The organism is Achromobacter sp. Marseille-Q4954, assembly GCF_943737025.1.
GTDB lineage: Bacteria > Pseudomonadota > Gammaproteobacteria > Burkholderiales > Burkholderiaceae_B > Achromobacter > Achromobacter bronchisepticus_A.
Genome location: NZ_CALSFQ010000003.1, coordinates 220,087 through 276,500 on the forward strand (window position 1 = coordinate 220,087; position 56,414 = coordinate 276,500).

The 56,414-nt window shown below is 66.8% G+C and carries 49 protein-coding genes, 1 tRNA gene and 1 other RNA gene (2 of these 51 only partly in view); 31 read left to right on the top strand and 20 right to left on the bottom strand.

The annotated features are described in order from the left end of the window. The 3 genes from NGK62_RS26635 to NGK62_RS26645 form a co-directional block, all read left to right on the top strand. Positions 1 to 147: the end of an amino acid ABC transporter permease gene (locus tag NGK62_RS26635; RefSeq protein WP_059380198.1), read on the top strand. Its footprint begins 546 nt before the window's first position; only the last 147 of its 693 coding nucleotides appear in the window; the start codon falls outside the window, past its left edge; its stop codon occupies positions 145 to 147. Between the two features lie 4 nt (positions 148 to 151). After that, positions 152 to 904, top strand: coding sequence for an amino acid ABC transporter ATP-binding protein (locus NGK62_RS26640; protein WP_054451448.1), 753 nt, complete (start codon positions 152 to 154; stop codon positions 902 to 904). Positions 905 to 1,063: 159 nt separating this feature from the next. Continuing rightward, entirely contained in the window at positions 1,064 to 2,620 is a 1,557-nt protein-coding gene (locus NGK62_RS26645) for an acetolactate synthase large subunit (RefSeq protein WP_059380196.1), read from the top strand. Here the strand turns inward: NGK62_RS26645 and NGK62_RS26650 are convergent. From NGK62_RS26650 to NGK62_RS26685, 8 genes are all read right to left on the bottom strand, one after another. Then, on the bottom strand, positions 2,617 to 3,327 hold the full coding sequence (locus tag NGK62_RS26650; protein WP_118932777.1) for an ABC transporter ATP-binding protein: 711 nt from the start codon (positions 3,325 to 3,327) through the stop codon (positions 2,617 to 2,619). The genes NGK62_RS26645 and NGK62_RS26650 overlap by 4 nt on opposite strands. After that, positions 3,324 to 4,088, bottom strand: coding sequence for an ABC transporter ATP-binding protein (locus NGK62_RS26655; protein WP_251881127.1), 765 nt, complete (start codon positions 4,086 to 4,088; stop codon positions 3,324 to 3,326). Before NGK62_RS26655 ends, NGK62_RS26650 begins: the two co-directional genes overlap by 4 nt. Then, the gene (locus NGK62_RS26660) at positions 4,081 to 5,157 is read right to left on the bottom strand and encodes a branched-chain amino acid ABC transporter permease (protein WP_251881128.1); all 1,077 of its coding nucleotides are present in this window, start codon (positions 5,155 to 5,157) and stop codon (positions 4,081 to 4,083) included. The genes NGK62_RS26655 and NGK62_RS26660 overlap by 8 nt, the downstream gene beginning before the upstream one ends. Positions 5,158 to 5,159: 2 nt before the next feature. Continuing rightward, positions 5,160 to 6,041: a branched-chain amino acid ABC transporter permease gene (locus NGK62_RS26665; protein ID WP_042794742.1), complete on the bottom strand. Its 882-nt coding sequence runs from the start codon at positions 6,039 to 6,041 to the stop codon at positions 5,160 to 5,162. A 25-nt stretch (positions 6,042 to 6,066) separates the two neighbouring features. Further along, positions 6,067 to 7,227 carry an ABC transporter substrate-binding protein gene (locus tag NGK62_RS26670; RefSeq protein ID WP_059380192.1) on the bottom strand — a complete coding sequence of 387 codons (1,161 nt, stop codon included), beginning with the start codon at positions 7,225 to 7,227 and terminating at the stop codon, positions 6,067 to 6,069. 36 nt (positions 7,228 to 7,263) lie between these two features. Then, complete coding sequence (locus NGK62_RS26675) at positions 7,264 to 8,088, bottom strand: alpha/beta fold hydrolase (RefSeq protein ID WP_251881129.1); 825 nt, start codon at positions 8,086 to 8,088, stop codon at positions 7,264 to 7,266. Then, a complete protein-coding gene (locus NGK62_RS26680; protein ID WP_251881130.1) occupies positions 8,085 to 9,644 on the bottom strand; it encodes a benzoate-CoA ligase family protein in 1,560 nt (519 codons plus the stop codon). The genes NGK62_RS26675 and NGK62_RS26680 overlap by 4 nt, the downstream gene beginning before the upstream one ends. Before the next feature lie 68 nt (positions 9,645 to 9,712). Then, complete coding sequence (locus NGK62_RS26685) at positions 9,713 to 10,183, bottom strand: DUF4863 family protein (RefSeq protein WP_118932772.1); 471 nt, start codon at positions 10,181 to 10,183, stop codon at positions 9,713 to 9,715. Positions 10,184 to 10,359: 176 nt separating this feature from the next. On the opposite strand from NGK62_RS26685, the gene NGK62_RS26690 reads away from it, so the two are divergent. From NGK62_RS26690 to NGK62_RS26710, 5 genes are all read left to right on the top strand, one after another. After that, on the top strand, positions 10,360 to 11,268 hold the full coding sequence (locus tag NGK62_RS26690; RefSeq protein ID WP_059380188.1) for a helix-turn-helix transcriptional regulator: 909 nt from the start codon (positions 10,360 to 10,362) through the stop codon (positions 11,266 to 11,268). Positions 11,269 to 11,411: 143 nt separating this feature from the next. Next, the gene (boxC, locus tag NGK62_RS26695) at positions 11,412 to 13,070 is read left to right on the top strand and encodes a 2,3-epoxybenzoyl-CoA dihydrolase (protein WP_251881131.1); all 1,659 of its coding nucleotides are present in this window, start codon (positions 11,412 to 11,414) and stop codon (positions 13,068 to 13,070) included. Between the two features lie 57 nt (positions 13,071 to 13,127). Continuing rightward, entirely contained in the window at positions 13,128 to 14,555 is a 1,428-nt protein-coding gene (boxB, locus tag NGK62_RS26700) for a benzoyl-CoA 2,3-epoxidase subunit BoxB (protein WP_059380186.1), read from the top strand. Between the two features lie 54 nt (positions 14,556 to 14,609). Further along, complete coding sequence (gene boxA / locus NGK62_RS26705) at positions 14,610 to 15,845, top strand: benzoyl-CoA 2,3-epoxidase subunit BoxA (protein ID WP_251881132.1); 1,236 nt, start codon at positions 14,610 to 14,612, stop codon at positions 15,843 to 15,845. A 69-nt stretch (positions 15,846 to 15,914) separates the two neighbouring features. Continuing rightward, positions 15,915 to 16,358 (top strand): MaoC family dehydratase, encoded by a 444-nt coding sequence (locus NGK62_RS26710; RefSeq protein WP_059380185.1) that lies wholly within the window; start codon positions 15,915 to 15,917, stop codon positions 16,356 to 16,358. Between the two features lie 10 nt (positions 16,359 to 16,368). On the opposite strand, the gene NGK62_RS26715 is transcribed toward NGK62_RS26710, so the two are convergent. Together NGK62_RS26715 and NGK62_RS26720 are read right to left on the bottom strand one after the other, a co-directional pair. Next, a complete protein-coding gene (locus NGK62_RS26715) occupies positions 16,369 to 17,355 on the bottom strand; it encodes a TRAP transporter substrate-binding protein (RefSeq protein ID WP_251881133.1) in 987 nt (328 codons plus the stop codon). Between the two features lie 160 nt (positions 17,356 to 17,515). Next, a complete protein-coding gene (locus tag NGK62_RS26720; protein WP_118932770.1) occupies positions 17,516 to 17,869 on the bottom strand; it encodes a nuclear transport factor 2 family protein in 354 nt (117 codons plus the stop codon). 194 nt (positions 17,870 to 18,063) lie between these two features. On the opposite strand from NGK62_RS26720, the gene NGK62_RS26725 reads away from it, so the two are divergent. Both NGK62_RS26725 and NGK62_RS26730 read left to right on the top strand, forming a co-directional pair. Continuing rightward, complete coding sequence (locus NGK62_RS26725) at positions 18,064 to 18,483, top strand: DUF6088 family protein (protein ID WP_251881135.1); 420 nt, start codon at positions 18,064 to 18,066, stop codon at positions 18,481 to 18,483. Next, positions 18,452 to 19,507, top strand: coding sequence for a nucleotidyl transferase AbiEii/AbiGii toxin family protein (locus tag NGK62_RS26730; RefSeq protein ID WP_251881137.1), 1,056 nt, complete (start codon positions 18,452 to 18,454; stop codon positions 19,505 to 19,507). The genes NGK62_RS26725 and NGK62_RS26730 overlap by 32 nt, the downstream gene beginning before the upstream one ends. Positions 19,508 to 19,642: 135 nt before the next feature. Here NGK62_RS26730 and NGK62_RS26735 read toward each other — a convergent pair whose 3' ends face one another. Together NGK62_RS26735 and NGK62_RS26740 are read right to left on the bottom strand one after the other, a co-directional pair. Next, entirely contained in the window at positions 19,643 to 20,836 is a 1,194-nt protein-coding gene (locus tag NGK62_RS26735; protein ID WP_054451413.1) for an acyl-CoA dehydrogenase, read from the bottom strand. Between the two features lie 113 nt (positions 20,837 to 20,949). Beyond that, on the bottom strand, positions 20,950 to 22,632 hold the full coding sequence (locus tag NGK62_RS26740) for a thiamine pyrophosphate-binding protein (RefSeq protein ID WP_118932806.1): 1,683 nt from the start codon (positions 22,630 to 22,632) through the stop codon (positions 20,950 to 20,952). Between the two features lie 185 nt (positions 22,633 to 22,817). On the opposite strand from NGK62_RS26740, the gene NGK62_RS26745 reads away from it, so the two are divergent. From NGK62_RS26745 to NGK62_RS26760, 4 genes are all read left to right on the top strand, one after another. Further along, a complete protein-coding gene (locus tag NGK62_RS26745; RefSeq protein ID WP_251881139.1) occupies positions 22,818 to 23,723 on the top strand; it encodes a LysR substrate-binding domain-containing protein in 906 nt (301 codons plus the stop codon). 16 nt (positions 23,724 to 23,739) lie between these two features. Then, positions 23,740 to 24,723, top strand: a complete 984-nt coding sequence (gene xerD, locus NGK62_RS26750; protein WP_251881141.1) for a site-specific tyrosine recombinase XerD — start codon at positions 23,740 to 23,742, stop codon at positions 24,721 to 24,723. 42 nt (positions 24,724 to 24,765) lie between these two features. Further along, a complete protein-coding gene (ybaK, locus tag NGK62_RS26755; RefSeq protein ID WP_118932766.1) occupies positions 24,766 to 25,254 on the top strand; it encodes a Cys-tRNA(Pro) deacylase in 489 nt (162 codons plus the stop codon). A gap of 135 nt (positions 25,255 to 25,389) precedes the next feature. Beyond that, complete coding sequence (locus NGK62_RS26760; protein ID WP_054451405.1) at positions 25,390 to 25,968, top strand: DJ-1/PfpI family protein; 579 nt, start codon at positions 25,390 to 25,392, stop codon at positions 25,966 to 25,968. Between the two features lie 69 nt (positions 25,969 to 26,037). Here the strand turns inward: NGK62_RS26760 and adhP are convergent, their stop codons facing one another. Next, positions 26,038 to 27,063, bottom strand: a complete 1,026-nt coding sequence (adhP, locus tag NGK62_RS26765; protein WP_251881143.1) for an alcohol dehydrogenase AdhP — start codon at positions 27,061 to 27,063, stop codon at positions 26,038 to 26,040. Between the two features lie 224 nt (positions 27,064 to 27,287). On the opposite strand from adhP, the gene NGK62_RS26770 reads away from it, so the two are divergent. Further along, entirely contained in the window at positions 27,288 to 27,674 is a 387-nt protein-coding gene (locus NGK62_RS26770) for a ribbon-helix-helix domain-containing protein (protein WP_054451398.1), read from the top strand. A 93-nt stretch (positions 27,675 to 27,767) separates the two neighbouring features. On the opposite strand, the gene pbpG is transcribed toward NGK62_RS26770, so the two are convergent. Both pbpG and NGK62_RS26780 read right to left on the bottom strand, forming a co-directional pair. After that, a complete protein-coding gene (gene pbpG, locus NGK62_RS26775; RefSeq protein ID WP_251881145.1) occupies positions 27,768 to 28,964 on the bottom strand; it encodes a D-alanyl-D-alanine endopeptidase in 1,197 nt (398 codons plus the stop codon). A gap of 374 nt (positions 28,965 to 29,338) precedes the next feature. Continuing rightward, a tRNA-Arg gene (locus tag NGK62_RS26780) sits at positions 29,339 to 29,413 on the bottom strand. A gap of 309 nt (positions 29,414 to 29,722) precedes the next feature. Between NGK62_RS26780 and NGK62_RS26785 the strand changes: the two genes are divergently transcribed. The 13 genes from NGK62_RS26785 (at position 29,723) to NGK62_RS26845 (ending at position 45,701) form a co-directional block, all read left to right on the top strand. Further along, complete coding sequence (locus tag NGK62_RS26785) at positions 29,723 to 30,922, top strand: MFS transporter (RefSeq protein ID WP_059380180.1); 1,200 nt, start codon at positions 29,723 to 29,725, stop codon at positions 30,920 to 30,922. Positions 30,923 to 30,929: 7 nt separating this feature from the next. Continuing rightward, positions 30,930 to 31,094: a hypothetical protein gene (locus NGK62_RS26790; RefSeq protein WP_251881146.1), complete on the top strand. Its 165-nt coding sequence runs from the start codon at positions 30,930 to 30,932 to the stop codon at positions 31,092 to 31,094. Between the two features lie 88 nt (positions 31,095 to 31,182). Then, positions 31,183 to 33,846: a PD-(D/E)XK nuclease family protein gene (locus NGK62_RS26795; protein WP_251881148.1), complete on the top strand. Its 2,664-nt coding sequence runs from the start codon at positions 31,183 to 31,185 to the stop codon at positions 33,844 to 33,846. Between the two features lie 3 nt (positions 33,847 to 33,849). Beyond that, on the top strand, positions 33,850 to 37,299 hold the full coding sequence (locus NGK62_RS26800) for a UvrD-helicase domain-containing protein (RefSeq protein ID WP_251881150.1): 3,450 nt from the start codon (positions 33,850 to 33,852) through the stop codon (positions 37,297 to 37,299). A gap of 244 nt (positions 37,300 to 37,543) precedes the next feature. Further along, positions 37,544 to 37,641: signal recognition particle sRNA small type (gene ffs / locus NGK62_RS26805), an RNA gene on the top strand. Between the two features lie 213 nt (positions 37,642 to 37,854). Further along, entirely contained in the window at positions 37,855 to 40,029 is a 2,175-nt protein-coding gene (locus NGK62_RS26810; protein WP_251881151.1) for a DNA polymerase III subunit gamma/tau, read from the top strand. Positions 40,030 to 40,074: 45 nt separating this feature from the next. Beyond that, entirely contained in the window at positions 40,075 to 40,401 is a 327-nt protein-coding gene (locus NGK62_RS26815; RefSeq protein ID WP_013395612.1) for a YbaB/EbfC family nucleoid-associated protein, read from the top strand. 19 nt (positions 40,402 to 40,420) lie between these two features. Then, on the top strand, positions 40,421 to 41,029 hold the full coding sequence (gene recR, locus NGK62_RS26820; RefSeq protein WP_059380176.1) for a recombination mediator RecR: 609 nt from the start codon (positions 40,421 to 40,423) through the stop codon (positions 41,027 to 41,029). 70 nt (positions 41,030 to 41,099) lie between these two features. After that, entirely contained in the window at positions 41,100 to 42,359 is a 1,260-nt protein-coding gene (locus tag NGK62_RS26825) for a CaiB/BaiF CoA transferase family protein (protein WP_059380175.1), read from the top strand. An 11-nt stretch (positions 42,360 to 42,370) separates the two neighbouring features. Continuing rightward, complete coding sequence (locus NGK62_RS26830; RefSeq protein WP_054451384.1) at positions 42,371 to 43,411, top strand: ABC transporter substrate-binding protein; 1,041 nt, start codon at positions 42,371 to 42,373, stop codon at positions 43,409 to 43,411. Next, a complete protein-coding gene (locus NGK62_RS26835) occupies positions 43,404 to 44,213 on the top strand; it encodes an ABC transporter ATP-binding protein (RefSeq protein ID WP_059380174.1) in 810 nt (269 codons plus the stop codon). The genes NGK62_RS26830 and NGK62_RS26835 overlap by 8 nt, the downstream gene beginning before the upstream one ends. 150 nt (positions 44,214 to 44,363) lie before the next feature. Next, positions 44,364 to 45,161, top strand: a complete 798-nt coding sequence (locus NGK62_RS26840) for an ABC transporter permease (protein WP_059380173.1) — start codon at positions 44,364 to 44,366, stop codon at positions 45,159 to 45,161. A 12-nt stretch (positions 45,162 to 45,173) separates the two neighbouring features. After that, positions 45,174 to 45,701 (top strand): carboxymuconolactone decarboxylase family protein, encoded by a 528-nt coding sequence (locus tag NGK62_RS26845; RefSeq protein ID WP_251881153.1) that lies wholly within the window; start codon positions 45,174 to 45,176, stop codon positions 45,699 to 45,701. 65 nt (positions 45,702 to 45,766) lie between these two features. Here NGK62_RS26845 and tal read toward each other — a convergent pair whose 3' ends face one another. Next, positions 45,767 to 46,720, bottom strand: coding sequence for a transaldolase (gene tal / locus NGK62_RS26850; protein WP_251881155.1), 954 nt, complete (start codon positions 46,718 to 46,720; stop codon positions 45,767 to 45,769). A 219-nt stretch (positions 46,721 to 46,939) separates the two neighbouring features. Here tal and carA point away from each other — a divergent pair, with 219 nt between their 5' ends. The 3 genes from carA to NGK62_RS26865 all read left to right on the top strand — a co-directional run bounded on the left by carA (position 46,940) and on the right by NGK62_RS26865 (position 52,198). Then, entirely contained in the window at positions 46,940 to 48,094 is a 1,155-nt protein-coding gene (gene carA / locus NGK62_RS26855) for a glutamine-hydrolyzing carbamoyl-phosphate synthase small subunit (RefSeq protein WP_059380170.1), read from the top strand. A 10-nt stretch (positions 48,095 to 48,104) separates the two neighbouring features. Next, a complete protein-coding gene (gene carB / locus NGK62_RS26860; RefSeq protein ID WP_118932916.1) occupies positions 48,105 to 51,344 on the top strand; it encodes a carbamoyl-phosphate synthase large subunit in 3,240 nt (1,079 codons plus the stop codon). An 89-nt stretch (positions 51,345 to 51,433) separates the two neighbouring features. After that, positions 51,434 to 52,198, top strand: a complete 765-nt coding sequence (locus NGK62_RS26865) for an SDR family oxidoreductase (RefSeq protein ID WP_059380168.1) — start codon at positions 51,434 to 51,436, stop codon at positions 52,196 to 52,198. 4 nt (positions 52,199 to 52,202) lie between these two features. Here the strand turns inward: NGK62_RS26865 and NGK62_RS26870 are convergent, their stop codons facing one another. The 4 genes in view from NGK62_RS26870 to NGK62_RS26885 are tightly spaced (at most 18 nt apart) and all read right to left on the bottom strand, a layout consistent with a single transcriptional unit that may run on beyond the window. Continuing rightward, positions 52,203 to 52,847 carry a histidine phosphatase family protein gene (locus NGK62_RS26870; protein ID WP_251881157.1) on the bottom strand — a complete coding sequence of 215 codons (645 nt, stop codon included), beginning with the start codon at positions 52,845 to 52,847 and terminating at the stop codon, positions 52,203 to 52,205. 18 nt (positions 52,848 to 52,865) lie between these two features. After that, positions 52,866 to 53,774, bottom strand: coding sequence for a LysR family transcriptional regulator (locus NGK62_RS26875; protein ID WP_059380166.1), 909 nt, complete (start codon positions 53,772 to 53,774; stop codon positions 52,866 to 52,868). Between the two features lie 10 nt (positions 53,775 to 53,784). Next, positions 53,785 to 54,870, bottom strand: a complete 1,086-nt coding sequence (locus NGK62_RS26880) for an ABC transporter ATP-binding protein (protein ID WP_059380165.1) — start codon at positions 54,868 to 54,870, stop codon at positions 53,785 to 53,787. Then, positions 54,867 to 56,414 carry the 3' portion of an ABC transporter permease gene (locus NGK62_RS26885; protein ID WP_251881159.1) on the bottom strand. Its footprint extends 165 nt past the window's final position, so 1,548 of the gene's 1,713 nt are visible here — the last part of the coding sequence; the start codon falls outside the window, past its right edge — the gene reads right to left on this strand; its stop codon occupies positions 54,867 to 54,869. Before NGK62_RS26885 ends, NGK62_RS26880 begins: the two co-directional genes overlap by 4 nt.

Consider the following 56,414-nt stretch of genomic DNA (forward strand, 5'->3'; position numbering starts at 1 on the left):
GCGCTGACCGTCTACACCATGGTGGGCGTCATCTACTTCGCCATGTGCAGCGTGCTGTCCTACGTGTTCCGCCGTTCCGAAAAGCGCCTGACCGTGCCGGGCTACTGGAGCGGCGCGGGCGAAAACCATGACATTTCCAAGGCCTGATGCGATGGATGGATTGAACTATGCCGCCCCTATCATCACGATGCAGGGCGTTTGCAAATGGTATGGCGACTTCAAGGTGCTGGACGAACTGGCGCTGGAGGTGCTGCCGGGAGAAAAGCTGATCCTGTGCGGGCCGTCCGGTTCCGGCAAGTCGACCACCATCCGGCTCTTGAACCGGCTCGAGGAACACCAGCAAGGCCGCATCGTGGTCGACGGCATCGAACTGAACGACGACCTGAAGAACATCGAGCGCATCCGCGCCGAGGTCGGCATGGTGTTCCAGCACTTCAACCTGTTTCCGCACCTGACCGTGCTGGACAACTGCACGCTGGCGCCGATGCTGGTGAAGGGCGTGCCGCGCGAGGAAGCCGAGGCCCGCGCCATGGAATACCTGGAGCGCGTCAAGATCCCGCAACACGCCTCCAAGTATCCGGGCCAGTTGTCCGGCGGCCAGAAGCAGCGCGTGGCGATCGCGCGGGCGCTGTGCATGCGGCCCAAGATCATGCTGTTCGACGAGCCCACCTCGGCGCTGGATCCCGAAATGGTCAAGGAAGTGCTGGACACCATGGTGGCGCTGGCCCGCGACGGCATGACCATGGTCTGTGTGACGCATGAAATGGGTTTCGCGCGCGAAGTCGGCGACCGCGTGGTCTTCATGGACCAGGGCGCCATCGTCGAGGCCGACACGCCGGACAATTTCTTCCGCGCGCCGCGCACCGAACGCGCGCAGGCCTTCCTGGGGCAGATACTGGGTTGACCGGGTCCTTCAAATTCCGTTTGGCGGAACCTGTGGAATGGTTCCATGACGGCGGCCTGAAATGGCTCTAGCCGGTTTCGGCTACGCTACCTATCATGCATGTCACGCGGGCGCGCATGCGCCCATGCACCGCCAATGGAAAATGATCAGGGAAAAACGATGAACGGCGCTGATAGTCTTTGCGATACCTTGCTGGCCAACGATGTGGACGTTTGCTTCGCGAACCCCGGCACGTCGGAAATGCACTTTGTCGCGGCATTGGATCGCAAACCGAAGATGCGTTGCGTGCTGGGCTTGTTCGAAGGCGTGGTGACGGGCGCGGCCGACGGCTATGCGCGCATGGCCGACAAGCCCGCGGCCACGCTGCTGCACCTGGGGCCGGGGTTGGGCAACGGCCTGGCCAACCTGCACAACGCCAAACGCGCCCGCACGCCCATGGTCAACATCGTGGGCGACCACGCCACCTATCACGTCCAATACGACGCGCCGCTGACCAGCGACGTCGAAGGCGTCGCGCGTCCGATGTCGCATTGGGTCAAGCGCACCACCAAGGCCGCCGACCTGTCCGCCGACGCCGCCGAAGCCGTGGGCGTGGCGCGCCGCTCGCCGGGCAACATCGCCACGCTGATCCTGCCCGCCGACGCGGCCTGGACGGACCTGCCCGACAATACTGCGCCGGTGCTGGCCAAGAGCGAGGCCCTGGCCCAGACCTCGGCCGAGGCGGTGCGTGCGGCGGTTGCCGCGATCCGCTCGGGTGAAGTCACGACGTTGATGCTGGGCGGTTCCGCGCTGCGCGAGCGCGCGCTGAACGCCGCCGGCCGCATCGCGCGCGCCACCGGCGTGCGGCTGGTGTCGGAAACCTCAAACCGCCGCATCGAACGCGGCGGCTCGCGTACCCCGGTGGACCGCCTGCCGTATCCGATCGACCTGGCGGTGGCCAAGCTGAAGGACGTACGCCATCTGGTGCTGGTCGGGGCGAAAGCGCCTGTCGGCTTTTTCGCCTATCCCGGCAAGCCCAGCCTGCTGGCGCCGCCCGATTGCCAGCAGGTGGTGCTGGGCACGCCCGAGCAGGACCTGGCGCATGCGCTGGAGTGGCTGGCCGACGAGCTCGGCATCGCTCAGGACGCGCCGCGCCTGGCCGCCGCTCCCGCCAGCTACGAGGTGCCGCAGTCCGGCAAGCTGACCGGCGCCGCCGTCAACATCCTGGTCGCACACCATCTGCCGGAGCAGGCCATCGTCTGCGACGAGTCCATCACCCAAGGCCGCGAATTCCCCCTCTACAGCGTCAACAGCGCGCCGCACGATTGGCTCATGCTGACGGGCGGCGCCATCGGCATCGGCCTGCCCCTGGCGACCGGCGCCGCCGTCGCCTGCCCGGACCGCAAGGTCGTCACCCTGCAAGCCGACGGCAGCGGCATGTACACCTTGCAGGCGCTGTGGACGCAAGCGCGCGAGAACCTGGATTGCCTGACGGTGATCCTGGCCAACCGTTCCTATGCCACGCTGCACGGCGAAATGAAGAACGTGGGCGTGCAGGAACCCGGACGCAACGCTCGCCGCATGCTGGACCTGGAGGAACCGTACCTGGACTGGACGCATCTGGCGCGCGGCATGGGCGTGGAAGCGGTCAGCGTGGATACGGTGGAAGGATTCGCGCGCGCGCTGCAGGAAGGCCTGAAGCGCCGCGGCCCGTTCCTGATCGAAGCGGTGATCTAAACCCCCAGATAGCGCGTCAGCTGCTCGGGCTGCCGGGCCAGCGACGCGCTGTCGCCGTCTTGCACGATCTGGCCTTTTTCCATCACCAGGCAGCGGTCGGTGTGTTCCAGCACCGCCCGGTAATTGCGGTCCACGATCAGCGTGGACATGCCGCTGGCGCGAATCTGCCGGATGATTTTCCAGATTTCGGCCACGATCAGCGGCGCCAGCCCCTCGGTGGCCTCGTCCAGGATCAGGAGTTCGGGATTGGTCATCAGGGCCCGGCCGATGGCCAGCATTTGCTGTTCGCCCCCCGATAGCTGCTGGCCGCCATGGCCCAGACGTTCCCGCAGGCGCGGAAATACTTCCAGCACGCGGGCGTAGGTCCAGTCCTGGCGGCCGTCGCGGCCGGCGCGCGCGGCCACCTGCAGGTTCTCTCGCACGTTCAGGTTGGGAAAGATGCCGCGCCCTTCGGGCACGTAGGCCAGGCCCATGCGGGCGATGGCGTGCGGCTGCGCGCGGGTGCAGTCGCGGCCGTCCACGCGCACGCTGCCATGGGCGCTTCTGACGTGGCCCATCAGGCTGCGGATCAGCGTGGTCTTGCCCATGCCGTTGCGGCCCACCAGGCCTACGGATTCTCCTGGCGCGATATGCATGTCTATGCCGCGCAGCACGTGGCTGGCGCCGTAATAGACGTGCAGGCCGCCCGTTTCGATCAATGCGGTCATACGCTGGCTCCATGGCTGTCTTCGCCCAGGTAGGCGGTGCGCACGTCCGGGTTGGCGCGGATCGCGGCGGGCGTGCCGCTGGCGATGGCGGCGCCGTTGACCATGACGGTAATGGTCTCGGCAACGCGGAAGACCGCGTCCATGTCATGCTCCACCAGCAGGATGGCGTGGCCGGGCTTGAGCGCGTTCAGCAGCTCCAGGATGCGGTCGGTTTCCTCGGGACCCATGCCGGCCAGGGGTTCGTCCAGCAGCAGCACTTGCGGCTCGCCCGCCAGGCACATGGCGATCTCCAACTGGCGCTTGCGGCCATGCGGCAGCAGCCCGGCCTCGCGCGCGGCGTCATCGGCCAGGCCGGTGCGTTCCAGCGCGTGGCGCGCCAGCTCGGCGCTGTGGCGGCATTCCGTGGCCGAGCGCCACCAGTGCCAGAAGCGCTGGCGGCGCGCCTGCGCGGCCAGCCTGCAGTTTTCGAACACGCTCAGTTCGGAAAAGATGGTGGACCGCTGGTAGCTGCGGCCCAGGCCCGCGCGGGCCCGGTCGGGCTGGCGCCAGGTCGTGATGTCGCGCCCGCCCAGCATGACCTGGCCGCTGCTGGGCGCGAGTTCGCCCGAAAGGATGTTGATCAGCGTGGACTTGCCCGCGCCGTTGGTGCCGATGACGGCGTGGACCTGGCCGCGCTGCAATTGCAGCGACACGCCGTTCACCGCCATCAGGCCGCCGAAGCGGCGCGTGACCGCGCTTGCGGCAAGCAGGACGTCAGACATGGGGCTCTCCCTGGATGGGCAGGCGGGCGGAGGCGGGCTGGCGGCCGGCATGGGCAGCATCCGGTTTGGGCGCGGCGCGGGCGGCTTCGACGCCAGCGCCGGGTAGGCGCGCCGCGCGCCGTTGGCGCAGTTGCGCCGGCAGTCCCGCCAGGCCATTGGGCAGCAAGGCCACCAGCGCGATGATGGCGATGCCCAGCGGCAGGTGCCAGTGGCGCGCGTATTCGCCGAAAATCTCCTGCGACTGGAACAGTTCCTGCAGCAGCACCAGCGCCACGGTGCCCAGCACCGCCCCGCCCAGGCTGCCCATGCCGCCCAGGATCACCATCAGCAGCACCAGGCCGGATTGTTCCCAGGCCAGCAGCTCGGGCGTGACGAAGCCGTCCTTCAGGGCGAACAGAAAGCCCGCCAGGCTGGCCAGCGTGGCGCCGATGACATAGGCGGCCAGCTTGTACGGATAGGTCGAGTAGCCGGCCGCGCGCATGCGCTGTTCGTTGATGCGGATGCCGGCCAGCGCGGCGCCGAAGGGCGAACGCCGCAGCAGCGCCAGGAAGCCCCAGGTCAGCGCCAGGCAGGCCAGCACGAAGAAGTAGAAGGTCCGGGCATCGCCCAGGTCGAACGGCACCCAGCCGCCCAGGGACAGCTCGGGCCGGAAGTACAGGTAGATGCCGTCGCTGCCGCCGCCGATCTTGGTGTCGTGGAACACGTAGTAGGCCATCTGCGAGAAGGCCAGCGTCACCATGATGAAGTACACGCCGCGGGTGCGCAGCGCCAGCGCGCCGGTCGCCAGCGAATAGGCTGCGGCGGCGAGCAGGGCGGCCGGCAGCAGCCACCACAGGCCGGCGGCCTCCGATTCCGGCGACAGCAGCGCCGCCACGTAGGCGCCGATGCCGAAGAAGGCGGCGTGGCCCAGGCTGACCAGTCCCGCGCCGCCCACCAGCAGCTGCAGGCTGAGCGCGAAGATCGCATAGATCATGATCTTGATCGCCAGGCCGGTGTAGTAGTCGCTGCCGCTCCAGGAAAAGGCGGCCAAAGCCAGCAGCGCCGCAATGGGCAAGAGTCGGTTCAACATGGTCAGCCCTGCTTGAACAGCCCTTCGGGCTTGCAAAGAAGTATGAAGGCCATCAGCAGGTACACCAGCACGCCCGCCGCGGACGGGAACAGCACCTGGCCGAAGGTTTCCACCACGCCCACCAGCATCGCGGCCAGGAAGGCGCCGCGGATCGAGCCGATGCCGCCGATCACCACCACCACGAAGCAGATGATGAGCACGCCGTTGCCCATGCCGGGGTAGACCGAGGACACCGGCGCGGCGATGCTGCCCGCCAGGGCCGCCAGCGCCACGCCCGCCGCGAACACCAGGCGGTAGAGCTTGTTGATGTCTATGCCCAGCGATCCGATCATCTCGCGGTTGCTGGCGCCGGCCCGCAGCATCATGCCCAGCCGCGTGCGCGTGATGACCCAGTACAGCAGCAGCGCCACCGCGATGCCGACGGCCGAGATGAACAGCCGGTAGACCGGATAGGTCATGACGTCGCCCAGCGCGATGCTGCCCTGCAGCCAGGCGGGCAGGGGTACGCCGTGCACGTCATTGCCCACCAGGATGCTGCGCAGCTCTTCGAACACCAGGATCAGGCCGTAGGTCATCAGCACCTGCTGCAAGTGGTTGCGCTTGTACAGGTAGCTGAAGAACGCGGCTTCCAGCAGGTAGCCCAGGGCGCCGGCCGCCAGCACGCAGACCGCCAGCGTGGCCAGGAAGCCGCCGCCCAGCCAGCGGTCGACGGCCGGTCCCAGCGCAAACGCCATGTACGCGCCGATCATGTAGAAACTGCCGTGGGCAAGATTGATGATGCCCATGATGCCGAAGATCAGCGTGAGTCCGCTGGCCACCAGGAACAGCAGCAAGCCGTACTGGAAAGCGTTCAGGCTCTGGATGAGCAGGATGCTGATGTCCATGGGGCCTCCCTGTGGCGGATTGTGGTCAGAGCTTGCAGCCGCGGGCCGGATCGGCCAGCTTCTTCACGGCGACATCCACGACCTTGTTTTCCAATCCGTCGACGCGGCGCAGGTAGATGTCCTGCACGGGGTTGCCCGCGCTGGACAGCGTGAAGGGGCCGCGCGGGCTGTCCACCGTGGCGCCGCGCATGGCCTTGCGGAAGTCTTCCTTCTTGGCGAAGTCGCCCTTCACCGCGGCCAGGCCCGACTGCATCAGCTGCGCCGCGTCATAGCCCTGCACCGCGTAGACGTCCGGCTGCGCCTTGTAGGCCTTGCTGTAGTCGGCGCGGAAGGCGTTGTCGCGCGGCGTGTTCAGGCCGTCGGCATAGTGCAGCGTGGTCAGCAGGCCTTGCGCCGAAGCGCCCTGGGCCTCCAGCGTGCCGTCGGTCAGGAAGCCCGAGCCATACAACGGGATGGTCTTGCCCAGGCCCGCGGCATGGTAGTCCTGCACGAACTTCACGGCGCCGCCGCCCGCAAAGAACGTGAACACCATGTCGGGCTTGAGCGCCGCGATCTCGGTCAGCAGCGGCTGGAATTCCACGTTGGGAAACGGCAGGCTCAGTTCCTTCACGACCTTGCCGCCGGCCTTCTCGAAGCCCTCCTTGAAGCCGCCGATGGCCTCGTCGCCGGCCGCATATTTCCAGGTGATGGTGACGGCCGTCTTGTGGCCCTTGGCAAAGGCCACCGGACCCATGGCGTACGCAGGCTGCCAATTGGTGAACGAGGTGCGGAAGATGCCCGGGCCGCACAGCGGGCCGGTGATGGCGTTGGCGCCCGCGTTGGTCACGATCAGCGTGGTGTCGGCATCCTTGGCGGCCTTGGCCAGCGCCATCGCCACGCCCGAGTGCACGGTGCCGATCAGCACGTCCACCTGGTCGCGCTTGATCAGGCGGTTGGCGTTTTCGGCGGCCTTGGCGGGGTTGGACTCGTCGTCCACCTTGAAGTATTCGATCTCGCGTCCGCCCAGCTTGCCGCCTTGCTCCGCGACATACAGCTTGAAGCCGTTCTCGATGGCGTTGCCCAGCGCGGCATAGGTGCCGCTGTAGGGCAGCATGAAGCCGACCTTGATCTTGTCGGCGGCCTGGGCGCCGGTGGCGGCGAGCGTCAGAGCCGCGGCGAGCGCAGCCCGGGTCAGGGCGTGGTTCATGGTTAGTCTCCGTGCTTGTTATGGGCCGACGCGGGGTCAGCGGGGTTGTGCCAGGCCGCCGACGAAACCGGCGACGGCCTGGATAACGCGGGCCGGCTGATCCTTGTGCGCCGAGTGGCCGCAGTCGGGTAGTTCCAGCAGTTCGGTCTGGGGCGCGAGCCGGCGTATGCCGCGGATCTGCGCCAAGGTGCCGTACTCGTCGTCCACGCCCTGGATGGCCAGCACCGGACAGGCGATGCGGGACAGGTAGTCGTCCAGATTCCAGCGGCGGAAAGCCGGATCCAGCCAGATGTCGTTCCAGCCCCAGAACGCCGAATCCGGGTCCGCGTGATAGCGCCCCAGCCGGGCGCGCAGGTCCGTGTCCAGGTAGGCTTGACGCGCCTGCGCGATGCTGGCGACCGATACGTCTTCGACCAGGATATGGGGCGCGGCGGCGACCACGCCGGCGACGGCGTCCGGATGCATCGCCGCATACAGCAGGGCGATCGAGCCGCCGTCGCTGTGGCCGAACAGCGACGGCTTGTCGCGCCTGGCGTCCACGCCCAGTGCGCGCAGCAGCGCGGGCAGCACGTCGCGCGCCTCGATGTGCATGAAGTCCGCCGGCCGCTTTTCTGCGTGCGGCCGCGGTGTCGACAGTCCGTAGCCGTAGCGCGAGTACACCAGTCCGCGGCAACCGGCTGCCTCGCAGACGCGTAGTGGCCAGTCCTTCCACATGGACACGGAGCCCAGCCCTTCGTGCAGAAATACCAGCAGCGGGGCGCCGGGGCGATCGGCCCCGATCCACTGGCATTCCAGCCGCAGGTCTCGTCCGCCGGCATGGAATTCGGCGAACACGGTCTCGGCCACGGCACAGGCGTTCATAGCGTGGCCTCTTCCAGCTGACGCAGGCGGAAGCGCTGTATCTTCCCGGTGGCCGTCTTGGGCAGTTCTTCCGTGAAATTGATCTGGCGCGGATACTTGAACGGCGCCAGATGCTGCTTCACGTAGTTCTGCAGCGCGGCCCCGGTCTGCGCGTCGGGCTCGAAGCCGGGGCGCAGCACCACATAGGCCTTGGTCTTGACCAGACCGTCGTGGTCCGGCACGCCGATCACGGCCGCTTCCAGCACGGCCTCGTGCTGCACCAGGATGTTCTCGACCTCCACCGGCGACACGTACTGGCCGCTGACCTTGATCATGTCGTCGCTGCGCCCGGCGTAGGTGTAGTAGCCGTCCGCGTCGCAGGTGTATTTGTCGCCGCTCTTGAGCCAATCGCCCAGGAAGCACTGGCGCGTCTTGTCGCGGTTGTTCCAGTACATCAGCGCCGCGCTGGGACCCTTGATGTAGAGGTCGCCGATGGCGCCGGGCGGCACCAGGGCGCCGTTCTCGTCGCGCAGCTGCACCTCATAGCCCGGCACGGGCTTGCCGGTGGTGCCGTAGCGCAGCTGCCCGGTCTGGTTGGAAATGAAGATGTGCAGCATCTCGGTGGAGCCGATGCCGTCCAGGATCTCGCAGCCGAAGTGGCGCGTGTAGCGTTCGCCGATGTCGCGCGGCAGCGCTTCGCCGGCGGACGTGCAGATGCGCATGGCGACCCGTTCGCGCGCCGGCAGGTCGGGCGAGGCCAGCATGCTGGCATACAGCGTGGGCACGCCGTAGAACACGGTGGGCCGGTGCTGCGTCAGGCGCTTGAAGACCGCCTGCGGCGTGGGGCGTTCGCCCATCAGGATCACGGTCGCGCCCACCGACAGCGGGAAGGTCAGGCCGTTGCCCAGGCCGTAGGCGAAGAACAGCTTGGCGGCCGAGAACGCCACGTCGTCCTCGCGTATGCCCAGCACGGGCTTGGCATAGAGTTCGGCCGTGTGCCAGAGATTGCCGTGGGTGTGGACCACGCCCTTGGGCTTGCCGGTGGAGCCGGACGAATACAGCCAGAACGCAATCTCGTCGGACAGGGTGCGCGCCGCCGGCGCCAGGGGCGCGGCGGCCAGCAGCGCTTCGAATTCGCGCGCGCCCTCGGGCAAGGGGGCGGCGGGCTGCGACACCACCAGGTGCTCGACGTCGGCGGGGGCCTGCGCCAGCGCGGCCTGCACCACGGGCAGCAAGGCGCCCGATGCGAACACGGCGCGTACGCGGCTGTGGCCGATGATGTAGGCGTAGTCGTCGGCGGTGAGCAGGGTGTTCACGGCCACCGGCACCACGCCCGCATGCAGCGCGCCTAGAAACACTACCGGCCAATCGACGGTGTCCTGCATCAGCAGCAGGATGCGCTCCTCGCGCCGCAGGCCCAGCTGGCGCAGCGCGCCGGCCATGCGCGCCACCCGTTCCGCCAGTTCGCCGTAGCTGATCTGGCGCGTGTCGTCGATGTAGGCTGGCTTGGCTGCGCGCGGCGCATTCAGCGCCGCCAGGTGGCTGGCGAAGTTGAGTTCGGCGGGACAGGCGTTCACGGTTGTCTCCTGATGTCCTGTGGGGTGGAAGCCGCGCTATGTGTTTTTTTCTGGCGGCGGGGCGGGCGCTAGGACCGCGTGAAATCGATGGCGCCGCCCGGCAGCAGGTACAGCACCAGCGCGCGGCCGCCGCTCACGGTCGGGCTGTGCGCGCTGCCGGGGCCGTAGACCAGCCAGCCGGCGCCGTGGCCGTCGAAGCTGGCGCCTTCGGTCAGCGGCATGATCATGTCGATCTCGCCATTGGGGTGCGCGTGGTGCGGACCGGCAAGATCGTTCATGTCCACCACGTCCACCGAGCAGTCCGCCAGGTCGGGCGCCGGCTTGATGACGCGGCCGTAGCGGATGCCGCCGGCTTCCCGGCTGCACATCCAGCCCTCGGCCACGCCCTGCCTGCAGGTGGCGTATATCTCCTGGAACAGGGCGCTTTGCGGACCGGCCTCGCGGTTCAGGCTTTCCTGCAGCGCCGCGTCCAGCGGCTGGCCTTGCGTCAGGCGCGTGACCTCGCGCATCAGGGCATGGAATTGATCAGGCGTACTCACCGGGCTCCTCCTTTACACTGTCGGCGCTTCAGAATCGACATGAAATCGACTGCTGCTTTTTTGCACATGAGGCGCTTTGGACTGATTGAATGGAAAAATAGTGCTTCCATTGATTATGGTCAAGCACTATAGTGCATAAAACGTGGTAATCAGGGTTTTTGCGGAGTCACGTAAACATGAATCAAGCGCTAGACGCGGCGCCATCCGAACCCAGGCGGGAAGCGTTCCTGGTGGCCTTGGGCGAGCGGGTGCGCCGCCTGCGGGCCATACGCGGCATGACCCGCAAAGGCCTGTCGCAGGTGACAGGCGTATCGGAACGCCACCTGGCCAATCTGGAACATGGGGTGGGCAATGCGTCCATCCTGGTGCTGCTGCAGATTGCCCGAGCCTTCAACTGCGCACTGGCCGAACTGGTGGGCGACGTCACCACCGAATCGCCCGACTGGCTGCTGATCCGCGAGCTGCTCAGCGGCCGCACGGAATCCGACCTGCAGCGCGCGCGCGAGGCCCTGACCCAGCTGTTCGGCGTAGGGGCGGGGGCGCAGCGTCCCAACCGCACGCAGCGCGTGGCGCTGATCGGCCTGCGCGGCGCGGGCAAGTCCACGCTGGGCCAGATGCTGGCCGATGACCTGGGCTACCCCTTCGTGGAGCTGAACCGCGAGATCGAGCGCGTGGCCGGGTGCAGCATCCTGGAGATCCACAATCTGTACGGCCCCAACGCCTACCGCCGCTACGAACGGCGGGCGCTGGAAGAGGCCGTGCAGATCTATCCGGAAATGGTGCTGGCCACGCCGGGCGGGCTGGTGTCCGAGCCCGCCACCCTGAACCTGTTGCTGGCGCATTGCTACACGGTATGGCTGCGCGCCACCCCCGAGGAGCACATGGGCCGGGTCATGGCGCAGGGCGATTTCCGTCCCATGTCGGGTAACAACGAGGCCATGGCCGACCTCAAGCGCATCCTGGCCGGACGCGAAGCCTTCTACGCCAAGGCCGATCTCACGTGGGTCACCAGCAACCTGGACGTGCAGGAAAGCTTTGCCGGCCTGCGCACCCAGGTACGCAAGGCCTGCGGCCTGCCGCTATAGGTGGATTCGATGCCGGTCAGGCCGGCAATATGCATTTTTATGCATCCCCCGCTTGACGGGGCTTTTTTTGTCCTCTAATCTGCACAATAATTCATGTAGTGCAGTATTTTTCCTGTTTTGGCAGGCGTTCGAGGAGACACACTATGAGCAGCACCCTCAACCGGGTTGATTTCCGGACCGACCCCGAGCAGTACCGCCACTGGCGCCTGAGCTTCGACGGCCCGGTCGCCACGCTGGCCATGGATGTTGCCGAGGACGGCGGCCTGCGTCCCGGCTACAAGCTCAAGCTGAATTCCTACGACCTGGGCGTGGACATCGAATTGCATGACGCCTTGCAGCGTATCCGCTTCGAACACCCGGAAGTGCGCACCGTGGTCGTCACCAGCATGAAGGACCGGATCTTCTGTTCCGGCGCCAATATTTTCATGCTGGGCCTGTCCTCGCACGCCTGGAAGGTGAACTTCTGCAAGTTCACCAACGAAACCCGCAACGGCATTGAAGATTCCAGCCGCCACAGCGGCCTGAAGTTCATCGCCGCGCTCAACGGCGCCTGCGCCGGGGGCGGCTACGAGCTGGCGCTGGCCTGCGACGAGATCATGCTGATCGACGACCGCTCGTCCGCGGTCGCGCTGCCCGAGGTGCCGCTGCTGGGCGTGCTGCCCGGCACCGGCGGCCTGACCCGCGTGACCGACAAGCGCCGCGTGCGCCACGACCACGCCGACATCTTCTGCACCCTGGTCGAAGGCGTGCGCGGCCAGCGCGCCAAGGACTGGCGCCTGGTGGACGACGTGGTCAAGCCGGCCCGCTTCGAGGAGGCCGTGCGCGAACGCGCGCAGGCGCTGGCGCAGGGCAGCGACCGCCCGGCGGGCGAGCAGGGCATCGCGCTGACGCCGGTGCAGCGCACGGAAAGCGCCGACGGCCTGTCTTACCGCTATGTGGATATCCAACTGGACCGCGACAGGCGCCAGGCCACCTGGACGGTGCGCGCGCCCGAGGGCGCGGTGCAGACCGAGCTGCAGGACATAGTCGCGGCCGGCGCGGCCTGGTGGCCGCTGCAGATGGCGCGCGAACTGGACGACGCCATCCTGTCGATACGCACCAACGAGCTGGACGTCGGCACCTGGATCATCAAGACCGAGGGCGATGCCGCGCTGGTGCTGGCTGCCGATGCCGCTCTGCAGCAGCATGCTGACCACTGGTTCGTGCGCGAAACCGCCGGCATGCTGCGCCGCACGCTGGCGCGCCTGGACGTGACCTCGCGCAGCCTGTTCGCGCTGATCGAGCCGGGTTCCTGCTTTGCCGGCACCCTGCTCGAACTGGCGCTGGCCGCCGACCGCAGCTACATGCTGGACAACGAAGACGAATCCGCGCCGGCTCAGATCGTGGTGGGCGAACGCAATTTCGGCGCCTATCCGCTGGTCAACGGCCAGAGCCGCGTGCAGCGCCGCTTCTACGAAGAAGAAGCGCCCTTGGAAGCGGTGCGCGCGCGCGCCGGCCAGCCGCTGTCGGCCACCGATGCGCTGGATCTGGGCCTGATCACCTATGCGCCGGACAACATAGATTGGGACGACGAGGTGCGCATGATGCTGGAGGAGCGCCGCGCGCTGTCGCCCGACGCCCTGACCGGACTGGAAGCCAACCTGCGCTTCGGCGGACAGGAGACGATGGAGACCCGCATCTTCGGCCGCCTCACCGCCTGGCAGAACTGGATCTTCAATCGCCCCAACGCCGCCGGCGACAAGGGCGCGCTCAAGCTCTACGGCAAGGGCGAGCAAGCCGCATTCGACTGGAACCGGGTCTGACGGCCCCGCGACACCGTGCCGCGCGACCGCGGCCATCCCAAAGAACAGGAGCGAGACATGTCTGGCATCAACTACACCGATAAGATCCCCAACAACGTCAATCTGTCGGGCGACCGCACCTTGCAGCGTGCGCTGGAACACTGGCAGCCCAACTACCTGCAGTGGTGGCAGGACATGGGGCCAGACGGCTCCCATGGTTTCGACGTCTACCTGCGCACGGCGGTCAGCGTGCAGCCCGACGGCTGGGCGCACTTCGACCACGTCAAGATGCCGGACTACCGTTGGGGTATCTTCCTGGCGCCGCAGGACGGGCAGCGCAAGATCCACTTCGGCGAGAACATGGGCCGCGACGTCTGGCAGGACGTGCCCGGCGAGCACCGCGCCAACCTGCGCCGCATCATCGTCACGCAGGGCGATACCGAGCCGGCCTCGATCGAACAGCAGCGCCACCTGGGCCTGACCGCGCCCTCGCAGTACGACTTGCGCAACCTGTTCCAGATCAACGTCGAGGAAGGCCGCCACCTGTGGGCCATGGTCTACCTGCTGCATCGCTATTTCGGCCGGGATGGCCGCGAAGAGGCGGACGCGCTGTTGCAGCGCAGCTCGGGGGATTCCGACAACCCGCGCATCCTGGGCGCGTTCAACGAGAAGACGCCTGATTGGCTGGCCTTCTACATGTTTACCTACTTCACCGACCGCGACGGCAAGTTTCAGCTGTGCGCGCTGGCGGAGTCCAGCTTCGATCCGCTGGCGCGCACCACCAAGTTCATGCTGACCGAGGAGGCGCACCACATGTTCGTGGGCGAATCCGGCATTTCTCGCGTCATCCAGCGCACCTGCGAGGTCATGAACCAGTTGAAGACCGATGACCCGGCCAGCGTGCGCGCGGCTGGCGTGATCGACCTGCCCACCATCCAGCGCTACCTGAACTTCCACTACAGCGTCACCATCGACCTGTTCGGTGCGGACCAGTCGTCCAACGCCGCCATCTTCTACGGCTCGGGCCTGAAGGGCCGCTATGAAGAAGGCAAGCGCACCGACGACCATCAGCTGAAGAACGACACCTATCGCGTGCTGACCGTGGAAAACGGCAAGCTGCGCGAGATCGAGGTGCCGATGCTGAACGCCCTGAACGAAGTGCTGCGCGACGACTTCATCCGCGACTCGGTCGCTGGCATCGGCCGCTGGAACAAGGTCATCGAAAAGAGCGGCTTGCCGTTCCGCCTGCAAGTGCCGCACAAGGCCTTCAACCGCCAGATCGGCACGCTGGCCGGCATCCGCATGTCGCCCGAAGGCGAGATCCTGTCCGAATCGCAATGGCAGGCCAACAGCCACAAATGGCTGCCCACGCCCGAGGACCGCGCCTTCGTCGCGTCGTTGATGGGCCGCGTCACCGAGCCGGGCAAGTTCGCCAACTGGATCGCGCCGCCCGTCATGGGCGTCAACCGCCAGCCGGTGAATTTCGAGTACGTCCGTTTCAACTAAAGCGGGGCGGCGGCCGCATTCGCGGCCGCTTACCGGAGCATGGGGAAGACCGAGATGAACGCTCCCTTACCAGCAGAAGTCCTGAAGCAGCACCTGATCGATCCCGAGATCTGCATCCGCTGCAACACCTGCGAAGAAACCTGTCCGATCAAGGCGATCACCCACGACTCGAACAACTACGTGGTGGATCCCGAGATCTGCAACGGCTGCATGGCCTGCGTGCCGCCTTGCCCCACCGGGGCCATCGACAACTGGCGGCTGATGGTGCGCGCCGAAGCCTACGGCGTGCAGGAACAACTGGGCTGGGAAGAACTGCCGGGAGAGAAGGCATTGCCGGAAACGGCCGCCGCAGCGCCCGCTGGCGTCGAGCCTGATGCGCAGCAGCCTGTCGCGCCCGCGCCGTCAACCGCGCCCGGTGCGACGGTCCCGCCGTGGTCCGCCGCCCATCCCTACGTCAACCTGTACACGCACAAGACGCCCATGACTGCCACCGTGGTCGGCAACTACCGCGTGACCGGCGCCGACACGGAAAGCGATATCCACCATATCGTGCTCGACTTCGGCGACCTGCCGTTTCCCGTGCTGGAAGGGCAGTCCATCGGCATCCTGCCGCCGGGTGTGGATGCGCAGGGCCGGGCGCATCACGCGCGCCAGTATTCTTTGGCCAGTCCGCGCGACGGCGAACGGGCCGGCTATAACAATCTCTCGCTGACGGTGAAACGCGTCACGGAGGATCATGCGGGCGCCGCCGCGCACGGCGTATGTTCGAATTACCTGTGCGACCTGGCCAAGAACGACAAGGTGCAGGTGATCGGACCGTTCGGCCATACTTTCCTGATGCCCAACCACCCCCGTGCCAATCTCATCATGATTTGCACCGGCACGGGTTCGGCGCCCATGCGCGCCATGACGGAACGCTACCGCCGCCGCATCGAGACCGGCGAGAACGGCAGGCTGCTGCTGTTCTTCGGCGCGCGCACCGAGCGCGAGTTGCCGTATTTCGGGCCGTTGATGAAGCTGCCGCGCGATTTCATCGACATCAATCTGGCGCTGTCGCGCGAAACCGGGCAACCCAAGCGTTACGTGCAGGACCTGATCCGCGACCGCGCGGGCGTGGTGCGCGAACTGCTGGCGGACCGCAATACCTGCATCTACGTGTGCGGCTTGAAGGGCATGGAAGTGGGCGTGCTGGACGCCCTGCGCGACGTGACGATGCAGGCGGGCCAGGATTGGTCTATCCTGCATGATGCATTGCGCCGCGAAGGGCGCCTGCATTTCGAAACGTACTGAATCCACAAACATGCGTGGCAATCGGCGCGCGCTGGCGCGCCGATTGCATTTGCGGGGGGAATCCACAAAATGAAGTTCGCCGAGTTCAAGGACGGCATGGTCATCAAGGGCGGTCCGGTCACCCTGACGGAAGCCGAAATCCTGGAGTTCGCACGCAAGTACGATCCCCAATGGTTCCACACGGATCCCAAGCGCGCCTCCGAAGGCCGTTGGGGCGGGCTGATCGCCAGCGGCTGGCATACCTGCGCGCTGGCCATGCGCATGGCCGTGGACGCGGCGCTGCACGATTCCGAATCCTTTGGTTCGCCCGGCCTGGGCGAGGTGCGCTGGCGCACGCCGGTGCGTCCGGGCGACACCCTGCGCCTGGAAGCGCGCGTGCAGGGCGTGCGCACCTCGTCGTCGCGTCCGGACCTGGGCATCATCACCTGGGCCTGGACGGTCCTGAACCAGCACGACGAAGGCGTGCTGGAACTGGACGCGACCAGCCTGTTCGATCTGTCCGGCGAAAACTGAGGCTGGCCGTCTAGCGCTTGCCTGTCTGCTTCAGGATGGCGGCGGCTTCAGGACCGGCCGCTGCCTTCCAGTTCTTGACCGAGTCCGCCGCTGCATCCTTCAGCGCGCGCTGCACGGGCAGGGGCACCGACGTATTGATTGCCACGCCGTTCTTGCGCATGTTGGCGTAGTTCTGCTGCAGGCGGCCGTCGATGCGCTTCCATTGTTCGGTTTCGGTCTGCGCCGCGGCCTGGTCGATGGCGCGGCGCGTGCGCGCATCCAGCGCCTGGTAAGCCTGCAGGTTCATCGTCGCCACCGAGATCGGCATGGCGTAGTTGATCTCCGCGAAGTTGGGCAGGTGCTCCCAGAGCTTGCGGCCCGCGCCGCCGTCGCCTGAGGACAGCACCGCGTTGACCTCGCCCGAGGCGATCAGCGGCATCGCGTCCGCGAAGGAGATGTTCTGCGCGCGTGCGCCGGCCTTCTGCATGACGTCCTGCGACGTGGCGTCGTAGGTGCGGATGCTCAGCTTCTTCAAGGCCGCGACGCTGTCCAGTTTCTGCTTGGACCAGATGCCGGACGCGGGCCACGGCGTGGTGTAGAGCAGCTTCTGCCCATGCGCCGCCAACAGCTTCTCGTAGGCGGGGCGGGCGGCCTTGTTCAGGTTGCGGGCCTTGGACAGCGAGTCCGCCAGAAAGGGCAGGGACGACACGCCGAACAAGGGATACTTGGCCGCCAGCGCGCCGGCGAAGGCGTCGCCCGCATCCACCTTGCGCGCTTGCACCGCATCGATCATGTCGGCCGACTTGATCCCCTTGGACGCGTCGTAGCTGGCGTCGATGACGACATTGCCCGCCGTCTTGGCGCGGACCAGCTCGGCAAAGGTGGATACGCCTTGTCCGGGCATGGAGGTGGCCGGGTACTCGGTAGTCATCGTGAGGGTGGTGACGGCGTGGGCGCCGTGCGTCATGAACGCCATGGCGATGCCCGTCATCAGGCGGAGGGTGGGACAGCTTTGCATGCGCGGCTCCTGGTTGGTGGGAAACCTGGTCTGGACACGAGAGGCGGCGCCGGGAGCGCTCGGTTCTGTGCCTGGCTGATGCCGCAAAGCGTACGGCGAGTGCAAGGGCTCGCCTATACGGGCTTTCGGCAATGCGCGGGCTGTTGCGGAGCAGCGGCGATTACTCGAGGGGCAGGCCGTGCATCTTCAAGAAGGACAGCTTGTCCCAGTAGCCCCGTTGGAACACGATCCTGCCGTCGCGCACGGTGAAGAAGCCGCAGCCGCGCAGGCCCAGAGGATCACGCCACTCCAGGGCCGCGACCTCTCCGGCCTCATGGATCGTCTCCACGATGCAGGTCATGTCGGCCTGGGCGAACTCCCGTTCAAACATCGCGCGTATGGCCTCGCGTCCGACGATGGGCTCCTGGGTGACCTGGTGGTTCACAGCCTTTTCATCGTAAAGCTCGGCCAGGCCGGCGGCATCGGCGGCATTGAACCGTGCGACCCATTCTTCGACCAGTCGTCGCGGAGTCATGTGTGGTTCCTTTATTGAGAGGGACTTACGTTGTAAGCGAAATTCGGGCAGCGCGGCTAGTGTCGTTTCGACATAGCAAAAACTGCGCATTAATGCGTGGATATTGCAATGTAATATGCTGTAATTACTAGAAGAATTGCCAATTATAAAGTACAGTGACCTAGTGGAATTCAGTGCTCTATCGGAGGTAAAGTATGAAGCTGGAAGATCGCATGAGTCGCTCGATCAAGCAGCGCGCAGGGGTTGTCGTCTTGCGCTCGGACTTTGCCGATATGGCGAGCGACTCACAGATCGGGCGAGTCTTGGCCCGCTTCGTCGATGACGGAATGCTTGTACGCGTCAGCAAAGGGGCTTTTGCCAAGACCCGCATCAACAAGTTCACGGGCAAACCGACCCCCGCAGGAACGCTGGAAATGATTGCTGCGGAGCTTTTTCGCAAGCTCAAGATCTCTGTGGAACCGAGCGCGCTCGCAGCCGAGTACAGCAGCGGCAAATCGACCCAGATTCCCATGGGGGCGACTGTCAGTACGGGGCGCCGGCGCATCACTCGAAAAGTGACTGTAGGGAGCAGTACGCTGACGTATGAAAAGGATCTCAGACGAACAGAAGTCTGATATTGAAGACGCCGCCACGGCCGGCCTGCTGGGAACTTTGCCGCCTGCCGTCGCTGAGAAGGACTTGCACATCACTGATGCGCTGCGCGTTCTGGCTGAAATCAAGAGCACGCATATCGCGCATCGGAAAGACCGCAAGAAGGGGGATCCCAGGCCGGCGTCCGCCACCGTGGCTACGCGCCTGGTCTTCGCCGGCGGGACCTGCCTTTCGAAAGCGCATGGTCTGGTTGAGCGGATGTCCGAGGACATCGACATCAAGGTTGCGCTGGACGATGTACCGAAAGGCTATGTGCTGCAAGACGGGCACACAGACCGGGCTCGGCTAGGCAATTTGCATCGGCAGGTGGAGCGGCGTCTCACGGATATCGGCTTCCAACTTGTGACGCGGGACGATGAGGAGAACCCCGTTGCGCGGGACAGCCGTCGTTACTACTGCCTGTCGCTTTCGTATGCGGCGCATTTTCAGGACGTATCCGGTGCGCTGCGTCCCGAACTCAAGCTTGAGCTGATACATCGTCCTCCCGTGTTGCCGGCTGAAATACGCGAAATGGGCTACATGCTCGACGGCTTTGTTCCGCGCGTAGCGCCCCTGCGCTTTTCGATGGCGTGCATCACGGTCGCGGAGACGCTCGCGGAGAAGGTGTTGTCACTGCTGCGGCGCTGCGCTTGGAGTTGGGATGGGCATCAGCGCGGCGAGTACGACGCCGCCTTGGTGCGACATATCTATGACGTCTGGCGTATTGCTGGAACCCGGCCCGATGCCTTTGCGGCAGCCCGTCAGATCTTTGCGAAGCTGGTCCGAAAGGATGTAGAGGAATTCCGCGGCCAGCATCCTGGGTTTGATCAAGACGCATACTCGGTGCTGAGGCGGACGCTGGCTGCTGCTGCCGTCCATGAAGGGTTGAAGACCAACTTCGAGCAGCGTCTGAAGCCACTGCTCTATGCTGCGCAGAAGCCGGATTTCGAAACCTGCTATGCGGTCTTTGCGCGTGCTGCAGAAGAGTTGCTGGATCACCGCGTTTGACTTGCGACCTTCCAGCAGCACCGATATCCGGGAAGCGGGCGCGGCGCTCGCTGTCCAAGGACAGCAGGCGCTGCCGTTGAGTCGTGGCAAAAAAAACCGCCCCGTAGGGCGGTTTCGTCGGAACCGATCAAGCGATCAATAGAACGCCTGGATGCCGGTCTGCGCGCGGCCCAGGATCAGGGCGTGCACGTCGTGGGTGCCTTCGTAGGTGTTGACCACTTCCAGGTTCACCAGGTGGCGGGCCACGCCGAATTCGTCGGAGATGCCGTTGCCGCCGAGCATGTCGCGCGCCAGGCGGGCGATGTCCAGCGCCTTGCCGCAGGAATTGCGCTTCATGATGGAGGTGATTTCGACGGCGGCGGTGCCTTCGTCCTTCATGCGGCCCAGGCGCAGGCAGCCTTGCAAGGCCAGCGTGATTTCGGTCTGCATGTCGGCCAGCTTCTTCTGGATCAGCTGGTTGGCGGCCAGGGGGCGGCCGAACTGCTTGCGGTCCAGCGTGTACTGGCGGGCGGTGTGCCAGCAAGCTTCGGCGGCGCCTACGGCGCCCCAGGCGATGCCGTAGCGGGCCGAGTTCAGGCAGGTGAATGGACCCTTCAGGCCGGACACGCCAGGCATCATCTGGTCGGCGGACACTTCCACTTCGTCCATGACGATTTCACCGGTGATCGAGGCGCGCAGGCCGACCTTGCCGTGGATGGCGGGGGCCGACAGGCCCTTCATGCCCTTTTCCAGGATGAAGCCGCGGATCTTGCCGTCGAAGTCGCCGCCGACGCACTTGGCCCACACCACGAAGACGTCGGCGATGGGGGAGTTGGTGATCCACATCTTGTTGCCGGAAATCTTGTAGCCGTCGGACGTCTTGACGGCGCGGGTTTCCATGCCGCCGGGGTCGGAGCCGTGGTTGGGTTCGGTCAGGCCGAAGCAGCCGATCCATTCGCCGCGGGCCAGCTTGGGCAGGTATTTCTGCTTCTGCGCTTCGCTGCCGAATTCGTTGATGGGCACCATCACCAGGGACGACTGCACGCTCATCATGGAGCGGTAGCCGGAGTCGATGCGTTCGACTTCGCGGGCGATCAGGCCGTAGCTGACGTAGTTCAGGCCGGCGCCGCCGTATTCGACGGGGATGGTGGCGCCCAGCAGGCCCAGTTCGCCCATTTCGGAGAAGATGGCCGGGTCGGTCTGTTCGTTGCGGAACGCGTTCAGCACGCGCGGGGCGAGCTTGTCCTGCGCATAGGCGTAGGCTGCGTCACGCACCATGCGTTCTTCTTCGGTCAGTTGCTGGTCCAGCAACAGGGGGTCTTGCCAGTGAAAGGAAGGATTCGAGGACATGCTGGGTCTCCGCTATGGATTTCGGAATGCTAGAAAGTTTAAACCTAAAATAATTCGGGCGGCAAGCGGCGAATGGAACGGCCGGCGCGCGGCGCCGCCGTTCCGTCCCGCCTTCAGTGCTGCGCCTTGAGCGCTGCGTCGCGGATCTTTTCCAGGGTCGTGCCCGGGGTGATGGTTTCCGGATCGATGAAGCAGTGCAGGATGGCCGGCTTGCCGCTGGCCAGGGCGCGTTCGAAGGCCGGGCCGAACTGCTCGGTGGTCTCGACGCGTTCGCCGTGGCCGCCAAAGGCGCGCGCATAGTCGGCGAAATCCGGATTCTTCAGATCGGTCGCGGAAATGCGGCCGGGGTAGTGCTTTTCCTGGTGCATGCGGATCGTGCCGTACATGCCGTTGTCCACCAGCACCACGACGATGGGCAGGTCGTATTGCACCGCGGTCGCGAATTCCTGGCCGTGCATCAGGAAGCAGCCGTCGCCAGCGAAGCAGACCACGGTCTTGTCGGGCGACACGCGCTTGGCGCCCACGGCGGCGGGCAGGCCGTAGCCCATGGAGCCCGACGTCGGCGCCAGCTGCGTGCCGTAGCGCGTAAAGCGGTGGAAGCGGTGCAGCCAAGTGGCGTAGTTGCCGGCGCCGTTGGTCATGATGGCATCGGCCGGCAGCGTCTTTTCCAGATAGGCCATCACCTGGCCCATTTGCAGCGCGCCCGGCGTCGTGATGGCGCTGGGATCGCTCCATTTCAGATACGACTCGCGCATGGCCTGCGTGCCGGCGGCCCAGGCGGGCTGGGCCGGCGCCTTCAGGCCGCCCAGCGCCTGCGCAAAGGCGGCGGGCGAAGTATTGATGGCCAGGGTGGGGCGGTAGACGCGGCCCAGCTCGGCGGTGTCGGGGTGCACGTGCACCAGTTTCTGCTTGGGTACCGGGATGTCCAGCAGGGTGTACGCCTGGCTGGGGTTTTCCGACATGCGGCCGCCGACCAGCAGGATCAGGTCCGCATCGGCGACGCGCTTGAGCAGCGCGGGGTTGATGCCCAGACCCACGTCGCCGATGAAGCAGGGGTGGTCGGCCGGGAACAGCATCTGGCGGCGGAAGGACACGGCCGTGGGCAGCGCGTGGCGCTGCGCAAAATCGGCGAACTGCTGCACCGCGCGGGCGTCCCAGCGAGTGCCGCCCAGGATGGCGACCGGATTTTTGGCCTCGGCCAGCAGCTTTTCCAGGTCGGCCAGCTGGCCGGCGGTGGGGGCGGAATCGATGACTTCGTAGCGTGGCGCGTCGGCGACCTTGGCGGCTTCGACCAGCATGTCTTCGGGCAGCGCGATCACGACCGGGCCGGGACGGCCCGAGGTGGCGATGTGGAAGGCGCGCGAAACCAGTTCGGGGATGCGTTCGACCTGATCGATCTCGGTGACCCACTTGGCCTGCGTGCCGAACACGGCGCGGTAATCCATTTCCTGGAAGGCTTCGCGTTCGCGCATGCCGCGCTCGATCTGGCCGACGAAGAGTATCAGGGGGGTGGAGTCCTGCTTGGCGATGTGCACGCCCGCCAGCGCGTTGGACGCGCCCGGGCCGCGGGTCACCATGCAGATGCCAGGTTCGCCGGTCAGCTTGCCATGGGCGTCGGCCATCATGGCCGCGCCGCCTTCCTGGCGGCACACCGTGACCTTGATGTCCGCATCGTGCAGGCCGTCCAGCACCGCCAGATAGCTTTCACCGGGAACACAGAAAACATGTTTGACGCCCTGCGCAACCAGCTGGTCGACCAGGATGTGACCGCCAAGGCGGGATTCTTGCTGGGACATGGGGGTGGTAGTCATGATGAGCCGAGGTTAGGACATCCGAGCATAATGTTCCTTGATCGCACAATGCAATTGATAAAATTGCACAATCTATTGACCCACCGGCACGACCTGCCATGCTGCGCCGCGGCAAGATCCGAGCGGCGCAGCAGCGGCGGCGCCCGCCGGCACCTGGCGGTTCCCGCGATATGAGAAACGGCATTCCCAACCTGAGCGCCCTGCAGGCGTTTGAAGCGTCGGCCCGGCTGGGCAGCTTTTCCCGCGCCGCCGAGGAATTGTCCCTGACGCATAGCGCCGTCTACCGCCAAGTGGCCAGCCTGGAGGCGCGCCTGGGCGTGCAGCTGTTCACGCGGGTGCGCCGGCGCATCGTGCTGACCGATCACGGAGCGGAGTACGCCGGCCGCATCCGCCACCATTTGGACCAGATCGAAAAAGACACTTTCGGCCTGGTCAGCCGCACCGGCATGGGCCGCAGCATCCATATCGCCGTGGTGCCCACCCTGGCGACGACCTGGTTGATCCCGCGCCTGGCGGATTTCCAGCGCGAGCACGGCGACATCACGGTCAGCCTGTCCGTGCGCACGTTGCCGTTCCAGTTCAAAGACCAGCCCTTCGACGGCGCGCTGTATCACGGGGACGGATTGTGGCCAGGCACCCAGGGCGTGTTGCTGTTCCCTGAGCGCGAACTGGTGCCGGTGTGCGCGCCAGAGCTGGCGGCGCGGGCGGTGGAACCGGGGGCCAGCGCCTTGTCCGGCATGACCCATCTGCATCTGGCTTCGCGGCCGGACGCCTGGCGCCAGTGGTACGCGGCCAACAGCCATCTTTATGGTCCGCACGCCGCCGGCGGGCCGCGCTACGAGCTTTTCACCATGGTGATGGCGGCGGTGCAGGCCGGCCTGGGAGTCGGGCTGATGCCGCGTTTCCTGGCCCAGCCCGCGCTCGACCAAGGCACGCTGGCGATGCCCGTGCCGCAATCGCTATCGGTCAGCCAGGGCTATTACTTCGGCTATCCGCAGCGCAGCGAACGCTCCGAGGCGCTCAAGCTCTTCGAGAGCTGGCTGAAGTCCGCCGCCGCAGGCGTGGGCGGACGCTGAGCCGTAGAATCCAGCCATGTCCGCAATCCGCCCCCCGCTTGAATCCCAGGCCGATATCGACGCCTTCATCGATGCCGTCTGGCTGGAAGACGGCCTGTCGGCCAACACCCTGGCGGCCTACCGGCGCGATCTGACGGGTTTTGCCCGCTGGCTGGAAGATCCCGAAGCCTACGCGCGCGAAATGGCCGACCGCCACGGCGATGCGGCGCAGGCCCACGTCCTGCCCGCCGGACCCGCCAAAGCTCTGCGCGATGCCGGCAAGGCCGACATCGAAGCCTGGTTCGCCTTCCGCCACGAAGAAACCCGCGCCACCACCGCCAACCGCAGGCTGGCCGCGTTGCGCCGCTTTTACGCCTGGGCGCTGCGCGAACACCGCGCCGAGCGCGATCCCTGCCTGACGCTGATCGCCGCCAAGCAGCCGCCGCGCATGCCCAAGACCCTGTCCGAGCAGCAGGTGGACGCCTTGTTGCGCGCGCCCGACCTGGAGGAGGCCCGCGGCCTGCGCGACCGCGCCATGCTGGAAACGCTGTACGCCACGGGCTTGCGGGTATCCGAGCTGGTGGGCATGCGCACGCTGGACGTGAGCCTGAACGAAGGCGTGGTGCGGGTGGTGCTGGGCAAGGGCGGCAAGGACCGGCTGGTGCCGCTGGGCGCCGAGGCGGCCCATTGGATCGACCGCTACCTGAAGTCCGCGCGGCCGGAGCTGGCGGCTGGACGCGTGAGCGATGCGCTCTTCATCACTGGCCGGGCCGAAGCCATGTCGCGCCAGGCGTTCTGGCAACTGGTGAAGAAATATGCCCTGCTGGCGGACGTGCGCGCGCCGCTGTCGCCGCACGTGCTGCGGCACGCCTTCGCCACGCATCTGCTGAACCACGGCGCCGACCTGCGCGTGGTGCAGATGCTGCTGGGCCACGCCGACATTTCCACCACGCAGATCTACACGCACGTCGCGCGCGAACGCCTGAAGGCGCTGCACGCGACGCACCATCCTCGCGGCTAGCGCTGCACGCGCCGCTTCGAAATTCCTCTTTCACGCATAACCATGAGCAAAGCCCGCCACGTTTCCGAAACGCCCGCCACCCAGTTCCTCAAGCAGAACAAGGTGGCGTACACGGAGCACACCTATGACTACGTCGACCATGGCGGCGCGGGCGAAGCCGCGCGCCAGTTGGGCCTGGATCCGCATGCGGTGGTCAAGACCCTGGTGATGGAGGACGAGTCCGCCAAGCCCCTGATCGTGGTCATGCACGGCGACCGCGAAGTCTCCACCAAGAACCTGGCGCGCCAAGCCGGTTTGAAGCGGGTGGAGCCCTGCAAGCCCGAGGTGGCGCAGCGCCATTCGGGTTATCAGGTGGGCGGCACCTCGCCCTTCGGCACGCGCAAGAAGATGCCGGTGTGGGTCGAGGCCGAAGTGCTGGACTACCCGGTGGTCTACATCAACGGCGGGCGGCGCGGGTATCTGATCGGCATAGATCCCAAGGTGCTGGTCACGCTGCTGGGCGCCAAGGGCGTGTCCGTCGCTCTGGAGTAAGGCGGGCTTGCGTGGGCGTGGTATTCCCATACCACCACCCTGGCCGATGGCGGCGTCACAATAGGGGCGTAGATCAAGAACCGGAACCCGGCCACGTGGCCCGAACCGGCTTTCCGCCATCCCTGGGAGACAAACATGAGCAAGCGACTGTTGATGCTGGTCGGCGACTACGCCGAAGACTACGAGACCATGGTGCCGTACCAGACCCTGCTGACGGTGGGGCACACGGTGCACGCGGTATGCCCGGACAAGAAAGCGGGCGACACCATCGCCACCGCGATCCATGACTTCGAAGGCGCACAGACCTACACCGAAAAGCGCGGCCACAATTTCGCGCTGAACTATGACTTTGACCGCGTCGAGCCGTCGTCCTACGACGGCCTGGTGATTCCGGGCGGCCGCGCGCCGGAGTATCTGCGCCTGAACGAAAAGGTGCTGGACATCGTGCGCGCCTTCGACAAGGCCGGCAAGCCCATCGCGGCGGTCTGCCACGGCGCGCAACTGCTGGCCGCGGCCGGGATCCTGAAGGGCCGCACCTGCTCCGCCTATCCGGCGTGCGCCCCGGAAGTGCGCCTGGCGGGCGGCACCTATGCCGAGATCGGCATCGACCAGGCCTACACCGACGGCAATCTGGTGACGGCGCCGGCCTGGCCCGCGCACCCGGCCTGGATGTCGCAATTCCTGGCGGTGCTGGGCACGAAGATCACGCCCTGATCGTCAAAGCCACAAAGCGCCAGGGCCGCAAGCTTGCGGCCCTGGCGCTTTTTCCTTGCGGCTTGGATATCAGGCGAAATCGAGCACGATGCGGCCTTCGATCTGGCCGCGCCGCATGCGGTCGAACACGTCGTTGATGTTCTCCAGGCTTTCGGTGGCGACGGTGGCGTGCACCTTGCCCTCTTCGGCAAACTGCAGCGATTCCTGCAGGTCCAGGCGCGAGCCCACGATGGAGCCGCGCACGGTGACGCCATTGAGCACCATGTCGAAGATCGACAGCGGGAAGTCGCCCGGCGGCAGACCGTTAAGCGCCACGGTGCCGCCGCGGCGCACCATGCCCAGCGCCTGCTCGAAGGCCTTGGGCGATACCGCCGTGATCAGCGCGCCGTGAGCGCCGCCGATCTCGCGCTTGAGGTAGGCGGCCGGGTCGGTGGTCTTGGCGTTGACGGTAACCTCGGCGCCCAAGCGGCGGGCGAAGTCCAGCTTGGCGTCGTCGATGTCCACAGCCGCGACGTTCAGGCCCATGGCCTTGGCGTACTGCACCGCCATGTGGCCCAATCCGCCGATGCCGGAAATCACCACCCAGTTGCCCGGACGGGTGTCCGTCATCTTCAGGCCCTTGTACACGGTCACGCCGGCGCACAGCACGGGCGCTACCTCGACGAAACCGACGTTCTTGGGCAGCAGGCCCACGTAGTTGGCATCAGCCAGCGCGTATTCGGCAAAGCCGCCGTTCACGGAGTAGCCGGCGTTCTTCTGCGTTTCGCACAGCGTTTCCCAGCCGCCCAGGCAATGCTCGCAATGCCCGCAGGCGGAATACAGCCAGGGAATGCCGACGCGGTCGCCTTCCTTCACATGGGTCACGCCCGCGCCCACCGCAACCACGTGGCCGACGCCTTCGTGGCCGGGAATGAAAGGCGGGTTGGGCTTGACGGGCCAGTCGCCTTCGACCGCGTGCAGGTCGGTGTGGCAGACCCCGCAGGCTTCTATCTTTACCAGCAATTCGCCCGGACCCGGGCGCGGCACCGCGACTTCTTCGATTGCCAGGGGCTTGCCGAATGCTCGTGCAACCGCTGCTTTCATGGATTTATCCATCACTGCCTCCGAAGTCTGATCAAGATTCCTTATGCTCGAACGTGGACGCTTTCCCGACCATGATTTATATCAACCGAGGGGGCTGCCCGCCGATGCCGGAAACGTGTGGTTGCAGAAAGAGGCCGGCCTCCCGCAGCTTGCCCGGGCCGCGGCAAACGGCGTACAGTCAGCCGTAGGCATCCCGGCCCAGGCCCCAGGCCCAGTCCCGAGTTCCAGGAGCTCCCATGTGTGAAATCTTCATCCGCGCCAGCGAGCAGTCCTACGCGCCCGAAACCCGTTCGCTGCGGCTGCATGGCGTGGCTACCAGCCTGAGGCTGGAACAGCTGTTCTGGCAGGTATTGGAAGAAATCGCCGGCCGCGACGGCATGCGCGTGACGCAGCTGATCGAACGTCTGTACGACGAACTGATCGAGTATCGCGGCGAGGCCGCCAATTTCACCTCATTCCTGCGCGTGTGCTGCCTGCGCTACCAACTGCTGCAGGCAGAGGGCCGAATCCCCTTGGACGCGGCCGTGCCGATCCGTTCGCTCAACCCGCAAGCAGTGCTGGAAGGCCTGCCGCCCACGCTGTACGACGCCCAGCCCCTGCGCCCCAAACGCAAGGCCGCGTAGGCCGCCAACACTGACGCCGCCGCGGCGCCAAAAAACAAAGGGCCCGAATTTTTCGGGCCCTTTGCTCATGTGGCAGCGTAGCGCGGCGGGTGTTCAGCCGCCAGACTGGATCGACGCCATCGCCACTTCGTTCTGCACGATGCGGCGGATGCGCACCGCATCGCCGATGCGGGAGAGCTTGCCCTGCGAATCCAGCAGCACGATGGCCAGGTCGCGGCCGTTGATGCGGGCCAGCATGACCAGGCATTCGCCCGCTTCGTTGATGTAGCCGGTCTTGGACACCTTGATGTCCCAGTCGGGCTTGCGCACCAGCAGGTTGGTGTTGCGGAAGGTCTGCGTGCGGTTGTTGACCTCGACGTCGTACTCGGTATCGGTGGAGTAGCGGTGGATCAGCGGGCGCTGGGAGGCGGCGCGCAGCAGTCGGGCCAGATCGTGCGGCGACGAGACGTTGTCGCTGGACAGGCCGGTGGGCTCGATGAAGCGGGTGCTGGTCATGCCCAGCGCCTGCGCCTTGGCGTTCATGGCGGCCACGAAGGCGGGCAGGCCGCCCGGATAGTGGCGGCCCAGCGCGTTGGCGGCGCGGTTTTCGGACGACATCAGCGCCAGGTGCAGCATGTCGCCGCGCGACAGCTTGGTGCCCACGCGCAGACGCGAGGTGGTGTGCTTGAGGCCGTCGACGTCTTCGTCGGTGATCTCCAGCATTTCGTTCATGGGCAGGTTGGCGTCGACCACGACGACCGCGGTCATCAGCTTCGAGATCGAAGCGATGGGGCGCACCACGTTTTCGTTCTTGGCGAAGATGACCGTGGACGTTTCCAGATCCTGCACATAGGCGGTAGTGGAACGCAGGGCGGCGGCTTCGGCGCGCACCGAGGAGGCGGGCGGCGGCATGGCGGCCGAACCGACCGCGGCAGCAGCGGCGGCGCGTTGCGCGCGCGACGGCTTGTTCGGCTTGCCGCTCTTGCCGGCGGCCGCGCCCTTCTTGGGCGGCGTGCCCTTGGCGGCGACCTGCTTGCCGCCCTTGGGGGCGGCTGCTTTCTTGCCGGAGGAGAATTTGGGGGGAGTTTTCGCGGAGGAGGCGGCTTGTTTGCCCGAGGCGCTCTTGCCGGAGCTGGCCTTGGGGGCCGGAGCCTTCTTCGCTTGTTGCGCCTTGCAGGCCGACGACTTGGCGTTGGTCTTGCAAGGGTCCGTATTCTTCGCGGCTTGCGCGGCGGGGGGCAGGAGCGCGCACACCGCCAGCGCCACAGGCGCTATCGCGTTCGCAATCGCACGTTTCCAGGGAAATGCCATGGTTTGAGCTGGCTTGTCAGTCTGTCAGTAAATGTTTCTTAAGCCGGCGTTTCGTCGGGCCAGAAAAAGTCCAGATGAATTAGAGGCTTACGCGTCGAATTTAAACAGCAATTTCAAGTTGTGCGCAAGGCGATTTGCTATCATCGTCCAAAAAAATAATGGTGACGTATTGACGCAGCTTCAATTCGTCACAAGACAAGTTCGAGAAGCTAACGGCAGGCCGCGCGTGAGCGTAGCCCGGATTAACCCTCATCTGGCTGAACGCGCGAGGTTTTTGTCCATGGGCAGATCAGGACAAGACGTGCTCACAAAGGCCAAGGCTTCGGGCGGATAGGGGGTGCTGGGAAGGAAGGCGTCGGAACCGACGCCAGAGATGGCCTCGCCGGGTGGAATCGAACCACCAATTGACCCTTAGGAGGGGCCGGTTATATCCATTTAACTACGGCGAGACTATTGCTGATCAGGCGGCAAGGCCGGTCGAGTGACCGCGTTTGCTTGCTAAGGCCTTGATATCGCTACGAATCTTTCGGCCCTGAGTTTATCACTGGGGGCACGGGCTTCGGCGCAGGACGCAAGTCTATCAGCAGGCGGCGCAAGCCCCAAATCCGCTGTCCGCAACCCGGCCCGCCGGACCCGGCGCTCAACGGGGCTATTGCCGGAGCGCGGAGGCTATTTGTATATGATGTCCGGGTCCTGCGCTGCGCGCCGGACCGTCCCGTGGAGGGGGCGGCGAACCAAAACAACGAAAAACGGGTTTCATGTCTAACCAAACCGATACGAATTTCACCCGTACCCTGATCGTGGGCACGCTGGTGGTGCTACTCGCGATGGGGGTGCGCGCCACCTTCGGGCTTTTCATGCAGCCGATGGGGCTGGCGCAGGGCTGGGGACGCGAAGTGTTCTCCATGGCCTTCGCGCTGCAGAACCTGGTGTGGGGCGTGGCCTGTATCTTCATGGGCATCCTGGCCGACCGCTACGGTTCGGGCCGCACCATCGCCCTGGGCGCGGTGCTGTACATGCTGGGCATGATAGGCACGCGCTTCGCCACCGATGAAGCCACGCTCTATCTGACCGCCGGCGTGCTGGTCGGGCTGGGACAGGCCGGCACGACCTTTCCGGTGATCCTGCCCGTGGTGGCGCGCGCGGTGCCGCCCGCCTACCGCAGCACGGCGATGGGCATCGCCAGCGCTGGCGGCTCCCTGGGACAGTTCGCCGTGGTGCCCACGGGACAGGTGCTGATCAGCGGCCTGGACTGGCCGGGCGCATTGTGGGTGCTGTCGCTGTTCGTCGCTTGCGGCGCGCCCCTGGCGTATTTCCTGCGCGGACGTCCGCAAGCCCATACCGGGCCGCAGCAGTCGCTGGCCTCGGCGGTCAAGCAGGCGGTGCGCCACCCCTCGTTCCATTTCCTGTTCTGGAGCTATTTCGTCTGCGGCTTCCACACCGCCTTCATCACGCTGCACCTGCCCGCCTATGTCACGGACGGCGGCCTGAGCGCGGGGCAGGGCGCGACCGCCATTGCGCTGATCGGCCTGTTCAACGTCCTGGGTTCGTTCTATGCCGGCAAGCTGGGCGGCAAGTACAGTAAGAAGCGGCTCCTCGCCGTGGTGTACGGCATGCGCGCCTTCGGCATCCTGCTGTTGCTCTGGATGCCGCTGTCGCCTTGGGTGCTGTACGCCTTCGCCGCGTGGATGGGCTTGTTCTGGCTGGGGACCGTGCCGCTCACGCAGGGCCTGATCGGCCAGATCTACGGCCTGCGCTATGCGGCCACGCTGTCCGGCATCGTCTTCCTGGGACACCAGCTGGGCAGTTTCATCGGCGTGTGGCTGGGTGGATATGCCTACGCCAAGACCGGCAACTACGATGCCGTCTGGTGGCTGGGCGTGGCGCTGGCCATTATCGCGGCGCTGCTGTGCCTGCCGGTGCGCGAGCAGCCGGTTGCCCAGCCGGCCACGGCCTGAGACGTCCATGAACCCTGCGACTCGCTCCGCATCCGCCGCCCGCCGCCATCGCGGTTGGCGCGCGGCTGGCGCGCTGGCCCTGGTTGTAGTCCTGGGCCTGGCGTTCTGGGGCTACACCACGCCGGAAATGCAGATCCACTGGGAAAACCTGGCTGCGCTCTGCGGCTTCTAGGCGCTTCTTCCGCTCGGCCTCGCGGTATCCTACGGCGGTATTTCTTCCCTCATCGCGCGCCGCCCGCGGGCGGGCGCCACGGATGCCCATGCAGGACTCATCGCCCTCCTATCCCGATCTATCGCTGCCGGACATCGGCGGCATGCCTGCCGCCGATACGCTGGTGCTGACGGTGAACAACCGCCTGTCGCGCCGGCTCACGCTGGAGCTGGCGGGCCTGCTGCGCCAGGAACGCCAGGTCAGCGAATTGCCGCGCATATTGCCGCTGTCCGCCTGGCTGGCCGATGCCGCCAATGAACTCGCATTCGAGACGGATGGCGATGTGCCTGCCTATCGGCTGGACAGTTTCGCCACGCAGCTGGTGTGGACCGAGGCGATCCGCGCTGAAGAAGCCGAGCGCGTGCTGCTGGATGCGAGCCAGGCCGCGCGTTTGTCGATGGACGCGGACCTGCTGATGGACGAATGGCAACTGCATGTGCCTTCGGGCGCGGATACCGACGAATATCGCGGCTTTGCGAAATGGCGGGTGCGTTACCGTCAGGCGCTGGCCGGCATCGACGCCGAGGACGCCAACCAGGGCTACGCGCGCGTGCTGCGGGCGCTGGAGGACGGACGCCTGCCCGTGCCGCGCCAACTGGTGCTGGCCGGATTCACGGATATGTCGCCGCGCTTTCGTCGGCTCTTGCAGGCGTTTGAAGAGCAGGGCGCGGCCGTCGCGCAGTGGCGCGACGCGCAGCGCGTTGAAACGCCGGCGCGCAGATTCGAGGCTGCGGATCAAGGCGCGGAGTGGCGCGCCGCCGCGGCCTGGGCGGCCGAGCGCCTGGAGGCGCATCCGCAGGGCCGCTACGCCATCGTCTCGCCCCAGCTGGAGGCGGAATCGCCTTTCGCGCGGCGGGTGTTGAGCCAGGCCCTGGCCGGGCGCGGCGGCGAAGCCGCGTACGCCTTCAACGTGGCCGTGGGACGTCCGTTGAACGAATGGCCGATGGCGCGCGCCGCGCTTGCCTGGTTGCGCGCCCTGGCCGAATGCGCGCCGGGCAAGGGCTGCGGCGTCGAGGTGCTGGGCGCGGCCCTGCTGGGCGGGCATTGCGCGGGCGACGTGCGCGACCGCGCTCGGCTGGCCTCGATCGACGCGCGCTGGCGTCGCCAAGCCCAGCTGCACGTCACACCGCAGGATTGGCGCAAGCTGCTGGCGGACCTGCCCGCGTTGGCGCAGGCCTGGAATCAGGCCATGGAAATCTGGACGCAGGGCGGCCGCCAGGCCACTTGCGACGTGTGGATGTTGCGCATGAAGGCCGCGCTGATGGCGTTGGGCTTTCCCGGCGAAGGCGTGCTGGACAGCGTTGGCTATCAGGTGATGGGGGCGTTGGGCGATGCGCTGGGCAGTTTTTCGGCGCTGGCGCCGGCCGCCGGGCGCCTGGGCGGCGTGGCCGCCGTGAACCTGCTGGAAAGCGTGGCGCGTTCCGCCTCGTTTCAGCCGCAACGCGATCCGCAGGCGCGCCTGGACGTGCTGGGTTTGCTGGAAGCCGAGGGCGGCTATTGGGACGGCGTCTGGGTGTTGGGCTTGACCGACGACGTGTTGCCGGCCTCGCCCAAGCCCAATCCGCTGTTGCCGCTGGCCGTGTTGCGCCAGGCCAAGGCGCCGCGCGCCACGCCCGAGCGCGAACGCGAATGGGCCGAGGGCATGTACGCGGCGTTGTGCCGTTGCGCGCCCGAGATCATCGTCAGCCATGCGCACATGGACGGCGAGCGCGAGCTGCGTCCGTCGCCGCTGATCGCGGCGGCAGCGCTGACGGACTGGGCGCCCGCCTCGGCGCAAGCGCTGCCGGCCTTGCCGCAGGAATCGCTGGACGATGCGCAAGGACCCGCGTTGGCGGCCGGCAATCGCGGCGGCGGCGGCCTGGACGTGCTGGACACGCAGGCGCGCAATCCGCTGTGGGCCTTCGTGCGGCATCGCCTGGGCGGCCGCGAAATGGCGCCCTATGCGGATGCGGCCACGGTCAACGTGCGCGGCCAGTTTCTGCACAAGGCGCTGGAACTGGTGTGGGGCATGATGCCCGACCAGGACGCACTGCACGAAGTCATGGCCGAGGGCCGCCTGCCTGCCTTGCTGGAACAGGCGGTGGCGCAAGCCGCGGACGAGGAACTGAAGGATTACGCGCCCGCCTTGCGCACGCTGGAATGCCAGCGCGCCCAGGTCGTGCTGGCGTCCTGGCTGGACATGGAAGCGCAGCGCCTGCCTTTCGCGGTGGCCCAGGTGGAAAAGAACCATCAATGGCAGCGCGGCGCGCTCAACCTGAAGCTGCGGCTGGACCGCATCGACACCCTCGGCGATGGCCGCAACGTCATCGTCGACTACAAGACCGGCGTGGCGGCGGCCAAGCCCGAACCGGACTGGTCGCGCAGCCGCCCCGTGAACGTGCAGCTGCCGTTCTATGCCTCGGTGCTGGCGGACGCCGCGGGCGGCGAAGTGGCGGGCCTGGTGCTGGCGCAGATCCATGCGCGGCAGGTCGCCGCGCAGGGCCTGGCCGACGAAGACCTGGGCGTGCCCGGCGTCACGCTGGCCAGCGACAGCAAGTACTTCGACGGGCTGTCCTGGCCGGATATCCGGCAGCGCTGGCGCACGGCCATCGAAGCGCTGGCCGACGAGTACGCCGCGGGCTACGCGGCCAACGTCGCGTATCGCCGCGATGACCTGAAATATTGCGATGCACTGCCGTTCCTGCGTTTGCATCTGGACGACGAGGACGCATGAGCCATGGCTGAACAAGAACGCTTGCCGCACGACCACATGGCGCGCGCCGACGCGCTGGATCCGACCCTTTCGTTCCTGGTGCAGGCGCCGGCTGGCTCCGGCAAGACCGAGCTGCTGACGGACCGCATCCTGGCGCTGCTGGCCACGGTGAATCGTCCGGAAGAAATCGTCGCCATCACCTTCACGCGCAAGGCCGCGTCCGAGATGCATGCGCGCGTGCTGAGCAAGCTGCGCCGCGGACTGGACGCGCCGCCGGAAGCCATGCACGAGCGCCGCAGCTGGCAACTCGCGCGCGCCGCGCTGGCGCGCAACGACGAGCAGGGCTGGCATCTGCTGGATCATCCCGCGCGGCTGGCCATCCGCACCATCGACTCGTTCTGCGCGGGCCTGGTGCGCAGCATGCCATGGCTGTCGGAGCTGGGCGGCATGCCCGAGATCACGGACGATGCGCGCACCCACTACGAGGCGGCGGCGCGCGCCACCCTGGACCTTGCCGACGACTATGAGGCCGTGCGCATCCTGCTCAAGCATTTGGACGTGGACGTGCAGGCTGCCAAGGAAGCCATCGCCGACATGCTGGGCCAACGCGACCAGTGGCTGCCGCTGCTGCGCCACGGCTCCGACCGCGAGGGCATGGAAGCCATGCTGGCCGAGGCCATCGGCGAAGACCTGGACGCGCTCAGCGAGGCCATGCCCTATGGCTGGGCCGACGCGCTGTGCGGCCCGGCGCGTCTGGCTGCCGCCAATCTGCAGGATGGAGAGGCGGAAAACAAGCTGCTGGCCTTGCTGGACTGGACGGAAGAGCCGCCGCCTGACGCCGAAGCGTTGGAACTCTGGCAAGCCGTGGCGCATCTGCTGCTGACAGGCACCGGCACCTTGCGCAAGACCGTCAACAAGAACCAGGGCTTTCCCGCCAAGTGCGCGCACAAGGAACCGTTCGTGGCGTGGCTGGAAGCCGCCGACCCGGATGCAGTCTGGGTGCGCCGCCTGCATGCGGTGCGGGACGTGCCCGCGCCGCATTTCACCGATGCGCAATGGGAAGTGCTGGGCGCGCAGCTGATGACGCTGGCGCTGGCGGTGGCGCAATTGCGGCTGCGCTTTGCCGATACGGGCGAGGTCGATTTCATCGAAATCGCGCAGCGCGCCGCGGCCGCGCTGGGCAGCGCCGACGATCCGGGCGAACTGCTGCTGAAGCTGGACGCCTCGATCCGCCATCTGCTCATCGACGAATTCCAGGACACCAGCCAGACCCAGCTGGACCTGCTGCGCACGCTGACCTCGGGCTGGCAGCAGGGCGACGGCCGCAGCCTGTTCCTGGTGGGCGATCCGATGCAGTCCATCTACCGTTTCCGCAAGGCGGAAGTGGGTCTGTTCCTGGAAGTCGCCGACATCGGCGTGGGCGAACTGCAGCCGGACTTTCTCAACCTCACCGACAACTTCCGCTCGCAGGCGGGTATTGTCGAATGGGTCAACCAGTCGTTTGCGCAATTGCTGCCCCGGCGCAGCGACGCGGCGGCGGGCGCCATCGCCTACAGCCCGTCCACCGCTTTCCATGAAGCGCTGCCGGAACCCGCCGTGCGTTTTCACCCGGCCTGGTCGCGCGAGGGTGCGGCTTCCGCGGAAACCCAGGCCGAAGACATTGCGGTGGACCTGGTGCGCCAGGCGCTGATCGACCACATGGGCGCCAAGCACCCCGTCGCCGTGCTGGTGCGGGCGCGCAGCCATCTGGGCAACCTGACCCGCCGCCTGGCGCAGGAAGGCATACGCTGCCGCGCAGTGGACCTGGTGCCGCTGGCCCTGCGGCCGGTGGTCGCGGACCTGGTGCAGCTGGTGCGGGCCTTGTCGCACGCCGGCGATCGTCTGGCCTGGCTGTCGGTGCTGCGCGCGCCGTACTGCGGCTTGACGCTGACCTCTTTGCAGCGCCTGTTCGGCGACGACCACATCACGCCGGTTCCGGTGCTGCTGGAACGCGCGTTGCGGATCCCGCCGCAGACCATGCCGGTGGCCTCGGCCAACGCGCCGCAGGGCTCATTGTTCGATGCGGCGCCCGAAGCGCCGGACACGCCGTCGGCGCAGAGCGTGCTTGGCGCCGACGAGTTCGAGCGCTTGCGTCAGGTGGCGGGCATCCTGCTCGACAAGCGCAATGCCTCGGGCGCCATGCCTTTCGCGGCCTGGGTGGAGTCGTTGTGGCGCCGCCTGGGCGGCCCGGCTCTGTATGCCGGCCTCTCTGTCGCCAACGACGCGGAAAGCCTGTTCCAACTGGTCGAGCGCCTGGCGCCGCACGGCGCCATCGACGTCGCGGCGCTGGACACCGGCATCGCGCGCTTGTTCGCGGCGCCGGACGCGGCGGACGAAGACACGGGCGCGGTCGAAATCATGACCATGCACAAGTCCAAGGGCCTGCAGTTCGAAACCGTCATCCTGTACGGCCTGCACCGCGCGCCGCGCGGCGACCAGGCGCCGCTGGTGCGCTTTGAGCAGAGCGGCGGCCGCGTGCTGTTCGGCCCGGTCAAGCCGCGCGCCGAAACCGAGGCAGATCCCCTGTCGCGCTACCTGGGCGCACGCGAGGCGCGCCGCGCCTCCTACGAAATCGACCGCCTGCTGTACGTGGCCGCGACGCGGGCGCGCAAGCGCCTGCACCTCGTGGGCCACGTGTCGGTGGACGAAGCCAGCGGCCAGGTCAAGACGCCGTCCTCCGCCAGCCTGCTGGGCCGCTTGTGGCCTTGCCTGGCCATACCGACGCCGCCATCGTTGGATGGCGCAGCGGTAGTGCAGGAGGCCGACGGCCCCGAGTGGCAAGGCGAACCCTTGCGGCGCGTGGACCGCGCCGGCCTGGCTCAACTGGCGCGGGTGGCGGACGTAGCGGTCAGTCCCGGCTTCGGCGCCCCGGCGCGCGGCGCCTGGGGCGATGGCGGCGAACATCCCGCCTGGCAATTGGAGGCCGGCTACGACGCCGCCATCGGCACCTTGTCGCATGCCTGGCTGGCGCGCATCGGCCAGGACGGCGTGCAGGCCTGGTCCGCCGACGCGCTGGCCGAACGCCTGCCCGCCATGCGGCGCCAGCTGACGCGGGCAGGCATCCCGGCCAGTCAGGCCGACGCCGCCTCCGAAGCCGTGCTCGAAACCCTGCAAGCCACCCTCGCCGACGAGCGGGGCCTGTGGCTGCTGTCCCAATCCGGCGCCCGCCGCGAATGGCCCCTGATCGACGCCGCCGGCAAGGTATCCGTCATCGACCTGGCCCTCAGCACCGAGGACGGCTGGCTCATCGTCGACTACAAAACCGGCCGCCCGCACCCCGGCGAACTCCCCACCGCCTTCGCCGCCCGCATGCGTCAACGCCACGGCGACCAACTGCTGCGCTACTGCGCCCAAGTCACCGCCCTGGACGGCCGCACCGCCCGCGCCGCCCTCTACTTCCCAAGAGCACACGCCTGGATCGACTTGAAGGAATAGTTGAAGGGAAGTCGACAGAGGCAACACAACCGGGTAGTTCAGGGTGGGCATCAAGCAAGCAAAGCGCCGCGCAACAACCCCAGCAAGGCAAAGCGAAGCGAGCCAAAAGGACCAGCGAAGCGACGTCCCAACCCCCTCCCCCTCGGGGGGAGGGCTGGGGAGGGGGCCCACATACTGCCCCCTGGGGCCCGCCGGCCGAGATGCTAGCAAGCAAGCGAAGCGCAGCTCTGCTAGAATCTCGGCTGGCGGGCCCCTCCGCATGGTTCGGCGGTGAACCTGGTCAGGTCGGGAACGAAGCAGCCATAGTCGTTTAGGGTCAGTGCCGGAGTAAGGCTCGCCAACCGGATTCTTCAAAGCAACGCGTCATGACTATCCATGATGTCGTCGCTTTCAAGGGGGACGGGGTTATTTTCCAAGGATACGTTCCACGGGAATAAGCCCGTCCCCTTTGCGTTTCAGGCCGCGCGGAGCATGGATGCCATGCGCCGCGCCGAACCCCGGCAGCTGGACCGGCCATTTCGGGCCAGCTTGCGAAACAGGCTCTACAATCCACCCATGACTTATCTGGTACTGGCCCGCAAGTGGCGGCCGAGATCGTTCGATACCCTCGTGGGACAGGATCACGTGGTGCGCGCGCTGACGCATGCGCTCGACACCCAACGCCTGCATCACGCCTGGCTGTTCACGGGAACCCGCGGCGTCGGCAAGACCACGCTGTCGCGCATCCTGGCGAAGTCGCTCAACTGCGAAACCGGCATCACCTCCAAGCCTTGCGGCGTCTGTCGCGCCTGCACGGAGATCGATGCCGGACGTTTCGTCGACTACCTCGAACTGGATGCGGCTTCGAACCGCGGCGTCGAGGAAATGACGCAGCTGCTGGAACAGGCGGTGTACGCGCCGGGAGCGGGGCGCTTCAAGGTCTACATGATCGACGAAGTCCACATGCTGACCGGGCATGCGTTCAACGCCATGCTCAAGACGCTGGAAGAGCCGCCGCCGCACGTCAAATTCATCCTCGCGACCACCGACCCGCAGAAGATTCCGGTGACGGTGCTGTCGCGCTGCCTGCAGTTCAATCTGAAACAGATGCCGGCCGACTCCATCGTCGGCCACCTGCAGGCCGTGCTCGGCCAGGAAGCGGTGGGCTTCGACGTGCCGGCCCTGCGGCTGATCGGGCAGGCGGCCGCGGGCTCCATGCGCGACGCGCTGTCGCTGACCGACCAGGCCATCGCCTATAGCGCCGGCAACCTGACCGAGGACGCCGTGCGCGGCATGCTCGGCACCATCGACCAGCGGCATCTGGTGCGCCTGCTGGATGCGCTGTCCGCCGGCGACGCCAAGGGCGTGCTGGCGGTGGCGGATGAACTGGCCATCCGCGGCCTGTCCTATGCCGGCGCCTTGGCCGACCTGGCCGTGCTGCTGTCGCGCGTGGCCATCGAGCAGCGCGTGCGCGGCGTGACGCCCGCCGAGGATCCGCTGGCCGGCGATATCGCCCGGCTGGCGCTGGCCTTGCACCCGGACGCCGTGCAACTGTTCTATTCCGTGGCGGTGCACAGCCGCAGCGAACTGACCCTGGCGCCCGACGAATACGCGGGTTTCATCATGGCCTGCCTGCGCATGCTGGCGCTCAATGGCGACGCCGGCCCGCAGACCGCGCTCGAAGCGCCCGCCGCGCCGGCCCGCCAGACGGCCGATGCGGCCGCAGCGCCGGCGGCAGTCGCCGCGCCTGCGCCCGCCGCGGCGCAGCCCCAGCCCGCACCCGCAGCCGTTCAGATGGCTGCCGCAGCCGCACCGGTTGCGGCGCCCGCCGCGCAGCTCGCCCCCGCCGCCGCGATGCCCGCGCCGCCCGTGGCCGCGCAGGCATCCGAGCCGGTCGAACCCGCCGCGCCTGCAGCCGTCGCGCAGGCGTCCGAACCGGCTCCGGCCGCTGCGGAACCCGAACCGGTTGCGCCGGAACAAGCTCCGCAAGCCGTTCAGCCAGGCAGCGTGCCGCCTTGGGAAGACCTGCCGGCCGCTGCGCCGGCGGTGTCTGAAGCCGAAGCAGGCAAGACCGCCGGCTCGGCTGCGCTGGCCGTCACGCCTGCCACCGCCGCAGCCATCGCGCCCGCGCCGCAAGCCGATGACGGCGACGGCCCGCCCGCCTGGGTCGACGAAGAAATCCCGTTCGAAGCCGAAGGCGGCTTCGCACCGGACAACGGTTTTACGTCGGACCCCGACGACGATGATTTCGAAACCCTGGCCAGCGCGCCTTCGGCCGCGCCGCCCCCCGCGGCCCGCCGCGAAGGTCCGGCGCCCGCGCGCAAGCGGCAGTCGTCGCGCGCCCGCCTGACGGACATGACGTCGGAAACCTGGCCCGAGCTGGCCGCCCGCCTGCCGGTCACCGGCCTGGCGGCGGAACTGGCGCGCCAGAGCGCATGGGCCGGCGTGCAGGGCGATGCCGTCATCCTGCGCGTGGCCGTCAAGACGCTGGCCGAAAGCGAAAGCCGCGTCCGTCTGCAGACGGTGTTGTGCGAACATTTCGGCCAGGGCATACGGCTGGACGTCGAGGTCGGCGTGACGGGCGAGGCGACGGCGCATGCCGTGGCCCAGGCCGAACGCGCCGCCCGCCAGCAGGCCGCCGAAGAGGCGGTCGCGGTCGACCCGTTCGTACAGGCGCTCGTCGCCGATTTCGGCGGCCAGGTCGTCGCCGGCTCGATCCGCCACGTCGATTCCCCGGCCGCCGCTGCCTGAAGCGGCGGCCATCTCTCATTCCCCTCGTTCAAGGAAGCATCGATCATGATGAAAGGACAACTGGCCGGCCTGATGCGCCAGGCGCAGCAAATGCAGGAAAACATGAAGAAGGCGCAGGACGCGCTGGCCGACATCCAGGTCGAAGGCGCCTCCGGCGGCGGCCTGGTCAAGGTCACCATGACCTGCCGCCACGACGTCAAGCGCGTGGCCATCGATCCGTCGCTGCTGGGCGACGACAAGGACATGCTGGAAGACCTGGTCGCCGCCGCGTTCAACGACGCGCTGCGCAAGGCCGAAGCCACCTCGCAGGAAAAGATGGCCTCGGTCACCGCCGGCATGCCGCTGCCCCCGGGCATGAAGCTGCCGTTCTGAACGCAGCCCCAAGGCCGCAATGGACCCGCTACTGCCTGAACCCGAGCCGCTCGTCTCGCTGATCGAGGCGCTGCGGCGCCTGCCCGGCGTGGGCGTGCGCTCTGCCCGGCGCATGGCCTATCACCTGCTGCAGCATGACCCGCAAGGCGCGGACATGCTGGGGCAGGCGTTGGCGGGTGCCGTGCGGGACCTGAAGCATTGCGCCCGCTGCAACAGCTTCTCGGAAGAGGAAGTCTGCGGCACCTGCGTCAATCCCAAGCGCGATCCCTCGCTGCTGTGCATCGTCGAGACGCCGGCCGATCAGAACATGATCGAGTCCAGCCACGGCTATCGCGGCCTGTATTACGTGCTGATGGGCCGCGTCGCGCCGCTCGAAGGGATCGGTCCGCGCGAGCTGGATTTCGAGCGGGTGATCAAGCGCGCGACCGACGGCGTGGTGCAGGAGGTCATCCTGGCCACCAACTTCACCGCCGAAGGCGAAACCACCGCCCACTTCCTGGGCGAAGCGCTGGGCGAGCGCGGCCTGCGGGTCACGCGGCTGGCGCGCGGCGTGCCCGCCGGCAGCGAGCTGGAATACGTCGACGCCGGCACCATCGCCTGGGCCCTGATGGAGCGCAAGACCACCTGATTCCGCAGTAGTACCAGAACGCCTTGCCGGCAATGTATCGGCAACGGCAAAACAGTGAGGTAGACAAACCATGTCAGCGCTGACCGGACTGAAGGTCCTGGAACTCGGCACGCTCATTGCCGGCCCGTTCGCCGCGCGCATCTTCGGCGAATTCGGCGCCGACGTCATCAAGGTGGAAACGCCCCACGGGCCTGACGGCACGGGCGGCGGCGATCCCATCCGCAGCTGGCGCCATCTGCGCGAGGGCAACTCTCTCTGGTGGACGGTGCAGGCCCGCAACAAGCAATCCATCGCTCTCAACCTGAAAGATCCGCGCGCACGCGACATCGCCCGCAAGCTGGCGCTGGACGCCGACGTGGTGGTCGAGAACTACCGGCCTGGCGTGCTGGAAAAGTGGGGCCTGGGCTACGAGCAGCTGCGCGCGATCAACCCCGCGCTCATCATGGTGCGCCTGTCCGGCTATGGGCAGACCGGACCCATGAAGGACCAGCCGGGTTTCGGCGCCATCGGCGAATCCATGGGCGGGCTGCGTTACGTGTCGGGCCATCCCGACCGGCCGCCCCTGCGCGTGGGCATCTCCATCGGCGATTCGATCGCCGCGCTGCACGGCGTGATCGGCGCGATGATGGCGCTGCGGCACCGCGACGCCACCGGCGGGCGCTGGAACGGCAAGCAGGGCGCGGAGTGCCAGGCGGGGCAGGGCCAGATGGTGGACGTGGCGCTGTACGAGGCCGTGTTCAACATGATGGAAAGCCTGGTGCCCGAGTACGACGTGGCCGGCGTGGTGCGCGAGCGCACCGGCGGCGCGCTGCCCGGCATCGTGCCTTCGAATACCTACACCACCCGCGATGGGCAGAACATCGTCATCGCCGGCAACGGCGACGCGATCTTCCATCGGCTGATGCGCGCCATCGGCCGCGACGACCTGGCCACGGATCCGGGACTGGTGCGCAACGACGGCCGCGCCAAACGCGTCGACGAGATCGACGGCGCCATCCAGCAATGGTGCGGCGCGCGCGGCATCGAAGAGGCGCTGGGCGCACTGAAGGGCGCGGACGTGCCGGTGGGCAAGATCTACAGCGTGGCCGACATGTTCAGCGATCCGCAGTTCCTGGCGCGCCGCATGATAGAGCAGCACCGCTTCCCGGACGGCACGCCGGTCAAGCTGCCGGCCGTCGTGCCCAAGCTGTCGGAGACGCCTGGCGAGACGCGCTGGGTGGGCCCCGTATTAGGGGAACATACCGAGGAAGTCCTGAAATCGCTGGGGTATGATTCAGCGGCTATAGAAGAGCTGGCAAAGACCGGCGCTATCGGTCTGCCCGACAACTAGGAGACAAGCACATGTCAGTCACTCGCCGTGATCTGCTCAAGATGGCCGGCGCCGCCGGCGTCATGGGCATGGCGCCCGCCATCGTGCGCGCGCAGAAGCTGGAGAAGACCAAGGTCCAGATCGCAGTCGGCGGCAAGCCGCTGATCTACTATCTCCCCCTGTCCATCGCGGAAGCCCGCGGCTACTTCAAGGACGAAGGGCTGGACGTCAGCATCGCCGACTTCGCGGGTGGCTCCAAGGCCCTGCAGGCCGTGGTGGGCGGCAGCGCCGACATCGTGTCGGGCGCGTTCGAGCACACCTTGTCCATGCAGTCCAAGGGCCAGGCCTATCGCGCCTTCGTGCTGCAGGGCCGCGCGCCGATGATAGGCGTGGGCGTGTCCAAGAAGAACCTGCCCAACTACAAGAGCGCCGCCGACCTGAAGGGCAAGAAGATCGGCGTGACCGCGCCGGGTTCGTCCACCAACATGGTGGTCAGCTTCTTCCTGGCCAAGCACGGCCTGAAGGCCTCGGACGTGTCCATCATCGGCGTAGGCGCCGGCGCGGGCGCCGTGACCGCGCTGCGCAGCGGCCAGATCGACGCCATCTCCAACACCGACCCCGTGGTGTCGATGCTGGAAATGCCGGGCGACATCCAGATCATCGTCGACACGCGCACGCTCAAGGACACCAAGGAAATCTTCGGCGGCAACATGCCGGCGGGCTGCCTGTATGCCCCGCAAGCCTTCCTCGATGCCAACCCCAACACCACCCAGGCCCTGGCCAATGCGCTGGTGCGCGCCGACAAGTGGATCCAGAAGGCTGGCGCCGACGAAATCGCCAAGGTCGTGCCGGAAACCTATCTGCTGGGCGATCCGGCCGTCTACAAGGCCGCCATCGCCAAGAGCCTGGAAGGCCTGTCGCCGGACGGCCTGATCCCCGAGGATGGCGCGGCCACCGCGCTCAAGGCGCTGGCCGCCTACCAGGCGGACTTTGACGGTTCCAAGATCGACCCGTCCAAGGTCTGGACCAACGACTACGCGCGCCGCGCCAACGAGAAGTACCCCAATGGCTGAAGCTGCGCTGTCGCTGGAAAGCATCAGCTGCACCTTTGTCTCCCGCGACGACCGCTCGCAGCGCTACACCGCCGTCAGCGACACGACCCTGGCCATCGCGCCAGGGGAGTTCGTGTCGGTGGTGGGCCCGACCGGATGCGGCAAGTCCACCCTGCTCAACGTCAGCGCCGGCCTGTTGGCGCCGTCCTCGGGCAGCGTGAAGGTGTTCGGACAGCCGCTATCCGGCATCAATGAGCGCGCCGGCTACATGTTCCAGGGCGAGGCCCTGCTGCCCTGGCGCAGCGCGCTGGACAACGTGGTGGCGGGCCTGGACTTTGCCGGCGTGCCTCGGCAGCAGGCGCTGGAGCGCGGCCGCGAATGGATGCGCCGCGTGGGCCTGGGCGGCTTCGAAAGCCGCTATCCGCACCAGATGTCCGGCGGCATGCGCAAACGCACGATGCTGGCGCAGACGCTGATCCGCGATCCCGACATCATCCTGATGGACGAGCCGTTCTCGGCGCTGGATATCCAGACGCGCCAGCTCATGGAGAACGAGGTCCTGGACCTGTGGATGGCCAAGCGCAAGGCCGTGCTCTTCATCACGCACGACCTGGACGAGGCCATCGCCATGAGCGATCGCGTGGTGGTGCTGTCGGCCGGGCCGGGCACGCACCCCATCGGTGAATTCGCCATCGACCTGCCGCGTCCGCGCGACGTGGCCGAAGTGCGCACGCATCCGCGCTTCGTGGAGCTGCACTCCGCCATCTGGGGCGTGTTGCGCGAGGAAGTCCTAAAGGGCTACGCCCAACAGAAGCGAGCCTAAAGATGAGGCCCACCCCCGAAGCGCCTTTGGCGCTTCCCCCTCAAGGGGGCGCCGCAGGCGGACCGGCGAAGCCGGATCCGCGGCGGCCGGGCTTGGCGTATGCCTGCTGTCTAAGCAGAACGAGGCGTGCAAGCGCCCTGGAGTGGTGAGATGTCGAAGTCTTTGATCAAACCCGGTTCGGCCAGCCTGCGCTTCTGGCAGTTGCTGCTGCTCGTCATCATTCTGCTCGTTTGGCACTTCGCGTCGCGCGATCCCAAGGTGGCCTTCTTCTTCGGCGAACCCTTGAAGGTGTGGGGCCGCATCTGGGCCTGGTTCGTCACCAATGCGGACATCTATACCCACCTGGGCGTGACGCTGACCGAGACCGTGCTGGCGTTTTTCATCGGCACCATCGCCGGCCTGGCCTTCGGTCTGTGGCTGGGCCTGTCGCCCGGCGCAAGCGCGATTCTCGATCCCTACATCAAAGCCGCCAACTCGATGCCGCGCGTCATCCTGGCGCCCATCTTCGGCATGTGGTTCGGCCTGGGCATCTGGTCCAAGGTGGCGCTGGCCGTGACGCTGGTGTTCTTCATCGTGTTCTTCAACGTCTACCAGGGCGTGCGCGAAGTCAGTCCCACCTTGCTGGACAACGCCAGGATGCTGGGCGCGCGCCGCCGCCAGCTGTTGCGTCACGTGTACCTGCCGTCTGCCACCAGCTGGGTGTTCTCCAGCCTGCATACTTCGGTGGGCCTGGCCTTCGTGGGCGCGGTGGTGGGCGAGTATCTGGGCTCTGCCAGCGGCGTGGGCTATCTGATCCTGCAGGCCGAAGGCACGTTCGACGTCAACACCGTGTTCGCGGGCATCATCGTGCTCACGGCTTTTGCGCTGGTGCTGGACGCCATCGTCGGCATGGGCGAAAAGCGGCTGATGAAATGGCAGCCCAGGTCCGGCGAAACCGAAAAGATCTGACCGGAGTTTTCCATGGCCCGTCTCCCCTACGCCGACCTGACCCATCCCGAAGCCAAGCCCCTGGTCGACCGCATCGTCGCCGAACGCGGCAGCGTCCTGCACCTGTACCAGATGCTGCTGCACAGTCCCGCGGTGGCGGGCGGTTGGCTCAATTACCTGACCTCGATCCGCCAGCTCAGCACCTTGCCGGGCGATCTGCGCGAGCTGGTCATCATGCGCGTGGCGGCCATCAACGGCGCGCCCTACGAGGCTGACCAGCACGCGCCGATCGCGCTGAAAGAAGGCGTTTCGCAGGCGCAGCTGGACGCGCTGAATGACTGGGCGGCGTCAGACCTGTTCGATGAACGCGAAAGGGCGGTGCTGGCCTATACCGACGCCATGACGCGCCAGGTGCAGGTGCCGGAACCCGTGTTCCAGGCGGCGAAGGCGGCGATGGGTTCCGAAAAGCTCATCGTGGAGCTGACCGCGACGGTGGCGGCCTACAACATGGTGTCGCGCTTCCTGGAAGCGCTGCAGGTGCACTCTCACGATCATCGTTGAGGCAGGCGCGCGGCTGCGGGCCGCGCATTCCCTTGCCTGCGCGGGCGCCGCGGCGCCCGCCCTGATCAGGCGCGTTGCGCCTCGATCAACGTATCCAGCTTGACCGCGTCCGCCACGAACAGGCGGATGCCCTCCGACAGCTTCTCGCTGGCCATCGCGTCCTCGTTGAGCAGGGTGCGGAAGGTGACTTCGTCCGCGCCGATGCGGGCGAGGTTGGCGGGCACGTCGTCGGCGCGCAATTGCGCGGGCGCGTCGCCCTCGGTGCCGGCCAGCTTGGTCAGCAGCTCGGGGCTGATGGTCAGCAGGTCGCAGCCCGACAAAGCCAGGATCTGGCCCACGTTGCGGAAGCTCGCGCCCATGATTTCGGTGGGGATGTCGAAGTGCTTGTAGTACTGGTAGATCCGCGTGACGGACAGCACGCCGGGGTCGCGCGCGCCGGCATTGTCGGCCTCGACCCAGCTGGCGCCGGCGGACTTCTTGTGCCAGTCGTAGATGCGGCCGACGAAAGGCGAGATCAGCTGCACGCGGGCATCGGCGCAGGCCACGGCCTGCGGCAGCGAGAACAGCAGGGTCAGGTTGCAGCGCACGCCTTCCGATTGCAGGGCGCGGGCGGCCTGGATGCCTTCCCAGGTCGAGGCGATCTTGATCAGCACGCGCTCGCGCGGCACGCCGGCGGCTTCGTACAGGGCGATCAGGCTGCGGGCGCGCTCGATGGTGGCGCGGGTGTCAAAGGACAGGCGGGCATCCACCTCGGTCGATACGCGGCCGGGCACGATGTCCAGGATGGCGCGGCCGAAGGCCACCAACAGGCGGTCCATCAGTTCGGCGGTGGGCGCGCTGCGGTGTTCGCGCGCGGTCTTTTCCAGCAGGGGGCGGTAGGCGTCCTGCTGGACGGCCTTGAGAATCAGGGACGGGTTTGTGGTGGCGTCGGTCGGACGCAACGCCTTCATCGCTTCGAAATCCCCCGTGTCGGCGACGACGGTGGTGTGGTTGCGCAGGGCGTCAAGTTGGCTGGACATGGACGGTACGGCTCGCTGCAGGCTAGGGTTGAAGGTGTCCTAGCGTATCACTGAGGCCGCAGGCGCGCTGCCGGCCGGACGGTGGAGGGGGGCGGCGGGACGCGGAAAAACAGCCCAAAACCCCGTTTCCGGCCTTATTTGGCGCGGTTCCCCGAGAAAAACGGCCGCTCAAGGTATAATCCGAAGGTTTGATTATCGATTCTAAAACCGGGGTTTACTGTGCTGCCGCAACTCTTTCCCGAGGGGATCAACCGCTTCCCTCCTGCAATTCTGGCTCTGGCGGACGGTACCATTTTTCGAGGCGTGTCGATCGGTGCGCCTGGGCATACCGTTGCCGAAGTGGTGTTCAACACCGCGATGACCGGGTACCAGGAAATTCTCACCGATCCCAGCTATAGCGGCCAGATCGTCACGCTGACCTATCCGCACATCGGCAATACCGGCGTCAACGCCGAAGACGTGGAAGCCAAGCGCGTCTTTGCCGCCGGCCTGGTGGTCCGTGACTGTCCCGCCCGCGTGTCGAACTTCCGTTCCACGCAATCGTTGCCTGAGTACCTCTCCGAGCAAGGCGTCGTCGCCATTTCCGGCATCGACACCCGCAAGCTCACCCGCATCCTGCGTGAAAAGGGCGCCCAGGGCGCCTGCATCTTCGTCGGCACCGACGCCGAGCGCGCCGTCGAACTGGCCCGCGGCTTTGCCGGCATGGCCGGCCAGGACCTGGCCAAGGTGGTGTCGCTCAAGGATCGCGCCGAATGGACCGAAGGCACCTGGCAGCTGGGCGAGGGCTTCTCCAAGCCCGACCAGTCCAAGTTCCACGTCGTGGCCTACGACTTCGGCATCAAGACCAACATCCTGCGCCTGCTGGCCGACCGCGGCTGCCGCCTGACGGTGGTGCCGGCCCAGACCAGCGCCGAGGAAGTCCTCAAGCTCAACCCCGACGGCGTGTTCCTGTCCAACGGCCCCGGCGACCCCGAGCCCTGCGATTACGCCATCGAGGCCACGCGCGCCTTCCTGGACAAGAAGCTGCCGGTGTTCGGCATCTGCCTGGGCCACCAGATCATGGGCCTGGCGCTGGGCGGCAAGACGCTCAAGATGAAGACCGGCCACCATGGCGCCAACCACCCCGTGCAGGACCTCCAGTCCAAGCGCGTGTTCATCACCAGCCAGAACCACGGTTTCGCGGTCGACGCGGCCAGCCTGCCGGCCAACGCGCGCGTGACGCACGTCTCGCTGTTCGACGGCACGCTGCAGGGCTTCGAGCTCACCGACCGCCCGGCCTTCTGCTTCCAGGGTCACCCCGAAGCCAGCCCGGGTCCGCACGACATCCTTGAACTGTTCGACAAGTTCATCGCCCTGATGTCCGGCCAAAAGTAAAGATTGCATCATGCCCAAGCGTACAGACCTAAAAAGCATACTCATCATCGGCGCCGGCCCCATCATCATCGGGCAGGCCTGCGAATTCGACTATTCCGGCGCACAGGCGTGCAAGGCGCTCAAGGCCGAGGGCTACCGCACCATCCTGGTGAACAGCAACCCGGCCACGATCATGACGGACCCGGAAACGGCCGACGTCACCTACATCGAGCCCATCACCTGGCAAGCCGTCGAAAAGATCATCGAGCGTGAAAAGCCCGATGCGCTGCTGCCCACCATGGGCGGCCAGACCGCGCTGAACTGCGCCCTGGACCTGGCCCACCACGGCGTGCTGAAGAAGCACAACGTCGAACTGATCGGCGCCAACGAGCACGCCATCGAAAAGGCCGAGGACCGCCAGAAGTTCAAGCAGGCCATGACCGACATCGGCCTGGAATCGGCCAAGTCGGGCGTCGCCCACAGCATGGACGAAGCCTGGGAAGTGCAGCGCCGCATCGCGGCCGAAGTCGGCACCTCCGGCTTCCCCGCCGTGATCCGCCCCAGCTTCACCATGGGCGGTTCGGGCGGCGGCATCGCCTACAACGCCGAAGAATTCGAAACCATCTGCCGCCGCGGCCTGGAAGCTTCGCCTACCAGCGAACTGCTGATCGAAGAGTCGCTGCTGGGCTGGAAGGAATTCGAGATGGAAGTGGTCCGCGACAAGGCGGACAACTGCATCATCGTCTGCTCCATCGAAAACCTGGACCCGATGGGCGTGCACACGGGCGACTCGATCACCGTGGCGCCGGCCCAGACGCTGACCGACAAGGAATACCAGATCATGCGTAACGCATCGATCGCGGTGTTGCGCGAGATCGGCGTGGATACGGGCGGCTCGAACGTGCAGTTCGCCGTCAATCCCAAGAACGGCCGCATGATCGTCATCGAGATGAACCCGCGCGTGTCGCGTTCGTCGGCGCTGGCGTCCAAGGCCACCGGCTTCCCCATCGCCAAGGTCGCCGCGCGCCTGGCTGTGGGCTACACGCTGGACGAGCTCAAGAACGAAATCACCGGCGGCGCCACGCCTGCCTCGTTCGAACCCTCGATCGACTACGTGGTCACCAAGGTGCCGCGTTTCGCCTTCGAGAAATTCCCCACCGCCGACGCGCGCCTGACCACCCAGATGAAGTCGGTGGGCGAAGTCATGGCCATCGGCCGCACCTTCCAGGAATCCTTCCAGAAGGCGCTGCGCGGCCTGGAAGTGGGCGTGGACGGCCTGAACCAGAAGACCACCGACCGCGAAAAGCTGCAGGTCGAACTGGGCGAGCCCGGTCCGGAACGCATCTGGTACGTGGGCGATGCCTTCGCGCAGGGCTTCACGCTGGACGAAGTGCACAACATCACGCACATCGACCCGTGGTTCCTGTCGCAGATCAAGGAAATCGTCGACATCGAACTGGCGCTGGAACAGAAGACGCTGGCCGACCTGGATTACGCCACGCTGTGGGAACTCAAGCGCCGCGGTTTCTCCGACCGCCGCCTGGCCTTCCTGCTGGATTCCTCGGAATCCGAGGTACGCAAGTTGCGTCACCAGCTGAACGTGCGTCCGGTCTACAAGCGCGTCGACACCTGCGCCGCCGAATTCGCCACCCGCACGGCCTACATGTACTCGACCTACGAGGAAGAGTGCGAAGCCGCGCCCACCGACCGCAAGAAGATCGTGGTGCTGGGCGGCGGTCCGAACCGCATCGGCCAGGGCATTGAATTCGACTACTGCTGCGTGCATGCCGCGCTGGCGCTGCGCGACGACGGGTACGAGACCATCATGGTCAACTGCAACCCGGAAACCGTCTCCACCGACTACGATACCTCGGACCGCCTGTACTTCGAGCCGCTGACGCTCGAAGACGTGCTCGAGATCGTCCACAAGGAAAACCCGGTCGGCATGATCGTCCAGTACGGCGGCCAGACCCCGCTGAAGCTGGCGCGCGCCCTGGAAGCCAACGGCGTGCCCATCATCGGCACCAGCCCCGAATCCATCGACGTGGCCGAAGACCGCGAGCGCTTCCAGAAGCTGCTCAACAAGCTCGGCCTGCGCCAGCCGCCCAACCGCACCGCGCGCACCGAAGGCGAGGCCCTGGCCCACGCCGCCGAAATCGGCTATCCCCTGGTCGTTCGCCCCAGCTACGTGCTGGGCGGCCGCGCCATGGAAATCGTGCACGAGCAGCAGGACCTCGAGCGCTACATGCGCGAGGCCGTGAAGGTCAGCAATGACTCGCCCGTGCTGCTGGACCGCTTCCTGAACAACGCCACCGAAGTGGACGTGGACTGCCTGGCCGACGGCGAAACCGTCTTCATCGGCGGCGTCATGGAACACATCGAGCAGGCCGGCGTGCACTCGGGCGACTCGGCTTGCAGCCTGCCGCCGTACTCGCTGTCGGCGGAAGTCATCGCCGAGATCAAGCGCCAGACCACCATGATGGCCAAGGCGCTGAACGTCAGCGGCCTGATGAACGTGCAGTTCGCCATCCAGGGCGGCGATGTCTACGTGCTGGAAGTGAACCCGCGCGCCTCGCGCACGGTGCCCTACGTTTCCAAGGCCACCGGCCTGCAGCTGGCCAAGATCGCCGCGCGCGCCATGGCCGGCCAGACCCTGGCCGCGCAAGGCATCACCAAGGAAGTCGTGCCGCCTTACTTCTCGGTCAAGGAAGCCGTGTTCCCGTTCGTGAAGTTCCCGGGCGTGGACACCATCCTGGGCCCGGAAATGAAGTCGACCGGTGAAGTGATGGGCGTGGGCACGAGCTTCGGCGAAGCCTTCGTCAAGTCGCAGCTGGCCGCGGGCGTGCGCCTGCCGGAATCCGGCACGGTGTTCATCAGCGTCAAGAACCAGGACAAGCCCCTGGCGGTGGAAGTGGCGCGCGGCCTGCACGCGCTCGGCTTCAAGCTGGTCGCCACGCGCGGCACGGCCGCCGAGATCGAAGCCGCCGGCATCCCGGTGCAGCTGGTGAACAAGGTCACCGAAGGCCGTCCGCATATCGTCGACATGGTGAAGAACGGCGAGATCTCGCTGGTCATCAACACCGTCGAAGAGCGCCGCAACGCCATCGCGGACTCGCGCACCATCCGCACCCAGGCGCTGGCCGCCCGCGTGACCTTCTTCACGACCATCGCCGGCGCCCGCGCCGCGGTCGAAGGCATGCAATACCTGCGCCAAGGCCTGGGCCTGCAGGTCTATCCGCTGCAGGATCTGCACGCTTCCTTGCAAGCCTAAGCCGGCAAGCGACACAATAGGGCACGCGAAGGCGTGCCCTATTTTTTTGCAACGCGATTCCGCAACGTCACCACAGGCAACAGGCACACATGGAAAGAGTCTTCATCACCGGCGCCAGCAGCGGCCTGGGACGCGCCCTGGCGCAGCAATACGCGTCCACGGGCGCCACGCTGGGCCTGCTGGGCCGGCGCGAAGACGCGCTGCGCGAGCTGGCCGGCAGCCTGCCCGGCGAGCACCGCTGCTATGCGGTGGACGTACGCGACCGCCAGGCGCTGCATGCCGCGGCCCTGGATTTCATCGGGTTCTGCCAGGGGCGGGTGGACGTGGTCATCGCCAGCGCCGGCATCAGCGCCGGCACCCTGACCGAGCACGGCGAGGACTACGACGTCTTCAAGGCCATCGTCGACACCAATCTGCTGGCCACCGTGGCGACCTTCGAGCCCTTCATCGCATCCATGCGCCAGGCTGGGTCGGGCCGGCTGGTGGGCATCGCCAGCGTGGCGGGAGTCAGGGGCCTGCCAGGCGCGGGCGCCTACAGCGCGTCGAAATCCGCGGTGGTGACTTACTGCGAAAGCCTGCGGCTGGAACTGGCCGCCGAAGGCATAGACGTGGTGACGATCGCGCCCGGCTATATCAAGACGGCGATGACGGCCCACAATCCGTATTCCATGCCTTTCCTGATGGAAGCGGACGCCTTCGCCCGCCGCGCGCGCAGCGCGATCGGGCGGGGCGCGTCCTATGTGGTGATTCCGTGGCAGATGGGCATCGTGGCCAAGCTGATGCGCCTGTTGCCCAACGCCGTCTACGACAGGCTGGCGCGCAACGCGCCGCGCAAGCCGCGCCGCGCGCGCTAAGCGCTCAAGGCACCACGTCGTTGCCGACTTCGTCGGTCACGTGGCCTACGTCGCCCCAGTCCAGCACCTGCCACTTGCGGCCCTGCACGCCGACGCGGTTGATGCTGACGTTCAGCAGCGAAGCGTCGCGCGGCCCGTTGAGCGGCACGCCGGAGGCATGGCGCCAGATGATGTCCAGCACGCCGCCGTGCGTGAACATCAGGATGCGTTCGTCGTCGTGGCGGCTGGCAATGTCGTCCACGGTTGAAATGACGCGGGACTGGAATTGGCCCAGCGTTTCGCCGCCGTCCAGCGGACGCAGCGGGTCGCGGCTCTTCCAGGCGGCAGCGGCTTCGGGGGCCAGCACGTCGATGCGCTCGTGGTCCAGGCCTTCCAGCACGCCGAAGCCGCGCTCGCGGATGCCGGGCTCCACGCGCACGCGCAAGCCCAGCTGTTCGGACACGGGCAGGGCGGTGGCGTGGGCGCGCTGCAGGTCGCTGCTGTAGATGGCGTGGATGGGCGTATGGCGGGCCTCTTCGCGCAAGCGCGCGGCCAGCAGGCCGGCCTGGTTGACGCCGAATTCGTTCAGGGGGATGTCTTGCCAGCCTTGCAGGCGCCGCTGGCGGTTCCAGTCGGTTTCGCCGTGGCGGATGAACCAGATTTCAGTCATTACGATCTTGATGCGGGTTTAGAGCTGGGCGGACGCGATGGGCGCGCGCGGTTTCCAGATGGTTTGAATGATCGAGCTTAACGCGACCAGCGCGGGCTCGCTAGCGCGCTCGTAGGGCAGGATGAATCCCAGCATCGCGTCCACGCGCGCCTGGCCCCAGACGATGAAGTCGTTCGAGGCCGCGCCCGCCAGCGCGGCTTCCTCGCGCAACAGGGCGCAGCCTGCGCCCGCGCGCACCAGCGCGTCCAGGTTGGCCTGGTCGTCGTTCTGCATCACGACGCGCGGCGACAGGCCATGGCGTTCGAACATGTCGCGCAACAGCAGGTGCGTGTGGCTGCCGGAAGGACCGTCCAGCCAAGGCAATTGCGCCACCTCGCGCCAGCCGCCGCGTTTGAGCACGGCGGCATGCTCGCGGGGCATGGCGATGCGGTAGCGCACGCTGCGCAGGGGCTGCCAAAGCACGCCGCGCGGCGGATTGGCGGCAATGATCAGCGCCGCCGGCAGGCGGCCGGTGCTGACCTGTTCGGCCAGCGCGGCGGCAGGCAGGGTCTGGGTCTTCAGCTCGACCAGCGGCAGGCGTTGGGTGACGGCCGAGGCCAGTTCGCCCAGGCGCAGGAAATCCGGTTTTTCGCTGGGTACGCCCAGCTCGACCGCGCCATGCAGGCTGCCTTGCAGCTGCTGGGCCTCGGATTTGAACTGCGCGCCCAGCACCAGCAGCGACTCGGCGGTGGGCAGCAGCACCTCGCCGGCCTTGGTCAGCGCCAGCCGGCCGCCGCTGCGGTCGAACAAGGCCACGCCCAGGCTTTGTTCCAGCGCCTTGATCTGCGCGGTCACGGCGGGTTGGGTCAGCGACAGCGCCTCGGCCGCCTTCGTCAGGTTGCCCAGCCGGGCGACCGTGACGAAGGCGCGGATCTGATAGATTTCCATGGCCCCGAGTTTAGGCCGCCAGGAGCCGCACTTGGGTAGGCTCGAGGCCGATGGAAACCGGAGCGCCGACTGGGAAGGGCGACAGCCCGGCCAGATGCGATTGGTCCGCCGTCAGCCGCTGCTCGCCGATCAGCACCTGATAGCGGGTGAATTCGCCCAGGAACTCGCTGCTTTCCACGATGCCGGGCAGCCAGACATAGCGTGCGTCGCCCAGCCCGTCCGCCATTTCGATCTGCACCGTGTGCGGGCGGAAGCTGGCCGCCAGCCGGGAAGCGGCGGGCGCTTCGCCCGTGAGCGGCAACTGCAGGTCGCCCACGCCTTCCACCGCCAGCACCACGCTGCCGCTGGTGCGTTCGCGCACGTCGCCTTCCAGCACGTTCATCGTGCCCACGAAGTTGGCGACGAAGCGATTGACCGGATAGTCGAACAAGGTGCTGGGCGCGCCGATCTGCTGGACCACGCCGTGGTCCAGCACCGCCATGCGGTCGGCGGTGGTCATGGCCTCCTCCTGGTCATGGGTGACGAAGATGGTGGTGATGCCAAGCCGGCGCTGCAGGCTGAGCAGATCCTGGCGCATCTGCACGCGCAGCTTCTTGTCCAGGTTGGACAGAGGCTCGTCCAGCAGCAGCACCTGCGGCTCGATCACGATGGTGCGGGCCAGGGCCACGCGCTGCTGCTGCCCGCCGGAAAGCTGGTTGGGGCGGCGCTTGCCGTACTGGGACAGGCCGACCAGATCGAGCGCGGCCTCCACCTTGGCGTGGATCTCGGCGCGCGGCAGCTTGCGTTCGACCAGGCCGAAGGCCACGTTGTCCCAGACCGTCATGTGCGGCCACAGCGCGTAGTTCTGGAACACCATGCCGATGTTGCGGTTCCAGGGCGGCGTGCCGCTGATGTCCTTGCCGTCCACCAGCAGCTGCCCGGCGCTGTGCCGGTTGAAGCCGGCGATCAGCCGCAACAAGGTGGATTTGCCGGAGCCGGACGGTCCGAGCAGCGCAAAAAACTCGCCGGGCTCGATGCTGATGTTGACGTCCTTGAGCACTTCCGTCTTGCCGTAGGACAACCGGATGTTGCGGCATTCGACGCTGACTTTCTTCATGCGGATTCCCCTTCATTGCGGGCCGGCTGCTGGCGCGACTGGGCGCGCTCCACCAGCAGGTGCGAGACATACGTGCCGATGGCCACCGCGGCCACCGCCAGGACGCCGAGCGCGGCGCCGGGACCCCGGCCCGCCGCGCTCTGCATGTACAGATAAATGCCGTAGCTCATGGGCGCCTGGCTGTCCTTGGTCACCAGCATGATGGTGGCCGACAGTTCCACGGCCGCCGTCACGAAGCTGGTCACGAAGCCGGCCAGCATGCCGCCCGCCATGAGCGGCACCACCACGCGGCGTATCGTGCTCATGCGGGTCGCGCCCAGCGATTGCGCCGCCTCTTCCAGCGAGATGTTGATCTGCTGCAGCGAGGCCACGCAGGATCGCAGGGCGTAGGGCAGCCGCCGCACCGAGTACGCGATCATGATGATGATCCACGACGAGGTCAGCAGCGTGCCGGTGCCGGGCAGCTCGATGCCGCGGAAGGTGCGCAGAAAGCCGATGGCCAGCACGATACCTGGAATCGCCAGCGCGGCGGAGGCCAGGAAGTCCAGCCACTGGCGCGCCGGCAGCCGGGTGCGCAACATCAGATAGGCGATGGCGGTACCCAGGATCACGTCCACGCCCGCGGCCAGGCCGCAATAGAGCAGGGTGTTGGCGATCATGCCTTGCGATTCGGAGAACACCGCGGCGTAATGCGCCAGCGTGTAGCCGTCGGGCAGCGGCGCGAAGCTCCAGACGCTGGCCAGCGACAGCAGCAGCACGCCCATATGCGGCGACAGCACCAGCAGCAGCACCAGGATGATCCAGCCATAGGCCAGTACGCTCTCCACCGGGCGCAGCTTGCGCTTCTGGATGGAGCTGCCGCCCTTCTGCAGTGTGGAGTAATCGCGGCCCTTGAGCACCCGCGCCGACAGCCACAACGCCAGTATCGAAAAGCCCACCATGATCACGCTGATCACATAGCCCAGCGGATCCTCCAGGCCCACTTGCGTGATGCGCAGATAGGCCTGCGGCGCCAGCATGTTGGTGGTGCCCAGCACCAGCGGCGTGCCCAGGTCGTCGAACACTTTGACGAACACCAGCGACGTGCCGGCCACATAACCGGGCAGGGCCAGCGGAAAGATCACGCGGCGGAACAGACGGAAGCCCCGCGAGCCCAGGTTGAAGGCCGCCTCTTCCATGGCGCCGTCGATGTTGCGCAGCGCCACCACCAGGTTCATCAGGATGAAGGGGAAGTAGTGCAGCGATTCCACGAAGATGACGCCGTTCAAGCCTTCCATGAACGGGATGGTGAAGCCGAACCAGTCGTTGAGCAGCAGGTTCACGCTGCCCGAGCGGCCGAAGATCAGCTGCATCGCAACCGCGCCGACGAATGGCGGCATGATCAGCGGCAGCACGCCCAGGGTCTGGATCAGCAGCGCGCCGCGGAAATCGAAGCGCACCGTGAAGTACGCCAGCGGCACGGCGATGAGCGACGCCAGCAGCGCCGACCAGCCCGCCACGTACAGGCTGTTGAGGAAGGCTTCCTTCATCAGCGGCTGGTTGAA

Bases quoted from the DNA above. Each gene is read 5' to 3' on its own strand.
- NGK62_RS26670 (WP_059380192.1), bottom strand. From the start codon at position 7,227: ATGAACCACGCCCTGACCCGGGCTGCGCTCGCCGCGGCTCTGACGCTC.
- NGK62_RS26655 (WP_251881127.1), bottom strand. From the start codon at position 4,088: ATGTCTGACGTCCTGCTTGCCGCAAGCGCGGTCACGCGCCGCTTCGGC.
- NGK62_RS26760 (WP_054451405.1), top strand. From the start codon at position 25,390: ATGAGCAAGCGACTGTTGATGCTGGTCGGCGACTACGCCGAAGACTAC.
- NGK62_RS26645 (WP_059380196.1), top strand. From the start codon at position 1,064: ATGAACGGCGCTGATAGTCTTTGCGATACCTTGCTGGCCAACGATGTG.
- NGK62_RS26770 (WP_054451398.1), top strand. From the start codon at position 27,288: ATGTGTGAAATCTTCATCCGCGCCAGCGAGCAGTCCTACGCGCCCGAA.
- NGK62_RS26660 (WP_251881128.1), bottom strand. From the start codon at position 5,157: ATGTTGAACCGACTCTTGCCCATTGCGGCGCTGCTGGCTTTGGCCGCC.
- NGK62_RS26845 (WP_251881153.1), top strand. From the start codon at position 45,174: ATGGCCCGTCTCCCCTACGCCGACCTGACCCATCCCGAAGCCAAGCCC.
- NGK62_RS26835 (WP_059380174.1), top strand. From the start codon at position 43,404: ATGGCTGAAGCTGCGCTGTCGCTGGAAAGCATCAGCTGCACCTTTGTC.
- boxA (WP_251881132.1), top strand. From the start codon at position 14,610: ATGAACGCTCCCTTACCAGCAGAAGTCCTGAAGCAGCACCTGATCGAT.
- NGK62_RS26830 (WP_054451384.1), top strand. From the start codon at position 42,371: ATGTCAGTCACTCGCCGTGATCTGCTCAAGATGGCCGGCGCCGCCGGC.
- NGK62_RS26745 (WP_251881139.1), top strand. From the start codon at position 22,818: ATGAGAAACGGCATTCCCAACCTGAGCGCCCTGCAGGCGTTTGAAGCG.
- NGK62_RS26865 (WP_059380168.1), top strand. From the start codon at position 51,434: ATGGAAAGAGTCTTCATCACCGGCGCCAGCAGCGGCCTGGGACGCGCC.
- adhP (WP_251881143.1), bottom strand. From the start codon at position 27,063: ATGGATAAATCCATGAAAGCAGCGGTTGCACGAGCATTCGGCAAGCCC.
- NGK62_RS26815 (WP_013395612.1), top strand. From the start codon at position 40,075: ATGATGAAAGGACAACTGGCCGGCCTGATGCGCCAGGCGCAGCAAATG.
- NGK62_RS26735 (WP_054451413.1), bottom strand. From the start codon at position 20,836: ATGTCCTCGAATCCTTCCTTTCACTGGCAAGACCCCCTGTTGCTGGAC.
- NGK62_RS26875 (WP_059380166.1), bottom strand. From the start codon at position 53,774: ATGGAAATCTATCAGATCCGCGCCTTCGTCACGGTCGCCCGGCTGGGC.
- NGK62_RS26690 (WP_059380188.1), top strand. From the start codon at position 10,360: ATGAATCAAGCGCTAGACGCGGCGCCATCCGAACCCAGGCGGGAAGCG.
- ybaK (WP_118932766.1), top strand. From the start codon at position 24,766: ATGAGCAAAGCCCGCCACGTTTCCGAAACGCCCGCCACCCAGTTCCTC.
- xerD (WP_251881141.1), top strand. From the start codon at position 23,740: ATGTCCGCAATCCGCCCCCCGCTTGAATCCCAGGCCGATATCGACGCC.
- boxC (WP_251881131.1), top strand. From the start codon at position 11,412: ATGAGCAGCACCCTCAACCGGGTTGATTTCCGGACCGACCCCGAGCAG.
- NGK62_RS26665 (WP_042794742.1), bottom strand. From the start codon at position 6,041: ATGGACATCAGCATCCTGCTCATCCAGAGCCTGAACGCTTTCCAGTAC.
- NGK62_RS26825 (WP_059380175.1), top strand. From the start codon at position 41,100: ATGTCAGCGCTGACCGGACTGAAGGTCCTGGAACTCGGCACGCTCATT.
- boxB (WP_059380186.1), top strand. From the start codon at position 13,128: ATGTCTGGCATCAACTACACCGATAAGATCCCCAACAACGTCAATCTG.
- NGK62_RS26650 (WP_118932777.1), bottom strand. From the start codon at position 3,327: ATGACCGCATTGATCGAAACGGGCGGCCTGCACGTCTATTACGGCGCC.
- tal (WP_251881155.1), bottom strand. From the start codon at position 46,720: ATGTCCAGCCAACTTGACGCCCTGCGCAACCACACCACCGTCGTCGCC.
- NGK62_RS26725 (WP_251881135.1), top strand. From the start codon at position 18,064: ATGAAGCTGGAAGATCGCATGAGTCGCTCGATCAAGCAGCGCGCAGGG.
- pbpG (WP_251881145.1), bottom strand. From the start codon at position 28,964: ATGGCATTTCCCTGGAAACGTGCGATTGCGAACGCGATAGCGCCTGTG.
- NGK62_RS26640 (WP_054451448.1), top strand. From the start codon at position 152: ATGGATGGATTGAACTATGCCGCCCCTATCATCACGATGCAGGGCGTT.
- NGK62_RS26810 (WP_251881151.1), top strand. From the start codon at position 37,855: ATGACTTATCTGGTACTGGCCCGCAAGTGGCGGCCGAGATCGTTCGAT.
- NGK62_RS26785 (WP_059380180.1), top strand. From the start codon at position 29,723: ATGTCTAACCAAACCGATACGAATTTCACCCGTACCCTGATCGTGGGC.
- NGK62_RS26790 (WP_251881146.1), top strand. From the start codon at position 30,930: ATGAACCCTGCGACTCGCTCCGCATCCGCCGCCCGCCGCCATCGCGGT.
- NGK62_RS26800 (WP_251881150.1), top strand. From the start codon at position 33,850: ATGGCTGAACAAGAACGCTTGCCGCACGACCACATGGCGCGCGCCGAC.
- carB (WP_118932916.1), top strand. From the start codon at position 48,105: ATGCCCAAGCGTACAGACCTAAAAAGCATACTCATCATCGGCGCCGGC.
- NGK62_RS26840 (WP_059380173.1), top strand. From the start codon at position 44,364: ATGTCGAAGTCTTTGATCAAACCCGGTTCGGCCAGCCTGCGCTTCTGG.
- NGK62_RS26715 (WP_251881133.1), bottom strand. From the start codon at position 17,355: ATGCAAAGCTGTCCCACCCTCCGCCTGATGACGGGCATCGCCATGGCG.
- NGK62_RS26710 (WP_059380185.1), top strand. From the start codon at position 15,915: ATGAAGTTCGCCGAGTTCAAGGACGGCATGGTCATCAAGGGCGGTCCG.
- NGK62_RS26795 (WP_251881148.1), top strand. From the start codon at position 31,183: ATGCAGGACTCATCGCCCTCCTATCCCGATCTATCGCTGCCGGACATC.
- NGK62_RS26870 (WP_251881157.1), bottom strand. From the start codon at position 52,847: ATGACTGAAATCTGGTTCATCCGCCACGGCGAAACCGACTGGAACCGC.
- recR (WP_059380176.1), top strand. From the start codon at position 40,421: ATGGACCCGCTACTGCCTGAACCCGAGCCGCTCGTCTCGCTGATCGAG.
- NGK62_RS26880 (WP_059380165.1), bottom strand. From the start codon at position 54,870: ATGAAGAAAGTCAGCGTCGAATGCCGCAACATCCGGTTGTCCTACGGC.
- NGK62_RS26740 (WP_118932806.1), bottom strand. From the start codon at position 22,632: ATGTCCCAGCAAGAATCCCGCCTTGGCGGTCACATCCTGGTCGACCAG.
- NGK62_RS26675 (WP_251881129.1), bottom strand. From the start codon at position 8,088: ATGAACGCCTGTGCCGTGGCCGAGACCGTGTTCGCCGAATTCCATGCC.
- NGK62_RS26720 (WP_118932770.1), bottom strand. From the start codon at position 17,869: ATGACTCCGCGACGACTGGTCGAAGAATGGGTCGCACGGTTCAATGCC.
- NGK62_RS26730 (WP_251881137.1), top strand. From the start codon at position 18,452: ATGAAAAGGATCTCAGACGAACAGAAGTCTGATATTGAAGACGCCGCC.